General features: G+C 68.8%; 37 protein-coding genes and 11 pseudogenes. 26 read left to right on the plus strand and 22 right to left on the minus strand.

From position 1 onward, the window contains the following. From DIZ27_RS37920 to DIZ27_RS37945, 6 genes are all read left to right on the plus strand, one after another. Positions 1-772 (plus strand): reverse transcriptase domain-containing protein (locus DIZ27_RS37920; protein ID WP_258308735.1); only part of this gene is annotated, 772 nt, incomplete at its 5' end. A gap of 39 nt (positions 773-811) precedes the next feature. After that, positions 812-1981 (plus strand): ISAs1 family transposase, encoded by a 1170-nt coding sequence (locus DIZ27_RS37925; protein WP_109382935.1) that lies wholly within the window; start codon positions 812-814, stop codon positions 1979-1981. Positions 1982-2079: 98 nt separating this feature from the next. After that, the gene (locus DIZ27_RS37930; RefSeq protein WP_109382936.1) at positions 2080-2451 is read left to right on the plus strand and encodes a hypothetical protein; all 372 of its coding nucleotides are present in this window, start codon (positions 2080-2082) and stop codon (positions 2449-2451) included. Further along, on the plus strand, positions 2448-3119 hold the full coding sequence (locus DIZ27_RS37935) for a nucleotidyl transferase AbiEii/AbiGii toxin family protein (protein WP_109382937.1): 672 nt from the start codon (positions 2448-2450) through the stop codon (positions 3117-3119). The genes DIZ27_RS37930 and DIZ27_RS37935 overlap by 4 nt, the downstream gene beginning before the upstream one ends. Before the next feature lie 491 nt (positions 3120-3610). Further along, positions 3611-4348, plus strand: a complete 738-nt coding sequence (locus tag DIZ27_RS37940) for an IS6 family transposase (protein ID WP_109382966.1) — start codon at positions 3611-3613, stop codon at positions 4346-4348. A 259-nt stretch (positions 4349-4607) separates the two neighbouring features. Continuing rightward, positions 4608-5786: an acyltransferase gene (locus DIZ27_RS37945; protein WP_109382938.1), complete on the plus strand. Its 1179-nt coding sequence runs from the start codon at positions 4608-4610 to the stop codon at positions 5784-5786. Positions 5787-5843: 57 nt separating this feature from the next. On the opposite strand, the gene DIZ27_RS37950 is transcribed toward DIZ27_RS37945, so the two are convergent. Then, entirely contained in the window at positions 5844-7046 is a 1203-nt protein-coding gene (locus DIZ27_RS37950; protein ID WP_109382939.1) for an IS110 family transposase, read from the minus strand. Positions 7047-7276: 230 nt separating this feature from the next. Between DIZ27_RS37950 and DIZ27_RS37955 the strand changes: the two genes are divergently transcribed. Together DIZ27_RS37955 and DIZ27_RS37960 are read left to right on the plus strand one after the other, a co-directional pair. Further along, complete coding sequence (locus tag DIZ27_RS37955) at positions 7277-8461, plus strand: IS4 family transposase (protein ID WP_258308737.1); 1185 nt, start codon at positions 7277-7279, stop codon at positions 8459-8461. A 448-nt stretch (positions 8462-8909) separates the two neighbouring features. Further along, positions 8910-10070, plus strand: a complete 1161-nt coding sequence (locus DIZ27_RS37960; protein ID WP_109382940.1) for an alkaline phosphatase PhoX — start codon at positions 8910-8912, stop codon at positions 10068-10070. A gap of 322 nt (positions 10071-10392) precedes the next feature. On the opposite strand, the pseudogene DIZ27_RS47885 reads toward DIZ27_RS37960, so the two are convergent. Together DIZ27_RS47885 and DIZ27_RS37970 are read right to left on the minus strand one after the other, a co-directional pair. Beyond that, positions 10393-10586: pseudogene (locus DIZ27_RS47885) on the minus strand (transposase); the annotation flags it as partial. 79 nt (positions 10587-10665) lie between these two features. Next, positions 10666-11257 (minus strand): annotated as a pseudogene (locus DIZ27_RS37970) (IS6 family transposase); the annotation flags it as partial. A 115-nt stretch (positions 11258-11372) separates the two neighbouring features. Between DIZ27_RS37970 and DIZ27_RS37975 the strand changes: the two are divergent. Beyond that, entirely contained in the window at positions 11373-12188 is an 816-nt protein-coding gene (locus DIZ27_RS37975; RefSeq protein ID WP_109382941.1) for an SAM-dependent methyltransferase, read from the plus strand. 118 nt (positions 12189-12306) lie between these two features. Here the strand turns inward: DIZ27_RS37975 and DIZ27_RS37980 are convergent. The 5 genes and pseudogenes from DIZ27_RS37980 to DIZ27_RS38000 all read right to left on the minus strand — a co-directional run. Further along, positions 12307-12848, minus strand: a pseudogene (locus DIZ27_RS37980) (IS6 family transposase); the annotation flags it as partial. Between the two features lie 65 nt (positions 12849-12913). After that, positions 12914-13144, minus strand: a pseudogene (locus tag DIZ27_RS37985) (XRE family transcriptional regulator); the annotation flags it as partial. A 112-nt stretch (positions 13145-13256) separates the two neighbouring features. After that, positions 13257-13661: pseudogene (locus DIZ27_RS37990) on the minus strand (DnaB-like helicase C-terminal domain-containing protein); the annotation flags it as partial. Positions 13662-13878: 217 nt separating this feature from the next. After that, entirely contained in the window at positions 13879-14328 is a 450-nt protein-coding gene (locus DIZ27_RS37995) for a hypothetical protein (RefSeq protein ID WP_109382943.1), read from the minus strand. 80 nt (positions 14329-14408) lie between these two features. Next, positions 14409-14630 carry a hypothetical protein gene (locus DIZ27_RS38000; RefSeq protein WP_109382944.1) on the minus strand — a complete coding sequence of 74 codons (222 nt, stop codon included), beginning with the start codon at positions 14628-14630 and terminating at the stop codon, positions 14409-14411. Positions 14631-14895: 265 nt separating this feature from the next. On the opposite strand from DIZ27_RS38000, the gene DIZ27_RS38005 reads away from it, so the two are divergent. Both DIZ27_RS38005 and DIZ27_RS38010 read left to right on the plus strand, forming a co-directional pair. After that, the gene (locus DIZ27_RS38005) at positions 14896-16386 is read left to right on the plus strand and encodes a transposase (protein WP_109382945.1); all 1491 of its coding nucleotides are present in this window, start codon (positions 14896-14898) and stop codon (positions 16384-16386) included. Then, positions 16387-16979, plus strand: a pseudogene (locus tag DIZ27_RS38010) (integrase core domain-containing protein); the annotation flags it as partial. It abuts the gene before it with no gap. Positions 16980-17034: 55 nt separating this feature from the next. On the opposite strand, the gene DIZ27_RS38015 reads toward DIZ27_RS38010, so the two are convergent. Then, positions 17035-18705 (minus strand): IS1182 family transposase, encoded by a 1671-nt coding sequence (locus DIZ27_RS38015; RefSeq protein WP_258308738.1) that lies wholly within the window; start codon positions 18703-18705, stop codon positions 17035-17037. Positions 18706-19003: 298 nt separating this feature from the next. On the opposite strand from DIZ27_RS38015, the gene DIZ27_RS38020 reads away from it, so the two are divergent. Next, positions 19004-20101: an integrase core domain-containing protein gene (locus DIZ27_RS38020; protein ID WP_109382946.1), complete on the plus strand. Its 1098-nt coding sequence runs from the start codon at positions 19004-19006 to the stop codon at positions 20099-20101. Positions 20102-20269: 168 nt separating this feature from the next. Here DIZ27_RS38020 and DIZ27_RS38025 read toward each other — a convergent pair whose 3' ends face one another. Then, positions 20270-20896, minus strand: a complete 627-nt coding sequence (locus DIZ27_RS38025; RefSeq protein WP_258308739.1) for an ATP-binding protein — start codon at positions 20894-20896, stop codon at positions 20270-20272. A gap of 176 nt (positions 20897-21072) precedes the next feature. Between DIZ27_RS38025 and DIZ27_RS38030 the strand changes: the two genes are divergently transcribed. Beyond that, a complete protein-coding gene (locus tag DIZ27_RS38030; protein WP_109382947.1) occupies positions 21073-21609 on the plus strand; it encodes a hypothetical protein in 537 nt (178 codons plus the stop codon). On the opposite strand, the gene DIZ27_RS38035 is transcribed toward DIZ27_RS38030, so the two are convergent. Continuing rightward, positions 21566-22357, minus strand: a complete 792-nt coding sequence (locus DIZ27_RS38035; RefSeq protein WP_109382969.1) for an IS5 family transposase — start codon at positions 22355-22357, stop codon at positions 21566-21568. The two genes, DIZ27_RS38030 and DIZ27_RS38035, sit on opposite strands and share 44 nt — an antisense overlap. 381 nt (positions 22358-22738) lie before the next feature. Beyond that, positions 22739-23707 carry a hypothetical protein gene (locus tag DIZ27_RS38040; RefSeq protein ID WP_146229064.1) on the minus strand — a complete coding sequence of 323 codons (969 nt, stop codon included), beginning with the start codon at positions 23705-23707 and terminating at the stop codon, positions 22739-22741. Positions 23708-24082: 375 nt separating this feature from the next. Between DIZ27_RS38040 and DIZ27_RS38045 the strand changes: the two genes are divergently transcribed. The 3 genes from DIZ27_RS38045 to DIZ27_RS38055 all read left to right on the plus strand — a co-directional run bounded on the left by DIZ27_RS38045 (position 24083) and on the right by DIZ27_RS38055 (position 26621). Continuing rightward, entirely contained in the window at positions 24083-25606 is a 1524-nt protein-coding gene (locus tag DIZ27_RS38045) for an ISL3 family transposase (RefSeq protein WP_258308747.1), read from the plus strand. Positions 25607-25631: 25 nt separating this feature from the next. Then, positions 25632-26204: a hypothetical protein gene (locus DIZ27_RS38050; protein ID WP_258308740.1), complete on the plus strand. Its 573-nt coding sequence runs from the start codon at positions 25632-25634 to the stop codon at positions 26202-26204. A gap of 114 nt (positions 26205-26318) precedes the next feature. Continuing rightward, the gene (locus DIZ27_RS38055) at positions 26319-26621 is read left to right on the plus strand and encodes a transposase (protein WP_258308741.1); all 303 of its coding nucleotides are present in this window, start codon (positions 26319-26321) and stop codon (positions 26619-26621) included. Between the two features lie 203 nt (positions 26622-26824). Here the strand turns inward: DIZ27_RS38055 and DIZ27_RS38060 are convergent, their stop codons facing one another. Continuing rightward, entirely contained in the window at positions 26825-27274 is a 450-nt protein-coding gene (locus DIZ27_RS38060) for a MarR family winged helix-turn-helix transcriptional regulator (RefSeq protein ID WP_109382950.1), read from the minus strand. Positions 27275-27438: 164 nt separating this feature from the next. Between DIZ27_RS38060 and DIZ27_RS38065 the strand changes: the two genes are divergently transcribed. Next, a complete protein-coding gene (locus DIZ27_RS38065; RefSeq protein ID WP_258308742.1) occupies positions 27439-28890 on the plus strand; it encodes an MFS transporter in 1452 nt (483 codons plus the stop codon). 147 nt (positions 28891-29037) lie between these two features. Here DIZ27_RS38065 and DIZ27_RS38070 read toward each other — a convergent pair. Together DIZ27_RS38070 and DIZ27_RS38080 are read right to left on the minus strand one after the other, a co-directional pair. Next, positions 29038-30051 (minus strand): annotated as a pseudogene (locus tag DIZ27_RS38070) (helicase associated domain-containing protein); the annotation flags it as partial. An 812-nt stretch (positions 30052-30863) separates the two neighbouring features. Beyond that, positions 30864-31607, minus strand: coding sequence for a zinc-binding dehydrogenase (locus DIZ27_RS38080; protein WP_109382953.1), 744 nt, complete (start codon positions 31605-31607; stop codon positions 30864-30866). A 58-nt stretch (positions 31608-31665) separates the two neighbouring features. Between DIZ27_RS38080 and DIZ27_RS38085 the strand changes: the two genes are divergently transcribed. Then, positions 31666-33009, plus strand: a complete 1344-nt coding sequence (locus tag DIZ27_RS38085) for an IS630 family transposase (RefSeq protein ID WP_109382954.1) — start codon at positions 31666-31668, stop codon at positions 33007-33009. Between the two features lie 346 nt (positions 33010-33355). On the opposite strand, the gene DIZ27_RS38095 is transcribed toward DIZ27_RS38085, so the two are convergent. After that, the gene (locus DIZ27_RS38095) at positions 33356-33949 is read right to left on the minus strand and encodes a TetR/AcrR family transcriptional regulator (RefSeq protein ID WP_109382955.1); all 594 of its coding nucleotides are present in this window, start codon (positions 33947-33949) and stop codon (positions 33356-33358) included. A 151-nt stretch (positions 33950-34100) separates the two neighbouring features. Here DIZ27_RS38095 and DIZ27_RS38100 point away from each other — a divergent pair. The 5 genes and pseudogenes from DIZ27_RS38100 to DIZ27_RS38120 all read left to right on the plus strand — a co-directional run bounded on the left by DIZ27_RS38100 (position 34101) and on the right by DIZ27_RS38120 (position 39372). Further along, positions 34101-35437, plus strand: a pseudogene (locus DIZ27_RS38100) (NtaA/DmoA family FMN-dependent monooxygenase). Next, entirely contained in the window at positions 35434-36471 is a 1038-nt protein-coding gene (locus DIZ27_RS38105; RefSeq protein ID WP_109382956.1) for an LLM class flavin-dependent oxidoreductase, read from the plus strand. Before DIZ27_RS38100 ends, DIZ27_RS38105 begins: the two are co-directional and overlap by 4 nt. A 677-nt stretch (positions 36472-37148) precedes the next feature. Beyond that, positions 37149-37322 (plus strand): annotated as a pseudogene (locus DIZ27_RS38110) (oxidoreductase); the annotation flags it as partial. A gap of 254 nt (positions 37323-37576) precedes the next feature. Further along, on the plus strand, positions 37577-38281 hold the full coding sequence (locus tag DIZ27_RS38115; RefSeq protein WP_109382958.1) for an RNA polymerase sigma factor: 705 nt from the start codon (positions 37577-37579) through the stop codon (positions 38279-38281). After that, entirely contained in the window at positions 38278-39372 is a 1095-nt protein-coding gene (locus DIZ27_RS38120) for a CU044_5270 family protein (protein ID WP_109382959.1), read from the plus strand. The genes DIZ27_RS38115 and DIZ27_RS38120 overlap by 4 nt, the downstream gene beginning before the upstream one ends. Positions 39373-39423: 51 nt before the next feature. On the opposite strand, the gene DIZ27_RS38125 is transcribed toward DIZ27_RS38120, so the two are convergent. The 4 genes and pseudogenes from DIZ27_RS38125 to DIZ27_RS38140 all read right to left on the minus strand — a co-directional run bounded on the left by DIZ27_RS38125 (position 39424) and on the right by DIZ27_RS38140 (position 41467). Beyond that, positions 39424-39729, minus strand: a complete 306-nt coding sequence (locus DIZ27_RS38125) for a hypothetical protein (protein WP_109382960.1) — start codon at positions 39727-39729, stop codon at positions 39424-39426. A gap of 329 nt (positions 39730-40058) precedes the next feature. Next, positions 40059-40151: pseudogene (locus tag DIZ27_RS38130) on the minus strand (helicase); the annotation flags it as partial. A 77-nt stretch (positions 40152-40228) separates the two neighbouring features. Beyond that, positions 40229-40519: pseudogene (locus DIZ27_RS38135) on the minus strand (DDE-type integrase/transposase/recombinase); the annotation flags it as partial. Between the two features lie 60 nt (positions 40520-40579). Further along, positions 40580-41467: a PP2C family protein-serine/threonine phosphatase gene (locus DIZ27_RS38140; RefSeq protein ID WP_258308743.1), complete on the minus strand. Its 888-nt coding sequence runs from the start codon at positions 41465-41467 to the stop codon at positions 40580-40582. A 277-nt stretch (positions 41468-41744) separates the two neighbouring features. Between DIZ27_RS38140 and DIZ27_RS38145 the strand changes: the two genes are divergently transcribed. Then, complete coding sequence (locus DIZ27_RS38145) at positions 41745-41969, plus strand: hypothetical protein (RefSeq protein WP_109382963.1); 225 nt, start codon at positions 41745-41747, stop codon at positions 41967-41969. Between the two features lie 132 nt (positions 41970-42101). Here DIZ27_RS38145 and DIZ27_RS38150 read toward each other — a convergent pair whose 3' ends face one another. Beyond that, positions 42102-42860, minus strand: a complete 759-nt coding sequence (locus DIZ27_RS38150) for an IS6 family transposase (protein WP_258308744.1) — start codon at positions 42858-42860, stop codon at positions 42102-42104. 36 nt (positions 42861-42896) lie between these two features. On the opposite strand from DIZ27_RS38150, the gene DIZ27_RS38155 reads away from it, so the two are divergent. Both DIZ27_RS38155 and DIZ27_RS38160 read left to right on the plus strand, forming a co-directional pair. Next, entirely contained in the window at positions 42897-43421 is a 525-nt protein-coding gene (locus DIZ27_RS38155) for a hypothetical protein (protein ID WP_109382964.1), read from the plus strand. A 267-nt stretch (positions 43422-43688) separates the two neighbouring features. Then, the gene (locus DIZ27_RS38160) at positions 43689-44480 is read left to right on the plus strand and encodes an IS5 family transposase (protein WP_109382969.1); all 792 of its coding nucleotides are present in this window, start codon (positions 43689-43691) and stop codon (positions 44478-44480) included. Here the strand turns inward: DIZ27_RS38160 and DIZ27_RS38165 are convergent. Further along, positions 44437-44817 (minus strand): hypothetical protein (locus DIZ27_RS38165; protein WP_258308745.1); only part of this gene is annotated, 381 nt, incomplete at its 5' end. The two genes, DIZ27_RS38160 and DIZ27_RS38165, sit on opposite strands and share 44 nt — an antisense overlap.

Here is a 44817-nt window from a genome sequence, read left to right on the forward strand (position 1 = left end):
GTTTGTTTGGTCAACCGGCGATGTCCGGGAGGAGCCGATGGAGCAGTTGAAGTCGTTAGGCAAGYCGTTTGATATTCCGAAGTTGGAGGTCTGGGAGGCTTTCCAGGATGTGAAGAGGAATCAGGGCGTGCCGGGAGTGGATGCGCAGTCCATCGAGGAATTCGAGGCCGATCTGAGGAACAACCTCTACAAGGTCTGGAATAGGATGTCGTCGGGGACGTATTTCCCTCCCCCGGTGCGTGCGGTAGAAATTCCAAAGCGGCACGGTGGAGGCATGAGAATGCTTGGCATTCCCACTGTCGCCGACCGGGTCGCCCAGACAGTCGTGGCCCGGCATCTCGGTGTCCGTGTGGACCCTGTGTTCCACGAGGACTCTTACGGATACCGGCCCCGGCGGTCGGCTTTGGACGCGGTAGAGCGTTGCAGGGAGCGCTGCTGGAAGAAGGACTGGGTGATCGACCTCGACATTCAGAAGTTTTTCGACAGCGTCCGTTGGGACCTCATCGTCAAGGCTGTGGAGGCTCATACCGATGCCGTCTGGGTGAAGTTGTACGTTGAGCGGTGGCTTCGCGCGCCGCTTCAACTGCCTGACGGCACCTTGCAGATGCGGGATCGGGGCACCCCGCAGGGGTCCGCGGTCTCGCCCCAGGGACTTTGCAAGGTTGCGGGTTGGGTGAGGTTGCCCGGTGATGGGCTGCCATGTCGCTTTATGGAGCCCGGATGCAGGTGCAGGCACGGCCTCGTTGATCATGTGAGTGTCGAGTTCACGTAACCACAACCGAAGACCGTGCCTGCTGTCTCATCTTCTCCTATGCCGTCGGGCCTGGAGCAACTGGCCCGTACCCCGTCACCGCAGCCGCTGCCCGACGCGGTGTGCCTCGCCCGCTTCCTCGCGGGGCTGCCGGATCCGCGCGACCGCCGTGGCCGGCGTTTCCCGCTGACGGCGATCGTGACGGCTGCCGCGGCGAGCGTCCTGACCGGTGCGAGATCCCTGACCGCGATCGCCGAGTGGATCGCGGATGCGCCCCGCTGGGTCCTTCTGACCCTCGGCTTCGCGTTCGACCCGTTCAGCAAGGCGGTCACAGTGCCGCATCCCACCACGGTGATGCGGCTGCTCAGCCGCCTCGACGGCGACGCCTTCGACGCCGCGGTGAACACGTTTCTGCAGGCCAGAGCCGCTGATCTGGAAGCAGGGAAAGCGCGGTGGCGGGCGGTCGCCGTGGACGGGAAACAGCTGCGCGGATCAAGAGCGGCCGGCGGGAAAGCGGTATGGCTGCTGGTCGCGATGGACCACGCCGGAACGGTCCTCGCACAGCGACAGATCGACACGAAAAGCAACGAGACACCCGCGTTCATCCCTCTTCTGGACGGCCTGGCCCTGGAGAACGCCGTCGTCACCGCGGACGCGGCCCACACCCAGCACGCGAACGGCCTCTGGCTGCGCGAGCAAGGCGCCCACTACATCGCTGTCGTGAAGGGCAACCATCCCGGCCTGCTCAAGCAGTTGAGGAAACTGCCGTGGTCCGACATCGCCCTGGACCACAAGGACCGCACCAGGGGCCGGGGCCGGCTCGAGGTCCGTCACCTGAAGACAGCCGCGTTCCGGCACCTTGACTATCCCGGCGCCCGTCAGGCCCTGCGCGTCATGCGCTGGCGCAAGGACCTGACCAGCAACAAGATCACGATCGAGCGGCTGTACTTCGTCACCAGCCTCCCACCCGGCGCGGTGTCCGGAGCCCGGATCGCGGCCTGGATCCGCGGCCACTGGAAGATCGAGAACCAGCTCCACCATGTCCGTGACACCACGTTCGCCGAGGACGCCTCCACCATCCGCGCCGGCCGGCTGCCCCGCGTGATGGCCAGCCTTCGCAACCTCGCCATCAGCGTCTGCCGGCAGGACGGCGAGACCAACATTGCCGCCGCCACCCGCCACCATGCCCGCCACCCAGGCCGCCCTCTGGCCACACTCGGATGGACATGATCAACCAGGACTCACGTGCTCAACCGGACAGAACCGCAACACGCAAAGTCCCTGGGTTGTGTGGTCACCGCGATGTCCGAGGGGCGATACTGAGAGGCATGTCCGTGTCTTCGCCCCCCACCTCCTCGGCGCCGAGCGCATACGAGATGCTGCGCGAGCAGTACGCACTGCGGCTGCCCACGTCGTTGGAGGATCTCGCCGGTCCGGCGACCGGCACGGTGAACCTGCCCTTGCACGTTGTCTGGTCCGGTCGCCGCTCGTACGGGCTCAGCCAGCCTCGCTCGCGGATGAGTCTCTACCGCACCGTACTGGCCGAGGGGCAGCGTCAGGACCTGATCGCTTTCCTCAACCGGGACCTGCTCATCGCCCAGTGGCCGATCTTGCGCACGCTGATCAGCCGACCCCTCCGCGACGTCTGGGAGAGCCACTTCCCCGAGCTGCCTGCGGACAGGGCCGCCACTGCCGCGTGAACCTCTCCGAACTGCACCGACGCCTCCTGGCCGACGTCCTCGACATTGGAACCCCATACCCCCTGGTGATCACCGGCGGGTACGCCGTCCAAGCTCACGGCCTGGTCGACCGACTCTCCCAGGACGTCGACGTAGCCACCGAGAACCCGGCACCGATCAGCGAGATCGTCTGCTCCGTGAGCCACGGGCTCACGGAGCGTGGCTGGCAGGTTGAACAGATCGAGACCGGGGCGCTTTCCGGCCGGCTCCTGGTCACCGACCCCGGCACCGGCGAACAGTGCGAGGTCGACGTCCTGAAAGAGGTCCTCTGGCACCCACCCACGTCCAGCGAGTACGGGCCGGTGCTGTCGCTGGACGACGTGATCGGAACGAAGGTGCGAGCGCTTGCCGACAGAGGCGCGGTGCGCGATCTGATCGACGTCCACGCCGCCTCCCAGTACCGGTCCAAGGCCGACCTCGAGAATCTCGGACGACGTCACGCGCGGTACGCCTTCAGTCTGGAAGACCTTCGCGACCGCCTAGCTGGCGCGGAGTGGTGGGATGATCAGGACTACGCCGACTACGACCTCCAGCCCGATCAGATCGACGCCTTGCGGGCGTGGGCTCTGGAATGGGCCACCGACATCGGCGCACGTCTACAAAGTGATGAAGACCCCGACGATCTCTGACCGAGACTCCGGTTCGCCCGGCTTGAAGTAGACCACGCACGGGTTCGGATCGTGCCCGGGTGGGGAACATCTGAAGCGGTCCAGGGGGCAGGGGCACCGCCATCACCTACGCGCCCGGCGTCGGCAACCCTGCCCTCGCCGAACACCTCATCCATGCAGGTGGAAGCGGGTTTGTGCGACATCCTGCGGGTTCGTCCTGGCTGTCATCTCCCGCTGCCGCAGGTCAGCTCGGCAGACGGGAGCGAGGGACCCGCATAGATCATGGTGGGCCTTCGGGATTCCTGAAGAACCATCATGCCCCTTACACGGACGCACAGGCCGAGAGCGATGAGGTGCCTGGTCAAGCCCCACGCCGAGGAACCGAGGGGCACAGCGAACTCGCGGGATGCTGCACAAGCCGGGCACGGCTCGGCTGTAGCGGTGAGGACGGTCAACTCTCCGACGGGCGCTGTCACGTTGACCAACCGGGTGGAATGATCTTCTGGTTGGTCATGCTGGGAGGGGTGTCCGTGGGCAGTACGCCGCCGTCGTACAGGGGACATCGATATCCGGCCGAGGTGATCTCTTACTGCGTGTGGCGGTACTTCCGCTTCCCGCTGTCGTTTCGCGAGGTGGAGGAGCTGCTGCCCGAGCGCGGCGTGACCGTCTCCCACGAGACCGTCCGCCGCTGGTGTGCGAAGTTCGGGCAGGCCTACGCCGACGGCCTGCGCCGTCGCCGGCTGCGGCCCGGGGATACATGGCATCTGGACGAGGTGTTCGTCAGGATCAACGGGGAGCTGACGTACCGGTGGCGGGCCGTCGACCAGGACGGCAACATTCTCGACATCCTCGTGCAGAGCCGCCGGGACAAGGCCGCCGCCCGGCGGTTCTTCCGCCGCCTGCTGAAGAAGACGCGTGCGGTGCCGCGGGTGGTCGTCACGGACAAGATCCGCTCCTACGGCGCCGCCCACCGCGAGGTCATGCCTTCCGTCGAGCACCGGCAGTCGAAGTACCTCAATAACCGGGCCGAGAACAGTCATCAGCCGACGAGGCAGCGCGAACGCGCCATGAAAGGCTTCCGCTCTGTCGGCGGAGCCCAGCAGTTCCTGTCCGCATTCAGCGGCATCTCACCCCACTTCAGGCCCCATCGCCATTGGATGACCGCCACCGAATACCGCGCTGAGATGATCACCCGCTTCGCCCTCTGGGATCAGGTCACCGGCGTCGCCGACCTGCCCACCGCAGCGTGAGCACAGAGCCGGAACCCGGCCCCACCACACCCGACATGCCGTCAGGCACTCACATACTCAACAACGTGACAGCGCCCCGCCGGGGGCCCGATGGGCTCGGCCTGAAGTTTTGGAGAACCCTTCGGCTCGGCTCGGTGAGCGTCGTGGCAACTTCGGCTTGCCACTGCGCACTTTTGTGGCGGGGGGCGGCCGGTGGGGTCGTAACGTGACGCCCGTGATCGTTGATCTGCGGTTTCTTCGTGAGGGGGGTTAGGTGCCGATGCGTGACGCGCAGGGCACATTGTCCATACCCGTGCAGGGGATCGCGGCCGGGACCGATCAGCTGCCACGGCCCACCCGGCTGCGCAGACCCGCCACCTCTGGACGGGCCCGCCCTCGTTTGTACGCCATCGACGCCATCCGCCTGATCGCCGCCCTGATGGTCGCCGTGCACCACTACGCGGGCACGTATCGGGTCGACCAGCCGGACAACCTGATATGGGACCGCCCGGTCTCCGACATCATGCCGACGGTGTTCCACTTCGCGACGTACGGCTGGATCGGCGTGGAGATCTTCTTCGTGATCAGCGGCTTCGTGATCTGCATGTCGTGCTGGGGTCGCACGCCCCGCCAGTTCTTCGTCTCGCGCGTGATCCGGCTCTACCCGGCGTACTGGTTCGCGATCGTGTTCACGACGGCCGTGCTGGTGGCCCTGCCGGGCGTCTGGGAGCGCCTGCGGCCGCGCGACATCCTGCTCAACTTCACGATGCTGCAGTCCGGCTCGGGTGTGCCGAACGTTGACGGCGTGTACTGGACCCTGTGGGCGGAGCTCCGCTTCTACCTGCTCTTCCTGCTCGTGGTGGTCACCGGCCTGACGTATCGCAAGGTCGTCGTCTTCTGCTGCGTGTGGGGCGCTGCTGCGATGCTCACGCCGGTGGCGGAGTTCCCCCTGCTGAAGTTGGTCGCCGGCCCCGACGCCGCCTGGTATTTCATCGCCGGCCTCGCGCTCTACCTCATGCACCGCTTCGGCCAGGACATGCTGCTGTGGGGCATCCTCGCCATGTCGTGGCTCATGGGCCAGCGGGAGCTGGGGCAGCGCATCGACGAGGTCGAACATGTCTCCGGCTGGTGGGGCGCCGTGCTGATCTACACCGTGTTCCTGCTGGTCATGATCGCCATCGCCCTCGGCCTGACCGACCGTATCCGCTGGAAGTGGCTGGCCACGGCCGGGAGCCTGACCTACCCGCTCTACCTGATGCACTACGCGGCCGGTACGACGCTGATCAACCGCCTGCGGGACACGATGGACGCCCGGCTGCTGGTCGCCTCGGTGATCGCCGGCTTCCTGGTGCTGAGCTACCTGGTCCACCGTTGTGTGGAGCGGCCCCTGGCAGGGGCGCTGAAGAGGGGGCTGGACACCTCGTTCGCCCGGATGCGGAATGCGGGACAGGCGGGCTGACCGGGAGTGACACCAGGCGGCGGCCCACGGCTCCCGGGGGTGCCTCTATATCTTTCGTCAAGCGAGGCGCGGGGTTCTGTGCTCGTAGAAGGTGCCGTCGCGGAGCATCGCGAACAGCACGCTGATCCGGTGGCGGGCGAGGCGGAGAAGGGCCTGTGTGTGGGTCTTTCCGCGGTTCCGACAGCGGTCGTAGTAGGTGCGGGAGGCGGGGTCGTGCAGGGCGGCGAACGCGGACAGGAACATGGCCCGTTTGAGCTGCCGGTTTCCGCCCCTGGGTGTGTGTTCGCCATGGATCGAGGTCCCGGACGACTTGGTTGCCGGAGCCAGGCCGGCGTAGAAGGCGAGGTGGGCGGCGTTGGGGAAGCTGGTGCCGTCGCCGACGGTGACCAGCAGGACGGCGGCGGTCCTGACACCGATGCCGGGCATCGAAGTCAGGACCTTCGAAAGAGGGTGCGCCTCCAGCAGCACTTCGATCTGGACCTGAAGGGCCCGGCGCTGCTCGTGGACCGCCGCGAGCGAGCGGGCCAGCGACGGGATCACCACGTCCAGGGTGCCGGTGCCGGGAACGACGACGGTCTGCTCGTCGAGGGCGTCGAAGACGTCGTCGATCAGCCGGGCAGCCATGCGCGGCGCCTTGGGACGGATGACCTCGACGAGCTTGCGGCGGCCAGCTTTTCGCAGAGCCTGCGGGGAGCCGTAGCGTTCCAGCAGCCAGGCCACCGCGGGGTGATCGAGCCGGGGTCCAAGGACACGCTCCAGCGAGGGGTGAAACTGGGTGAGCAGGCCGCGTATCCGGTTGCTGGTGCGGGTGGCCTCGGCCGCGAGGTCCTGGTCGAAGCCCACCAGAACGGTCAGTTCGGCGGTGATTTCGTCGGTCAGTTCCAGCGAGCGCAGGGTGTGCGGCATCGTCCGGGCGGCGTCCGCGATCACCGCGGCGTCCTTCGCGTCGGTCTTCGCCTCGCCCGGATACAGGTCGGCGATCCGCCGCATGGCCAGGCCCGGCAGGTAGGCGACCTGGCAGCCGGCGTCCCGGGCGACGGTCAGGGGCAGGGCTCCGATGGAGGCGGGCTGGTCCACGATCACCAGGACGGTGCCGAACTTCGCGGCCAGCTTGTCGAAGACGTCCCACAGCTTCGGCTCGCTGTTGGGCAGCTGCTTGTCGAAGACCTTCTTGCCAGCCGGGGTGCGCCCGTGGCCGTGGTGGGCGGTTTTACCGACGTCCAGGCCGAGGAAGACGCCCACGTCGCCGATGTCGAACATCGTGCTCCCAACTGCTTCGCTGCGGTGCTGGCCAGGGAGTTGGCGCCGTACACGCGCATCCACGTTATGCAGACCTGCCGCCCGCGGGATGCCGGGCATTGCGCTCGGCGGGGCGGTAGTCGGGCCTCTCATCAGCGTCTCCGACGGCACCCCTCGGGCCCGGTGACACCACCCCCAGGTCATGCCTTCCAATGCCGTTGCTTTTGCGGGGTTCGGGCGGTTGAAGCGGTGTGCTGATATCGCGACTGGAGCGGCTGGGGTTGGGGGTCCTGACCCGGTCGTGTCCCCCTGAGCTGGTGGACCGGCTGGTGGGTGAGGCGGGGCGCTCGGAAAAGCGCCGACGTCTGTTGTCCGCCCGGTTCACGGTGTACTTCGTGCTGGCGATGTGCTTGTTCCCGCAGGCCGACTACCTGGAGGTCCTCCGGCTGGTGAAGACCGGCGACAAGGGACTGCGGTCCTGGTCCGGGGTGAACAAGTCGTCGCTGACCAGGGCCCGGCAGCGACTCGGCTGGCCGGTGATGCGGGAACTGTTCCGGTCTGTGGCCCGGCCGCTCGGCGCGGACGGCGAGCTGTTCCGAGGGCTGCGGGTGCTGGCCCTGGACGGGATGCTGCTGGCCGTGCCCGACTCTGCGGGCAACAACGACGCCTTCGGGAAGTCCGGCTCCCAGCGCAGTCCCATGGGCTATCCGCAGGCCAGAGTGGTTGCGGTGGCCGAGTGTTCCTCCCATGCCGTCCTGGACGCCGCAATCGGTGGGTTCAAGGATTCCGAGCGCATCGTGTCCGATGCCCTGGATGCCCATGTCGGGACCGGCACGCTGTTACTGGCAGACCGGGGCTTGTGGGGTCTGGCCCGATGGCACCGGCTCCGGGACCAGGGCGCACACCTGCTGTGGCGAATCGAGCGGCGCAAGGCCCGCCGGGTCCAGGACGTCCTGCCCGACGGCAGCTACCTCGCCCGGATCGAGGCGAACAAGCACAGCAAGGCGGCCGGAACCGTCAAGGCGCCGCCGGCGCTGGTCCGGGTGATCGAGTACCGCGTCGACGGGCAGGCCGACATCGTCCGGCTCATCACCAGCCTGACCGATCACGAGAAGTACCCCGCCGAAGAACTCGCCACCCTCTACGCCCGGCGCTGGGAGATCGAGCTCGTCTTCGACGAGATCAAGACCCACCAACGCGGTCGGCCGGTCCTCAGGTCGCAGACACCGGACGGCGTGCGGCAGGAGATCTACGCACACCTGATCGTGCACCACGCCACCCGGGATCTGCTGGACGAGGCCGCTCGCCTGCACCGCAGCACGGCCGAACGGACCTCGTTCACCCGGGCCCTGCACGTCGTCCGCCGCTCGGTGACCTCACCGAGCGGCTTTTCCCCCCTCAGCCCGCAAGCGGGACCGACGCCTCGGACTCTCTGAAATCGGTCGCAGCCTGCTGCCCCGCCGGAGGTCGCGTGACTGCCCTCGCAAGATCCGTTCCTGCATCACCGGCTACGCCAGCAAAGCTCCTGGCGAGCCCCCCAGCAGCCGTCGCCCACCGGTCACCGTGGCCTTGAACAACCGGTGGCACGACCACTAAAAGCAACGGCATTGCCATGCGTTCGACAGGGGGGACCAGTCATGCCGGCTCCAGAGGCCGGGAGCCCCATTGCAGGGCCACGAAGAAGGTAATGGGGGGCATGGTCGCAGGTCACTCTGGCCTTCACCTGGTGAAGTGCCCTCTCCGCTTGACGGTTCGTCACGGATTGGTCGGGTGGAGTTCGCCCGGGTAATCCTGATCGATTCGGTGGGGTGACCGTACTGTCCTCCGAGGCCAGTCGGCGGCGTTCAACGCCATCGGTTGTTTCTTCTTGACGGAGGAGTAGACATGGAACGTCGTAACTTCCTGCGCGGTGCAGTCATCGGCACCTCCGCCGCAGCATTCGGCGGCACCCTCATGCGCGGCGCCGCCTACGCGGCCCCGGCCCAAAACGGCCCCGGCCCGTACGGCGCGCTCGGCGCGGCCGACGCCAACGGCATCCAGTTGCCGAGCGGTTTCAGCAGCCGGGTGATCGCCCGCTCCAGCCAGAAGGTCGGCAGCACGTCGTACATCTGGCACAGCGCTCCCGACGGCGGTGCCTGCTTCGCCGACGGCACGGGCTGGATCTACGTCTCCAACTCGGAGATCAACCCCAGCGGCGGCGTGAGCGCCGTCAAGTTCAACTCCTCGGGCACGGTCACCGACGCCTACCGCATCCTGTCCAATACCCGCCAGAACTGCGCGGGCGGCGCCACCCCATGGAACACCTGGCTGTCCTGCGAGGAGGTCAGCCTGGGTTACGTCTACGAGACCGACCCGTACGGTGTGAACGCCGCGATCCGCCGTGACGCCATGGGCAAGTTCAAGCACGAGGCAGCCGCCTCCGACCCGGTCCGCAAGGTGATCTACCTGACCGAGGACGAGTCGGACGGCTGCTTCTACCGCTTCATCCCGACCACCTGGGGCGACCTGTCCTCCGGCACCCTGCAGGTCCTCAAGGCCGGCACGGCCACCTCCGGCTCCTTCACGTGGGCGACCGTGCCGGACCCCGACGGCGCCCCGACCCTGACCCGTCGCCAGGTCTCCGGCGCCAAGCGGTTCAACGGCGGTGAAGGCTGCCACTACGCCAACGACACCATCTGGTTCACCACCAAGGGCGACAACCGCGTCTGGCAGGTCAACCTCGCGAACAGCACCTACGAGCTGGCCTACGACGACAGCCTCGTCAGCCCCGGCACCGCCCCGCTGACCGGCGTCGACAACGTGACCGGTTCCTCCTCCGGCGACCTGTTCGTCGCCGAGGACGGCGGAAACATGGAGATCTGCATCATCACCCCGGACGACATCGTCACCCCGTTCCTGCGTATCGTCGGCCAGGCCAGCTCGGAGATCACCGGACCGGCCTTCTCCCCCGACGGCACCCGCCTGTACTTCTCCAGCCAGCGCGGCACGAGCGGCAGCTCCTCCGGCGGCATCACCTACGAGGTGACCGGCCCGTTCCGAAAGTAACACCCTGAATGCCGGGAGCGCCCGGAGGGCTCGCCTACCCTGACGGCTCCGGGCGCTCCACCCACGTCGGCACCGATGCGGCGCCACCCTCCACCAGGGTGGCGCCGCTTCGGCTGCCCCTGACCAGGTAGACGAGCGAACCGTCGAGCACAGCCAGGGGCAGCACCCCCGTTCGCGGCGACAGCCCGCTCACCCACGCCTACGAGACGGCCGCCCCGTTGCGCACCTTCTTGTCCGTGCCGGTGAGGAGAGCACAGAGTGTGCGGACCCTTCTTCCCCAAGGCCGGTGGGCATGCCCTTGCCGAAATCTCGTCCGGGCAGGTCAGGCCGCATGGCGGTACTCGTGGAGAATGCCGCCAAAGCGATCGCGTCTTCGTACCTCGAGGCGGGTGATTAGGTCCGGATCGGCGATCGGCGCAGGCAAGGGTTCAGCGGGCGAGCGTTCGCGATGCCCTGATGGGGACGGTGCACATTGTAGAAACGCTCGAACTCCCGCAGGGCGTGGAACAGATGCCGCGGCGCTGTCACATTATTGGGTACGTGGGTCTCTGACGGCGCGTCGGGGCATGGTGGGGGCCGGGTTCCGGGCCGGTGTTCAGGCCTCGGCGGGCCGGCCGGCGGCGCCGGTGATCTGCTCCCAAATCGCGAAGCGGATGGTCATCTCGGCTCGGTAGCCGGGGGCGGTCATCAGGTGGCGGCGGGGCCGGCAGTGGGGCGAGATCCCGCCGAACGCGGCCAGGAACCGCTGGGCCCCACCGGCACTGCGGAAGCCCTTCCTCGCTTCACGCCGCCGCGTCGGCCGGTGGAAGTTCTCGACCGGGTTGTTCAAGCCTGCGTGGCAGCGGTGCTCCACGGAGGGCATGACCTCGCGGTGGGCCGCCCCGTAGGAACGGAGCCTGTCCGTGACGATCACCCTCGGCACGGCCCGACTCCTTGGAGGAGCCGACGGAAGAAGCGCCGGGCCGCGCCTGGTGGCGCCGGTGCTGGCCGGGGATGTCCAGCACGGTGCCGTCCTGGCCGACCGCGCGCCAGAGATACTTCTGCTCGCCGTCGATCGTGCTGAAGACCTCGGCCAGGTGCCACCCGTCGCCGGGGCGGGGAGGTCGGCGGCGCAGCGCGCCTGCGTGGGACTGGCCGGACTTCAGGCACCACCGACGGGTCGTCTCGTAGGACACGATGACACCGCGCCCGGGCAGCGGCCCCCGGCCTCTGATGATCACAACGGGGTTTGCGTGTAGGGGAGTTGTCTTGTGTTGGGTACGGTAGGCATCTGGTGAGGCAAGGTTCGGGGAGCGAGTTGGGATGAGCGAGCGTTCGACCGGTGGAATGGTGCCGATCAACTCTTCGGTGGCGCATCCCGCGCGGGTGTACAACGCCTGGCTGGGTGGCAAGGACCACTACCCTGCTGACCAGGAGGCGGCCGAACTGGCCGCTGCAGCCAATCCGCAGGTCGTTCCGGCGGTCCGGGCCAACCGGGCCTTCCTGGGGCGGGCGGTGCGGCACTTGGCCGGGAAAGCAGGGGTACGGCAGTTCCTCGACATCGGCACCGGGATTCCGGCGGCGGACAACACGCACGAGGTGGCGCAGCGGGTCGATCCCGGCGCCCGGGTGGTCTACGTCGACAACGACCCCATTGTCCTGTCTCATGCCCGCGCGCTGCTGGTCAGCACCCAGGAAGGAACGACTGACTATCTGGAGGCAGACCTGCGTGACGTGGACGGCATCCTGACGGCAGCTCGGGAGACGCTGGATCTGTCGCAACCCGTGGGCTTGATGCTCGTGGCGGTTCTGCAGTACATTCCGGACGCCGACGGCCCCCATGGGATCGCCCGACGGCTCCTCGACGCGCTCGCCCCCGGCAGTCACATCGTCCTCTCCCACCCGGCCGCGGACATCGGAGCCGAAGAGGTCGCCGAGTCGATGCGCAGGTACAACGATCGGGCCGCCGAGCACGCGGGAGCCACGCCCCGCACACACGCCGAGGTCACCCAGTTCTTCGCCGGTGCGGATCTGCTGGACCCCGGCGTCGTCCAACTGCCCGAGTGGCATCCCGACTCTGCGGGTAGCCAGTCTCCTGGCGCGCTGCCGATGTGGTGCGGGGTCGGCCGCAAGCTTTGACGAACGCGGACCCGTGCGCGGCGCAAGCCGCACAGGGGCGCTGTCACGTTGTTGGGTGGGGCGGTGTCTGGCGGTGTGCCGGAGCGTGGTGGGCTTGCGGTCAGGTCCTGTGTTCAGGCCGTATCGCGCGTTCGCGTTGCCGGGTGGGCCGGTGGCTGTTCTCCGCCCGGTGGTTCAGGCCCTGGTGACAGCGGTGCTCGACGGAGGGCATGACCTCGCGGTGGGCGCGCCGGAGGAGCGGAGCTTGTCGGTGACCACCACCCGGGGCACCGCGCGCGTCTTCTTCATCAGGCGGCGGAAGAAGCGCCTGGCCGCGGCGGTGTCCCGGCGGTTCTGCACGAGGATGTCCAGCACCATCCCGTCCTGGTCGACGGCCCGCCACMGGTACKTCAGCTCCCCGTTGATCCTGACGAACACCTCGTCCAGGTGCCATTTATCCCCGGGGCGGGGCCGGCGGCGGCGCAGTCCGTTCGCATAGGTTTGTCCGAACTTGGCGCACCAGCGGCGGACCGTCTCGTGGGAGACGGTCACACCGCGCTCGAGCATGAGCTCCTCCACCTCGCGGAACGACAGCGGGAAGCGGAAGTACAGCCACACGCAGTGGGAGATGATCTCGACTGGGTACCGGTGCCCCTTGTACAACGGCGATGCGTCCCCCACGGAGACCCTCCTCCACCATGATCAACTCGGAGATCATCCCACGGGTCAGCCAATGTGACAGTGCCCTTCCTCACCTCGCGCTCCATCCGGGCGGCGAGAGCGGCACGGGGCTTTTTGATCTGGTCCTTGACGTACCGCTCCACGGTGCGCTGCGAGACGCCAAGCGCGCCGGCCACCGCGCGGGTGCCCTTGAGCTGCTTGACCAGGTAACGCACCTGCGCGCCGGCCGACTTGGGGATGGGGCGGGTGAACGCTCCTTGTACGGCGCGCTCGAGGCCGTCTCCGATGATGCCCATCGGGGTCTCCGTTCATGATCGGCTGTGGGGGCCGCTGTACGGCGTTCCCGGCCGGGCCGGGGTAGTTGCCCGGCGCCGGGCGGAACGGGCCGCACAGCGGCGCCCAGGACGGTCAGGGGGCGGGTTCTTCGGCGGCGGACATGTCGCGCAGCCGGCTGTAGTGGAACTGGTGGGCCACCGTCACGGTGGCGGTGGGCCCGTTGCGGTGCTTGGCCACGATCAGATCGGTCTCCCCGGACCGCTCGGACTCCGGCTCGTAGTAGTCCTCGCGGTGCAGCAGGAGGATCGCATCCGCGTCCTGCTCCAGAGCGCCGGAGTCCCGCAGGTCGCTGACCGCCGGCCGCTTGTCCTGCCGTTGTTCGGGCCCGCGGTTGAGCTGGGCCAGGGCGATGAGCACGGCGCCGGTGTCGGCGGCGAGGATCTTCAGTTCGCGGCTGATCTCGGTGACCCGCTCGTAGGGCGACTGCCTCGCGGTGCGCTGGTCGGTCTGCATCAGCTGGGGGAAACTCCCCAGAACAAAGACGCCAGACCAGTAAAAATGAATGCCACACCACTGGTGAAGAATGCGTGACGCCCATCAGCAACAGACAGGCCCACGAAGCCGACCACTAAGCGAACGACGTTGCACCTGGGCCAGACGCTGACGCCGTAGGGCGGCTCACGCCGCAGGGCGTACGACGACGGCCGGGGTCCCACCACTGTGAGCCCCTGCCGTTTCGCATCGTACCATTTTCTCATACCCCGTCGACGCTGTCGAGGTCGCCCCGGATTCCCGCATACGTGTCCGGATACTGGCTGAGCATCCCGGTCACGCGTTCCCGGGTTTTCGGCAGACTGCGCGCGTATGCGCGCAGGACCATTTCCCGGCTCTCGAGAAACTGTTCAAGGATCCCGAACTCGACAGAGCTCCGAAAATACGTCTCCTCATTCAGACAGAGACCTTCGAGATAGCGGAAACAGGGCTCGAGATCGTCCGGGGTCGCCGACTCGTCCTGCAACAAGGGCAGGAGCACCGGCCCGCTGAAGGCGCTCAGGAAGAATTCCAGCAGATCCGGGGCATTCCCCCTCTCCCAGTCGTCACCGAGGCCGGGGTCCCGCTCCCTGATGTCGTCGAGCACGTCCCGGGCTCCCGGAACCTGCCGCATGAACTCGGCCACGACGCATTCCGCTGTGATGGCGTCCATAAAACCTCCTCTTGCGATTCAGGGCCGGGGGCTCGCCCGGTTGCTTCCGGACGGGCCCCCGACTTCAGCACCTGCTCAGGTCATGCGACCTGGGGCGCAGGCGGATCCAGTGCACGATGGAATCCGAAGGGATCGATCGAGTCCTTGAGCATCTCGCCCAGGCCGTCGAGCACACCGTATTCCCTGATGTACGCCGGTGCCTGTGCGGCGTTCAGCACGCCACCGGTCAGACCGAACGCCTTGTAGCCACCGCGCAACTTGGTCGGCTCTCCGACCGGCTGCTGCCTCCCGAGCGGGTGCATGTCGGCGAAGGGGGTGTCCTTTTTGCGTTGGTGTTTGCCGACGGGGTGGCGGGGTGCGCGGCTGTTGGTGCGGCCTCGTGGGCGGCCGGGGCCGGGTCGGGTAGCTTTCGGTGTTCTGGCGGGAGTGCCCAGAGGCTGTCGCACAACTCCTGCCCGGTGAAGGTCAAGAGCGATTCGCTGTTCGGTTCCGGCCGCCGGGCAGGCATCGGAATCTTGGTCTGTGGGGCGGAACTTCCTGTTGTGCGACCGTGAACGTGATCTTGAGATGCCGCGGAATGTACGGGAGTGGCTGCCGCCCGAGCACCTGTGCTGGAAGGTGCTCAACGCCGTCGGAGAGCTGGATCTCTCGGCGTTCGAGGACAGCTACCGTGCCGACGGGCAGGGAGGGGCCGCTTACCCTCCCACGAACCAGGTCGCGCTGATCCTGTACTGCTACAGCAAGGGAATACGGTCTTCCCGCCGCATCGAGCAGGCCTGTTGGGATGACGTGGGCTGCCGGGTCATCACCGCGAATCGCAGGATGGACCACTCCACCGTGGCGCGGTTCATCCGGCGCCACCGCGATGCCCTGAACTCGCTGTTCGTGCAGGTGCTGGCGCTGTGCGGCCGGCGGGGGCTGGTGGACCTCTCGGCGGTGGCCGTGGATGGCTCCCCGATGGACGCGAACGCATCCCGCGACGCCAACCAGCGCCTGCACCGTCTTGAGGCGATCATCTCCCAGTGCGACGACGAGATCAACGCGCTGATGGACGACGCACTCGTCCATGCGCGGAGCGTGGAGGCCGACGACTCCGCAGCAGCCGACAGCGACACCGCCTCCAACGACTGGCCTCGTTTGTCCCGGCTGTGCGACCGGCTCACGCGAGCCCGCACGGCCAGGCAGAAGGTGTACGAACGGGCCCGGCCCTCACCGGGCGAGACCAGACTCAAGGTCGAGGCCGCGGAGCGGATGGTGGCCCGGGCCGAGCAGCGCCTGGCCGCGGAAACCGCGGCTCACCAGGCAAAACTAGAGAAGTACGAAGCCCGGGCCGGGGCGGACCGGGCGGCGGGCCGCCGCGGGGCGAACGGCCGRCCGCCGGTCCCGCTGGAGCACAAGACCGTCCTGGTGCGGCAGCGGGCCCGGCTGGTGAAGGCGCGGRCCTGGTTGGAACGGGCCCGCACCCCCCGGCCGGTCCCCTCACCGGAGGCCCGTGCCTGTCTGAGTGACCCCGACTCTCGGCTGATGCTCAGCAAACGCGGCGGCTACCTGCAGGGATACAACCTGCAGATCACGTGTGCCCGCCGCCAGCTCCTGCTGGCCATCGAGGTGCACGACAATCCCTCGGACACCACGGCCCTCGTCCCGATGGTGGCCAAGACCCGGCACAACCACCAGGCCGCCGGGCTTCCCGGTGACATCCAGCTCTGGCTCGCCGACAGCGGATACGCCTCCACCGCCGCCTTCGAAGCCCTCACCGACCTTCCGCTGCTGGTCTCGGTCACCAGCGAAGCCCACCAGGCAGGCCTTCCCGCGAAGCGCCGACACGCCCGCGYCGGCCAGCACGCGATGGCCGCCCGCCTCGCCACCCCAACCGGTCGGGCCCAGTACCGGCAACGCAGTGCCCTGGTCGAGCCGGGATTCGCCCAGCTCTTCCAGCGATTCGGGCGCCACCTCAACTACCGCGGCCGCCCGGCCGTGGACGCCGAGATCAAGCTCCTCGGCACGGTCCACAACCTCAACAARCTGCTCAGCCACACGGCCAGAACTCGCTCTTGACCTTCACCGGGCAGGAGTTGTGCGACAGCCTCGCTCCTGGCGTGCGACTTTTTCGAAACCGTCACCCCGTCCGGGGCCCGCTTGTACGTGTTCGCCGCGATCGAGCACGCGAACCGCCGGATCCGGATCCTSGGCGCSACCGCGCATCCGACCGCGTCCTGGTGGTCCAGGCGGCGAGGAATCTTGTCATGGACCTCGAGGACGCCGGCTGTTGGGCGCGCTGTCTGATCAGGGATCGGGACGGGAAGTTCCCGCGGCTGTTCGACGCCGTCCTCAAGGACGCGGGTATCGAGGTGGTGCTCAGCGGCGTCCGGATACCGAGAATGAACTCGATCATGGAGCGGTGGGTGCAGACCTGCCGACGAGAACTGCTGGACCGCACATTGATCTGGAACCAACGCCATCTCCTGCACGCACTACGCGAGTTCGAGACGTTCTACAACGAGCACCGGCCGCACCAGGGCCTCGCGAACGCCCGCCCCCTCCACCCGCTGCCYGCTCCGATCGAGGACCCGGACCGGATCGCCCGTCTGGACATACGACGGCGAGCGCGGCTTGGCGGCACCCTCCACGAGTACCAGCATGCGGCCTGACCAGCACGGATGAGGTATTCGGCAAGGGCAGGATCTTGGTGGTTAACTCCAACGCTCATGCCGTAAGGCTGAGTTGGAGTCTGGCGAGGTGGCTGTGGTTGACGCGGTCGAGGGGGTGGCCGTTCCACCAGGCGTGGAGTCGGATGAGGTTCAGGGCGGCGGCGCTGGTGGTGTGGTCGAGGTGAGTCTTCGCGAGGCCGCGGTAGCGGGCCCGGCGCAGGCCGGTGGTGTGGGTGGCTTGCCGGACGGTTCCCTCGACCCCGGCCCGCAGGGCGTAGTCGCGTTGCCAGGTGCCGTCCCGCTGCCGGGCGCGGGCGGCGCGGATGGCCTCGGTGAGCTCCCAGGGGTAGAGGCTGAGCCGGCGGCCCTGTCGTGAGCTGGTGCACCGCTCCTTGACGGGGCAGGGGATGCAGTCCAGGGCGGCGAAGGAGACGACGGTCTTGGCCACGCCCTCCTGGACGACGTCGTTCCAGGTGGCGCTGGTCTTTCCCGCCGGGCAGAGGGCCTTGTTGTTCTCCCAGTCGATGGTGAAGTCGTGGGCCGCGAAGCCTTGTCGGGCCTTGGCCTGGCGGGAGGTGTCGAGCAGGACCGGCGTGACCAGGGCGACGCCATAGGTCTTGGCGGCGGACGCGATGAGCTCGGCGCTGGGGTAGCCGGAGTCGAGGTAGTGCCGGGCGGGCAGCAGGTGGCGCCGGTGCAGGCCCTGGTGGATCGCGCTCAGGGCCTTGCTGTCCGGCAGGGTTGAGCAGGTGGTGGTGACGTTGGTGATCAGGTTTGGGCGTCCGGGCCGGTCGCCCTCGGCTTGTGGGTGGCAGGTCTCGGAGACGTGGAGCTTGTAGCCGTTCCAGAACGTCTCGCGCTTGGCAGACCAGCGGGTGTCGGTGTCGTAGGGGGAGGCCAGGCGGGATGGGGCGGGCGGCAGGCCGTCGCCGCCGTCCTCGGCGCGCTCACGCCGCCGGATCCGCAGCCTGCCGACGCGGTCGGCGGTGCGGGTGAAGTTCTGCACCAGCACCTGCCGCAGGGTCTGAACCGCGGGCAGTTCGCGCAGCCACCCGGGCGAGGCGGGTGCGTAGACGGCCTGCAGCAGCGTGTAGCCGTCCTGCGCGTAGGCGAGCGCGAGTTTGTCCTGCTTGGTCTTGGAGGTCGGCAGCCGCCAGCTGTCCACCCGATCTCCATAGCGATGGCTCCAGTCGTCCACCACCAGCACCTGGTCCACCCAGTCGGGGCAGGCGGCGGCGAGCGCGTTCAACGCAGCGCGGACGCTCTCGCCGACCAGCTCCAGCCGGTTCAGGTCCCGCACCGCCGACACGATGTGCGTGGAGTCGGTGCGCTGACTGCCGTCCGCCGTCAGCAGGTCCAGCGCCGTCAGCCGCTCCAGCAACAGGTCCAGCACCCGCTCCTCCAGCCCGTGGGCGACGACACGGGAGCGGAACTCCGGCAGCACGCTGTGGTCGAATCCCGGATCCTCCAGGTCCAGGCCGAGTGCGTACTTCCAGGCCAGGTTCTCGCGGACCTCGTCCGCGGCCTGCCGGTCGGTCAGGTTCGCGGCCTTCTGCAGCACCGTGACCAGCGCCAGACGCCCCGGCGACCAGCCCGGCTTACCCGCCCGGCCGAACGCCTCGGCGAACGCCGCGTCCGGGAACAGTTCGCCCAGCCGGTCACGCACCTGCACCGGCAACGGAACCGCCCGCCGGCCCCGGTAGATCGCCCGGATCGCCGCAGCCACCTGCGGATCCGGCTCCGGCCAAGGCCGCGGCTGCATCGACACGACACACTCCGATCCCCAAGGAATCACGACGAGATCAACGATCAGCATGATCCCATCCGCTGGAGTCGTCGTTCCTCAGCGATCAACTCCGGCTCACAGCAGGAGAATTGGAATTAGCCACCAAGATCTTGCCCCTGCCGAAAACCTCATCCGCCCTGGTGGGAGGAGGCGCGCGGGGGTGCGCGGGGTCTCGCGCGTGGGTGCTCGAGGGGGTGCTCTCGCGTACCTGGTGGTTGTCCCGACATGATGGTCGGTCGTGCTGCTGCGACTGGCTTACCTGACCGTGACCCAAGCGTTCGCCATGGTCCGCCTGTTACCGATGAGCGACCGGGACAAGGATGCGGAGATCCTCGCCCTGCGCCATCAGATCACGGTGCTTCAGCGTCAACTCGGCAAAGACAGGGTGCGGTTCACCCCGGGCGATCGAGCGTTCTTGGCGGCGTTGCTGCACCGGCTGCCGTCGGAGGTGCTGCGCAGGGTGAGGTTGCTGGTGCGTCCGGATACGGTGCTGCGCTGGCACCGCGATCTGGTCGCGCGCCGCCACGCTGCCGCTTCCCGGCCGAAGCGCTCGGGAAGGCCGCGGACCGTGCGCTCCATCCGGCTCTTGGTGTTGCGGCTTGCGCGGGAGAATCCTGGTTGGGGGTATCGCCGCATCCACGGCGAACTCCTCGTTCTCGGGATCAAGGTGGCCGCCTCCACCGTCTGGGAGATCCTCCAGGAGGCTGGGATCGACCCGGCACCGGAACGCGCTTCCAGCACGTGGGCGGACTTCCTGCGCTCCCAGGCCGACGCCCTGCTGGCGTGCGACTTCCTGGAGACGGTCACGCTGTCCGGGGTGCGCCTGTACGTGTTCGCGGTGATCGAGCATGCCAGCCGGCGGATCCGGATCCTCGGCGCCACCGCGCACCCGAGCGCCTCCTGGGTGACGCAGACAGCGAAGAATCTCGTCATGGACCTCGAAGACGCCGGTTGCCGGGCACGGTTCCTGATCCGGGACCGGGACGGGAAGTTCCCCTCGCTGTTCGACGCGGTCCTCGCCGAGGTGGGGATTGAGGTGCTGCCCAGCGGGGTGCGGATGCCGCGCATGAACTCGATCATGGAACGGTGGGTGCAGACCTGTCGGCGCGAGCTGCTGGACCGCACCCTGATCTGGAACCAGCGGCATCTGCTGTACGCCTTACGCGAGTTCGAGGACTTCTACAACTCCCATCGGCCTCATCAGGGCATCGCCAACGCCCGCCCTCTGCACCCCTTGCCGGTCCCGAACAGCGATCCGGAGCAGATCGCTCGCCTCGACATACGGAGACGTGAACGGCTCGGCGGCATCCTCCACGAGTACCGACATGCCGCATGACCTGCGCGGATGAGGTTTTCGGCAGGTGCAATGTTCGGTCGTGCCAGCCTCCCCCCTCCTGCGCAAACGGCTCCTGCTGACCGCCGCCAGTCGCCGACCACAGACCGCGTCGGTCGTCACAGCGAGCTGATCACTGTAACGAGAGACCGGTCACTGCCACCGAATCCGTCAGTCATTGCGCCGGTCATCGACCTGAACCTCCAGATGAGGCCAGGCCGTGGCCAGGCGCGCAAGGTCGCCGGCCGCCGGCACGCTCACCGGACCCAACGACTCGGCCGGCTTGAAATGGACCAGCGTCCCGGTCGCGCCGTCGCCCTCAACGGGCTCGAGGTCGGTGACGGGGATGCCGTGTTCGTAGCGCTGAGTCCAGGCCCCGTTGAGGCGACGGTTGGTATGAACAAGCCACTCGCTGAGCGCCGCAACCACGGACATGCCGCGCCGAGGATGGCCGTCAGGCAGCAGCTCGACCTGCGGAAGGTCGAAGAACCGGAGATCCTTCGTAGCCATGACCGGCTTCTTCACGCTCCGGCCGTGCTCGTCCACGCGGGTGTCGGTGCCCCGGCCGTCATCCCGGACAGACAGGGAACCGTCGGGATGGAGAACGACGACGCAGTGTCCCCCGCCGTTGCTTGACGCTTCGTCGGCAGCATAGGCAAGTACCTCAAGGACGAGGTGCCAAGGTCCATCCGGAGCGAACTCCGCGGGACACTGCCGGATATGCGCCAGATGCTCCGCATCGACGACGCCGGACCAATCGTGCGTCGTGTTGACCCAGGAAGCTCTCGATATGTCCACCAGGCAAGTATCCCGCACGGTGATGACGACTTTGAGGCCATTCCCCTGGCTGACGACGGCTCAGAAGCTGTTGTCTTTCCGAGCTTGAGGACGGCGTTCTGCCTGGTCGGGCATAGGGGTGGTGGTTCCGTGGGAGTGGTGGCCTGTCGGGTGGTCACTGCTTGGGGAGGTTGCGGATGCCGTCGGTCGTCGGACTGCTGGAAGAGCACGAGCTCGCCGCTCGCCGTCGCGTGGACGGGCTGCGGGAGGAGGCCGACCGTATCCAGGCCGAACTCGCTGCGGCCGAGCTGGAGTGGCAGGAGTGGGTGATCGCCCGCAGGCGGGTCGGCGCGGTGCTGGCCCCGGCGGGCAGCGGCACCGCCGGGGCGGAGGCCGTCACGGATCCGCCGGGTACGGCCGCGCGGTCGGTGTCCGGGGATGCGGCGACGCCGAAGTCGCAGGTGCCGGTGTGGTGCGAGGGGCTGGCCTGGTCGGCGCTGCCGGTGGACTACCAGCGCATCCTCACCACACTCGCGGACCGGGCCCGGCTCGGTCAGGGGCCGATGACCTGTCAGGAACTGGCCGCCGTCTTCGGCATGGACGTGGTGCCGGCGCGGGTGGAGGCGCTGCGGTCGAAGGCGAAACGGCTGGTGGCCCGTGGCTGGGCGGTGGAGTCGGCGCCGGGCCGGTTCACGCCCGCGACGGGCGTGGCCGGGCCAGGCGGCGGATCATGAGCAGGGTCATCGACCAGTAGACCATCGCCTCCGCGCTGCTGGTGCGGCGTTCGACGTCGCGGACCAGGCGGCGGCTTTGCATCAGGTGGGCGAAACACCGTTCGACGATCCACCGTTTGGGCAGCACCACGAACCCCTTCTGGCCGTCGCTGCGTTTGACGATCGCCAGGACCAGGGCGAACGTGGCCAGGCAGTGCTCGACGAGGCTGCCGGTGTAGCCGCCGTCGGCCCACACCAGCTCCAGCCGGTGGTGCGCGCCGGCCACCCGCGCCAGCAGGACCTGGGCGACGGCGCGGTCGCCGACGTCCGCGCTCGTGACCATCACCCCCAGCAGCAGGCCGAGGGTGTCGACCACGACATGCCGCTTGCGCCCGTTGACCAGTTTGCCGCCGTCGAAGCCGCGGCTGTCGGCGCCGACCACGGCGTCCGCCTTGACGGACTGCGAGTCGATCACACCCGCACTCGGCTCCGCGTCCCGCCCCGCCTTCTCGCGGACCTGCCCGCGCAGCCGGTCGTGGAACTCGCGGATCAGGGCGTGGTCGCGCCAGCGGCGGAAGAACGCGTACACCCGGTCCCACGGCGGGAAGTCGGCGGGCATCGCCCGCCACTTGATTCCGTTGTCCACGAGATAGCCGATCGCGTCCAGTATCTGCCGGTGGCAGTACGCCTCCGGCTGCCCGCCGCGGCCGCGCATCCAGCCCGGCACCGGCAGCAGCGGCCGGACCACGGTCCACTCCGCGTCCGTCATGTCGGTCGGGTACCGACGCTGTCGCTCGGGCCSGTCGGCCGCGTTGCCGTACACGTGCGCGAGGCAATCACACGATGGAGCAGCCGAGTTGGACTCGTCCGGGACCAGCACGGAAGACTGTGACAACAGGGCCTCCTGTTGCTCTATGGATTCGACACCCACGAGCTGTTCAGGAGGCCCTGCCTTCATGCCCTCACCCCGGCAGGATCACCCGACCGGGAACCCGCGTTCGACCACCACCGCTCAAGATCGAAAAGACAACAGCTTCTCACGAAATTCGTGCCTGAACCGACTCAAACCGTCACGGCCACACACACGGTCACCAGCAGGGTGGACTCCACGGGGAACTGGCGAAACCTGAATAGGCAAGCTCACCAGTAACTACGGCACTGGCGACCTGCGGTGCAATGTGTACTGGTCGAGTGAATCCGGGTCGCCGATCCAGTAGTAGAGGGTGGGCTGTTCTTCGGTGCCGCCGAACTGCCAGCCGCTGCCCCCCATGCAGCCACTGACACTGAGATCGAGCTGCGGGGTTCCGGACAGCGATGCACCCTGCGCCCACGAGCCGGAGCCACTGCACTGCTCGGGTGCGTCCCCGCCGTACGCCGCCTCCGCGGCACGGACGTCCAGATCGTTGGCCACCGCGGTGCCATCAGCCCGGAGGGTGAGGGTGCCGCCCTGGTCGTCGGTCCAGGTACCGACGAGCTGCGCGTCGGTGAGCCGTGGCGGCTCGTATCCCTGGATCAGGCCAGTCCCGTAGGCCGCCAGGCCACCGACGAAAACCACCGCCGACAGCGTCAGTCCGCAGACGAACACCACCGCAGCCAGCCCGAACCGGCCACCGGTGCCGCGCAGGACGGTCACGGCCCGAGTGCACAGGACGGCGGGAACCAAGCCGAGGAAAGCCACGAGAAAAACCAGCGGGAGCACAGTCCAACTGCCGCCGAGAAGCGCCGTCGGCACCCCGGTGCACACGGCGGCCGCCGTGGCGAACGCCCCGCAAGCAGCCAGGCACCAGCGCATCGTCTCCGCCCGCCCAGTCCTGCGGGCCGACCAGCGCGACAGCTGCACGACCGGCAGGACGGCCGCCGCCGAGCCGATCAACCCCGCCAGGCCGAGCATGACCACGGCGACCACGGCCACGAGGAGATACCCGACGTAGGCCGAGACGCCGGCGGCGAAATAGTGCTCATCCCGCAAGCCCGCCAGGAAGTAGACGACCAGCGCGAGCGCGCCCTCCGCCGACAGCGTCACGGCCCCTGTCAGCCACGCGGCCGTCCAGCCTGCGCCGCCGACACGCTCCGGCCCTGCAGGAGTTGCTCCCTGCCTCTCCACCGTCCAGTGCGCCATCCCCGCCCCCTTCCCTCCCATGTCTGCTTCATCATGCACCTGACCGGCAGGGCCGCCGCAGCAGGGTGCCACGCTTGAGGTCCGCGAGCTCCACGCAAGCCGATCAGACCTCCCTCCCGTGTGCACCCGTTGTGCGCTGCGCGAACAAGACCACCACCGTGGCCCTATTCACGAGAACGGGTTCTGGCTCAGCTTCTGTGGTGTGGCTACGCTGAGTGACGGCTGGGCCGTTCCCGGAGGGTCGGGAAGTTGCCCGAAAACAAGCAGTGGCCGGTGCGGTGTGGCTGACAGTTCGGGGCCGTGGAAGAGGTCGTGCTCCGACTGAAGGAGCTGTTGTTTCCGTCGATCGCGGACGTCGCGGTGCTGTCGGTAGACGTGGACATCGCGGTAGTGCACGTTGATGCGCAATGCACCGCGACGGGAGCCCCATGTCCGGACTGCGGTACATGGTCCAGCCGGGTTCACGGATCCTACCTGCGGTTTCCCGTAGATGTTCCCAGTACCGGACGAAGCGTTGTCCTCCGCCTGCGGGTGCGTCGGTTCACCTGCCAGAACGTCTCGTGCGGGCGTCGGACCTTCGTCGAGCAGATACCCGGTCTGACCCGCCGTCACGGTCAGCGGACCGAGCGGCTGCGTTCCACCCTGGCCGCGGTCGGCCTCGCCCTGGCGGGGCGGGCCGGCGCCCGGATGGCCCGTGTGTTCGGGGTGGCCGTCAGCCGGAGCACGGTCCTGCGGCTGGTCGACGCGCTTCCCGAGCCGGAGCCTCCGGCCCCGCGCGTGGTTGGTGTCGATGAGTATGCGACCCGCAAGGGCCGCAATTACGGCACGGTCCTGGTCGATATGGAGACCCGGCGCCCCGTTGACCTGTTGCCAGACCGGGAGGCATCGACGCTGGCCGCATGGCTGGCCCAGCGGCCAGGTGTCGAAGTCGTCTGCCGCGACCGCGCGCCGTTCTTCGCGGAAGGCGCCGCCGCCGGAGCTCCGCAGGCCGTCCAGGTCGCGGACCGGTGGCACCTGTGGCACAACCTCAGCGAGGCCGCCGAGCGAGCCGTTGCGCAGCACCGCCGCTGCCTGCGCGTCCTCGTCCCCGGAGCACCTGAGCCCGAGCCCGCACCCGCCCCGGTGGAAGAGACGTCCGGCTCACCGTGGCCGACCGGCCACCGGTTCGCCGACCGCACCCGCACCACGCACGCCACCGTCCACGCACTGCTGGAGGCAGGACACAGCCGCCGCTCTATCCAGCGACAACTCCGCATGACCAGCCGCACCGTCAAGAAGTACGCCGACGCCGCCAAGCCGGAAGACCTCTTCACCGGCCAGTGGCAGAACCGCCCCTCCGTCCTCGACGACTACAAGCCCTACCTGGACGACCGCTGGGGCGAAGGCTGCACCAGCGCGTGGAAGCTGTGGGAGGAGATCGTGCCGCTCGGCTACAAGGGCAGCTACCAGCGCGTTCGCGCCTACCTGCACGACAAACGCACCTCACCACGACCGGTGACCGCCCGGCCGCCCTCCCCCCGGGCCGTCGCCGGATGGATCCTCCGCCACCCGGACACCCTCACCGAGACCGAACAGCTCCAGCTCAAGCATGTCCGGGCCCACTGCCCCGAACTGGACGCCCTCACCCGCCATGTCCGCTCCTTCGCGGCCATGCTCACCGAGCGCCAGGGCGAGCGCCTGCCGGACTGGCTCGACGCCGTCCGGCAGGACGACCTGCCCAGCCTCCACACTCTCGCCGCCGGCATCGACCGCGATCGCGCCGCCGTCATCGCCGGTCTCACCCTGCCCTGGAACTCCGGCGCCGTCGAAGGACATGTCAACCGGATCAAGATGCTCAAGCGCCAGATGTTCGGCCGCGCGGGCTTCGCCCTCCTGCGGAAACGCGTCCTCATGTCCTGATCACCGACCAGACGGGAGGAACTCGATGGCGGCAGCGTCGGCGGATGTGCGAGCCTTCTTCTCCCAGATGCTGACCGAGAAGACTCCGATGACCCGCGACGACGCCATCAAGCAGCTCAGCAGCATGGCGCGCGAGAGAGCATTCGGTAGGCACGTCGGGTCTGACCGGCTCATCCAGGCAGGGCTGGACGCACTGATTGCTGGGGTTGAGAGCCCCTCCCTCGCCATGCTGGCCGGCCTCCTTCGGAGCGAAGAGCCCGAAGCGCCAGCGCTCTTCGACCAGGTGCTGGAGGAGCTGGGACTGCTCTTCCACCCGCCCGCTGACCCTCGGGCCGCAAAGTGGGCAATGGCCTACTGGATCGCCGGTCAGATCGCCGATGGATCTCTCGATCCCGCCACCGGCACCCACCTCATCTGGGCAGACATCGCCTATGACCTCGACTACCCCGAAAAGCTGGAACCACTTGTCCACTGCGCGCACAACCTGGACGGCTGGGAGGAGATCTGGGGAGTCTCCTTTGAGGAACTCAATAAGGAAGCGGTCGAGGCGGCGAAGCAGTTCTTGAGCAAGCGGTCGGACGCAGAGGCGGAGGACTGACCGCCGATTGGTTCTCGCCACCGGGATTGGCCCACCCCTGCCTGAGTCTCTCACGCAGCGTGACCGCACCACAGAAGCTGAGCCAGAACCCGTTCTCACGCACAGAGCCAGGACGTGGACGTGCTGCTCGGCGCGCCCCGGGCGCCGCGAATGAACGCCCACTGCGAGCGCGTGATCGGCACGATCCGCCGGGAGGCCCTGGACCACGTGCTGATCGTGAACGAGGCCCATGCGCGGCGCGTCCTCGGCCGGTACCAAGATCACTACAACGGGCACCGGCCTCACCAGGCCCGGGACCAACTCCCGCCCGACGTGAGCGAGGAACCCGCCGCCGAACGCCGGCACGGCCATCCCGGCAAACTCCTACGCACCCGCATCCCCGGCGGAGCGATCAACGAGTACCGATATGCGGCTTGACCAGCAGCGATGACTTTCCAAGCGGCACAGGCTGCCTGTTCGCATCACGTGGTTGCCGGTCGGTATGCCGGGGAGTGCGTTGCCGCTGGTCCCGGGGTGTGCGGGTGGTGTGCTGGCGGGGCGGGCGGTGGGAAGGGGGCAGTGTCACCGTCTGCGGTGTGGGCTTCGGGTTGTAGCGGGTTCCTGCCGGGCACTCTTGGAGATCACGGCCGGGGCCAGGGGCGCCCTCGCCGGTGTTCGACGGCTGTGTTGAAGCGGCGCAGGTAGGTCACGAAGGCGTCGAAATCCTCGTCCGGCCAGTCCTCGAGCAGTGCGCCGAAGGCTTCCCGCAGCGCGGCCCGGTGGTCGTGCAGCTGCTTCTCGCCGAGCTCGGTGACCCGGAACTTCCGGGCCATCCCGCCCCCGGGGTCGGGTATGCGTTCGACCAGGCCCGCCCTCATGGCTGCGGCGGTCTGCCGGTGAACTGTGGAGACGTCGAGCTCGAAGGCGTCGCTGAGCTCGCCCACCGACATGGGGCCCTGTGCGAGGAGGCGGCTGAGCAGCACGTACGCGCTGCGCTCGAGTCCCTCGGTGTGTCGGCCGGTCAGGTTGTGGAGGGTGTAGCGGGTCAGCAGCATGTGCTCGTACGCGAGTTCGTCGATCGGTCTCGGCATGGCTTCCTCGCTCCCCTGGTCCATCCTCGCACGCGGCAATTCAAACCCTCGGCATTGGTAGATGCAAAACGTTTGTATGATGCAAAGAATTTGTATGATGCAAACCTCGTATGGGGGAGCTCGGCGCCCCGCTGCTCCTGACGCCTTTTCCGTGGAGACCCCTCTTGGACACAACTCGCAGCGCCCCACGCGCGAACGTGGTGGTCGCCACCCTCGCGCTCGTGGGCACGGTCGCGGCGATGATGCAGACCCTCATCACGCCCCTTCTCGCCGATCTGCCGCGCATCCTGCACTCCACCCCCTCCGACACCGCCTGGGCCGTCACCGTCACTCTCCTGGTGGGCGCGGTCTTCATGCCGGTTGCCGGCCGCCTGGGAGACATGGTCGGCAAGCGGCGCATGATTCTCGTCTGTCTGGTGCCCCTGGTGGTCGGCTCCGCCGTCTGTGCGCTGGCCTCCTCCGTCATACCCATGATCGTCGGCCGGGGTCTGCAGGGCATGGGGCTGGGCATCGTCGCGCTCTGCGTCTCACTGCTCCGCGACACCGTTCCGCCGGAGAAGCTCAGCACCTCCGTCGCCCTGATCAGCGCCTCCCTGGGCATCGGCAGCGGCCTGGGCCTGCCGGTGGCCGCCGCGGTCGCGCAGTTCGCCAGCTGGCGTGTCATGTTCTGGGCCACCGCCGTCATTGGCGTGCTTCTCGCCCTGGCCATCCTCAAGGTGGTGCCAAAGGGCGCCGCCGACGCCGCCGGCCAACGCTTCGACCTGCCAGGCACCGTCGCCCTCGCCATCGGCCTCGTCTGTTTCCTGCTGGCCGTCTCCAAGGGCGCCGACTGGGGCTGGACCGCCGCCCCGACCCTCATCTGCTTCACCGGTGCCGTGATCGTCCTGCTGGCATGGGGCTGGTGGGAGCTGCGTACCCGCGACCCCCTGGTCGACCTCCGGACCACCGCCCGCCCGCAGGTGCTCCTCACCAATACGGCGTCGATCTTCACCGGCATCGGCATGTACGCCACGATGCTGGTCACTCCGCAGATCCTCATGCTGCCCACCGAGACCGGTTACGGCCTGGGCCAGTCGATGCTCGCCACCGGCCTGTGGATGCTGCCCGGCGGCCTCATCCAGGTCTTCCTCTCGCCCGTCGGAGGCAAGCTGATCAACTCCCGCGGCGCCAAGTTCACCCTCATGCTGGGAGCCTCGGTCATCGCCGTCGGCTACGCCGCGGCCCTGCTCCTCATGGGCACCGCGCCGGGCCTGATGACCGCCCACATGATCATCAAGGGCGGTGTGGGCATCGCCTACGGCGCCATGCCCGCCCTCATCATGGGCGTCGTCCCACGCAGCCAGACCTCCGCGGCCAACAGCTTCAACTCGCTGATGCGCTCGCTGGGCAGCTCCGTCGGTGCCGCCGTGATCGGTGTGATCCTCGCCCAGATGACCACCGTGACCGGCAACCACGCCCTGGTGTCCGAGGGAGGCTTCCGCATCGGCCTGGTGATCGGCTGCGGTGTCGGCATCCTCGCTGCGGTGATCTCCGCCGTCATCCCCCGGGCGCCGCGCCAGGAAAACGCCGAGAGGACCACTGGCCGGAGCCGCGAGCCGGAGGCCGCCACCGGCTGACCGGACACCACCCGAACCCCCGGGCGGGGATCGGCGGGGATCGACGGAGCTTCTCCGCCAGGCCCGGCCCCCAGGACGCTTGTCCCGGGGGCCTGACTGTGTACTTCACTGACCATCCGATTCACCACCCGTCCGGCCGGCGGAGCATCAGGCCCATTCCATGCCGAGTTCGGTGAGGGCGGCCCGCTGCGCGTCCGAGAGCTTGTCGCGCCTCGATTTCACGTTCGAGACCCACACGCCGAGCCGGACCGTGACCGGCTCGGTCTGGCCGTCGATAGTGATCTGTTCGCTGTGGCCCCTTGGTACCGGCCGGTGGACGCCTTCCCGTTCCACCCACTGTGCGAGGGCTGCCAGGCCGCGCTGGAATGCCTGCTGCGCCTTGCCCTGGCCCTTCGCCGTACGCCCGGCCGCCGGGGTCGGAGACGGCGCCTGGGCGGGCTGTACGCCCAGCCTGGTCAGCCGTTCCTGCTGCTCGCTCGACAGCAGTTTCCAGGTGCCCGGCTGTTTCTGCCGCTTCAGCCACTTGCCCAGGTCGTCGCCGTCCATCAGCACGCCGGGTGCGATGTCGGGCAGTACACCGTCGGCGTCGACCAGGTCCGCGAGGACGCGGTAGTGGCGCTGCCAGTCGAGGGGCCAGGGGCAGTTCCAGTCCGGGTCGATCGCCGCCAGCTGCTGCGCGCGTGCCGCGGCGCGCTCGGGGTTTTTGCCGAGGCCGCCTTGCCTGCGGAGGTTGGCCAGGTGCTGCCCGACCGGGACGGGCTGACCGCCGGCGGGGGCGTCCCAGACGGCGTCCTGGCGGGGTGCGAGGTGTCCGGTGGCGCGCCGGTAGGAGCGCAGCGCGGCGAGCTTGTTCTCCCATGCCTCTTCACCGGGCTCCCACACCATGCCGGCCTCCGGGGCGTCCAAAAGCTCCTTGCGCCGCTCCTCCAGCTCCCCGCCCCGCAGCGTCTTCCTCTGCTGGTGCACCCACCGCCCCAGCGGAAACGCCTTGGTCGCCCCGACCTCGGTCTCGACGTCATAGGGAACGGCGTAGAGGCCAGTGATCTCGTTCTCGGCCCGCCAGCGGATGAGGGCTTGGTAGCCCTCCAGCCACACGAGGGATTCCGGCCGGTAGACCCGGGTGCGCAGGAAGGCCGCGATGGTGGCTGTGCGATCTCTCGGTTTCGGGACAGTGGGGTGAGGGACAGTGGGGTCTGGGTGTGTTGTTGCTGGTGGGTGGCGGTTTCGGGGCGCGGGGCCACTGTCATGAGGGTGAGATTTCCGTGGGTATCGCTGTCGTGGGGGTGTTATCGCGTGCGGGGTGACGCTGTCTCAGCCTTGTGAGTTCTGATCCGCTGGCCGGCGAGTGGTTGGTGTGCTCGGGGGTGTGGATGAGGGAGAGCAGGGACCGGCCTCGGCGGGGCCGGGTGGGGTTTTGCCGGCTGTGTCGGTTCGGGCGTTGCGGGGGCCGGCGGTGCGCCGTCTGCTGGCCTTGCGACGGGAGGGGAAGCTCACCACTGGGCACGTGAGGTTGCTGCAGGTCGCGGCATGTCCTTCCGGTGCAGATTCGCAACCGGCACCGGCTCGTTCTACGACTGCTTCCAGTTCGTCCACCGCGAAGCCTGATCCTCAATCCCCGCCGGCTGCCCGCCCCCGACCCAGTGGCGGGCAGCCGGCACGGTAATGGACAGCCCTGCGGGCTGGGGTGCCCCAGAGCGACCTGCGGCCGCGGGCGTTCCCAGCCCGCCCTGGCCGGGCGGGGCGCTTCGCGCCGGGCCGCCTTGAAGGGCGCTGCGCGCCCGCGGCCCGCCCCTGCGGGGCAAAGGCACCGGCCTTTGGCCGGTGCCCCTCACGAGTTCTACCAGGCCACCGTCGCCATCGCCGCGCTCCTGCTCTGGATCTGACCCCTTCTGAAGCGAAACCGATCTCCAGGTGAGCGAGCCGGGTTAACTCAGAATTCGACGAGGTCGAACCCTTTCAGCCGACGGCCTCGGTCACCAGACCAGTACGAAGCGGCCGCGCACGCCCCCGGCCTCGAGGCGCCGGTGCGCCTGCGATGCCTCCGCAGCCGGCAGCACCTCCGCCACACGGGGGGTGAGGAGCCTGTTTTCCACTCGCTGGCGCAGCGCGTCGAGCTTGCCGAAGGAGTGATACTCATCCGCCACCACGGCCTGCTCGAAGCGGATGCCGCGCTCACCGGTCCCTTTCCAGAGCCTCACGTCGATTGAGACCCCGCCGTCACGGACGGCCGGCAGCGCCTCCTCCCGCTGTACGGACGCGTCCGTAAGTGCATCCACGCCCCCTGGGACGATGGCGCGGACCGCGTCGGCGAACCCCGGCCCCCGCTCGACGACGTGGTCTGCGCCGAGGGACTCGACCAGGGCGCGGTCCTTGTCCGCAGCGTCAGCGATCACCGTGAGTCCGGCCGCCTTGCCGAGCTGCACGAGATAGTTGCCGAGCAGGCCCGCAGCGCCGGACACCGCGAGCACCTGTCCCGGTGCCAGGGCGACCTTCTCCAGCATCTGCGTCGCGGTGAGCCCGTTCATCGGGATCGTCGAAGCCTCTTCGAGTGACGTGTTCGCAGGGATGCGGGTGAACGATCCGACGGGAGCGACAAGCTTCTGCACATAGGCACCGCCATGGCCAGCCAGCGGAATTGCCATTGCCATGACCTCATCGCCGACCGACCAGCCCTCGACCCCTTCACCGACCTCGTCGATCAGGCCGGCCGCATCCATGCCGGGCACGTAGTGTGCTGCGCCAGAAATTCTGAGGGTTAGTTGCTACCTTCTTTTCATGACGCATCGAGGCCCCGCTGCTGTAGAGATCGTTCTTTCCGACGACGAGCGCATCGAGCTGGTGCGCCGGGCGGGGCTGCCGGACCGGCGTGTGGCTGAGCGGGCCCGGATCATCCTGGCCTGCGCCGATGGCATGTCGAATGCGGGTGCCGCGCAGGCGGTGGGTGCCGGCGTGAAGACGGTCCGCAAGTGGCGTGGGAAGTTCGCCGCCGAGCGACTGGCGGGGCTTGCGGACGAGGCACCCATCGGCCGGCCGAAGTCCGAGCTGGTCCTGACCGAGGACGAGCGGGCCCAGCTGGTGCGCTGGGCGAGGCGGGCGAAGACCGCCCAGTACCTCGCGCTGCGGGCGAAGATCGTGCTGCGGTGCGCCGAGGGCGGGACGAACAAGCAGGCTGCCGCCGATCTCGGGGTCGACCAGTCGACCGTGGACCGCTGGCGGGCCCGCTTCGTAGCCGATCGCCTCGATGGCCTGCAGGACGAACCGCGAACCGGCCGGCCGCCCTCGATCCTGCTCGACCAGGTCGAAGACGTCATTGTCGCGACCCTGGAATCCACCCCGGGCCGGGACACGCACTGGTCGCGGGCCTCGATGGCCGCCCGCACCGGGCTGTCGAAGTCCACCATCGGGCGGATCTGGAAGAGGTTCGACCTCAAGCCGCACCTGCAGGACTCCTTCAAGCTCTCCACCGACCCGCAGTTCGTCGACAAGGTCGTGGACGTGGTCGGCCTGTACCACAACCCGCCTGAGAAGGCAGTGGTGTTATGCGTGGACGAGAAGAGCCAGATCCAGGCGCTGGACCGCTCGCAGCCGGTGCTGCCGATGATGCCCGGCATGCCGGAACGGCGTACTCACGACTACCTGCGGCACGGCGTCACCAGCCTGTTCGCCGCGTTCAACATCGCCGACGGCACCGTCATCAGCCAGCTTCACCGCCGTCACCGGGCCATCGAGTTCAAGAAGTTCCTGACCGCCATAGACAAGGCGGTGCCCGCCGGTCTCGATGTGCACCTGGTGTGCGACAACTACGTCACCCACAAGACCCCCGAGATCCAGCAGTGGCTCGCCCGGCACCCCCGCTTCCACGTGCACTTCACGCCGACCGGCTCCTCCTGGATCAACCAGGTGGAGCGGTGGTTCGGCCTGCTGACGGACAGGCTCATCCGCCGCGGCGTCCACACCTCCGTGAAGGCCCTCGAGAACGACATCCGCGACTGGATCGACACCTGGAACGAGAACCCCAGACCGTTCACCTGGACCAAGACCGCCGACGAGATCCTCACATCCCTCGCCGCCTACCTCGCCAGGATCACTCCACCCGACAGCCAAGCCGGAGAGAACTAACCCTCAGGATTTCTGGCGCAGCACAGTAGGGCGGCTCGACGCCGCTGGTGTCCGGCTGCCCTGTACGCACGAGCGTATCGGTGGGACTGACAGCGAACGCCCGCACGCTGATGCGGACCTCTCCAGGACCCGCGTGCGGCTCCGGAACCTCGTGAATGCCAAGGACCTCCGGCCCTCCGAACTCAGTGACGCCAATGACCTTCAAAGTGGAATCCTTACAGTCGTCGTTCCATGCGGCAGCGGAGTCAGGAGTCGGCGAGCTGGGGCCGTCATGCCGCGATCTGGGTGAGTTGTTCGGCTTGGCCGGCCGGTAGCTCGCCGACGGTCTTGGCCGGGTGTGGCCCGGCTACGGCCGACGGCCGGCTCCGCTCGCGTAGCCGGTCTCCGTCATCGCCCGCAAGGCCTCCAGCGAGGCGCTGTCCGCAGTTCCCGCACTCCTGACCCACGCCAGGGACAGTGCGGAGAGGAACAGGGTGTCGGCCTGGACCGAGGCCCGTGCGGTACCGTCGCGCTGCGCAGGCCGGAGCAGCTCGTCGGTGATGGCGATCAGGTTCTGGCAGGACACGGCGAGCGGGGAGTCACCCTCCTCGAGGGCGCTGATCACCGGGTCGGGCAGCCCGCTGAAGAGGCTCAGGTAGTCCTCGAGGACCCGCATCCACTGCCGCAGTGCCTCGTCCGGGTCCGCGATCCGTTCGATCTCGGAGCGGCGGGCGAGCAGTTCCTCCCCGCGGACGTGCAGGGCGGCGGCGAGCAGGGCTTCGCGTTGGGGGAAGTGGCGGTAGAGCGTGGCGGGGCCGACGCCGGCGTCCTTGGCGATCGCCTCCAGTGAGGTGCCGATGCCGTGCTCGGAGAAGTGGCGGAGCGCCACGTCGAGGATCTTGGCGCGATTGCGCAGTGTGTCGCTGCGCGGCCTGCGCTCCCCTGACTGCCCGCTCGCCATGGTGGCCCTCCTGTACGGCCGTGACTCTGAGCCTTGACGTACCGGAGGCTACCTCCGTATCGTCCCGAGCGGAAGTGGATGCTACCTCCGCTTATGAGTGCGGGGCGACGGCATCCCACATCGCTAGGGATTCGACATGCACAAACCACAGATGCACCTGACCGTCCAGCTCATCGGCGGTACGGGCATCGAACAGGGCGCCTGGCGCTGGCCCGGGGACCAAGCGAACGCCTTCATCGACGTCGACGCCCTCGTCCGGGCGGCCCGGACCGCCGAACGGGGCAAGCTCGACGCGATCTTCTTCGCCGACACCCCCGCCGTCACGGTGGACCTGGCGACGAGTTCACCGCAGGCGGCCCTCGACCCGGTCGTCGTGCTGACCGCCCTCGCCCGGGAGACCGAGCGCATCGGGCTGGTCGCCACCGCGTCCACGACGTTCAACCACGCCTACACCGTGGCCCGCCAGTTCCGTGCCCTGGACCTGGTCAGCGGCGGCCGGATCGGCTGGAACGCCGTCACCACCTCGCACCCCGCCGCCGCACTGAACTTCGGCGCCGAGATCCCCGACCGGGCCGAACGCTACGCGCACGCCGAGGAGTTCATCGCCTCCGTGATGGCGCTGTGGGGCAGCTGGCCCGAGGGCGCGCTGCTGCTGGACACCCAGAACGGGCGCTTCGCCGACGCCGAACGGATCCGACCGGTGATGGCGCGCGGACGGCGCATGTTCTCGCGCGGCCCGTTGGGTCTGCCACCGTCCCCCAGGGACAGCCCGTCGTCTTCCAGGCCGGCGGCGGGCCCAACGGCCTGGCCCTCGCCGGTGCCTACGCGAACGCCGTCTACAACAACCCCTTCGACCTCTCCTCCGCCACCGCCCACTGGCAGGCGGTCCGGCGAGCCGCCGAGGCGTACGGCCGGAACCCGGACCACATGACGGTCTTCAACGGCATCGTCACCTCGGTCGCCTCCACCGAGCGCGAGGCGCTCCAACGGCGCCGGGAGCTGGACGAACTCGGCGACCTGCCGTCCAAGGTGGCCTACCTCGGCACCCAGATCGGCGTCCCGCTGAGCATGGACGACCTGGACAAGCCGGTCCACGAGGAGCTGCTGCGCGACGCCCGCGCCCACCCCGGCGATCCGCGCGCGCCGCTGGCCCTGCGCCTGGCGAAGGAGGGCTGGACGGTGCGCGACATCATCGCCCACGGGCCCATTCAGTACCACCCGGTGGCCCTGGGCACCCCCGAGCAGGTCGCCGACATGCTGCAGCACTGGTTCGAGGCCGGCATCGGCAACGGCTTCACCATCTCCCCCGACGCCGCCGACGGCGTGGCGGACTTCGTCGACCACGTGGTGCCGATCCTGCAGAAGCGCGGCGTGTTCCGCACCGAGTACGAAGGCACCACCCTGCGCGACCACCTGGGCATCCCCCACCAGAACGGGCTGGCCGCGAACCATCCGGCCCTACGCAGCGCCAAGGAGCCCCAGGCATGAAGCTCTCCCTCGTCGAACTCGGCACGGTCACCCCCGGCACGGACAAGACCACCGCTCTTCGGTCGGCCCTCGACGCGGCCCGCCAGGCCGAGGAGCTCGGCTACCACCGCATCTGGTACACCGAACACCACGGCACCCCCGGATTCGCCTCTCACGCACCGGAGTTGCTCATCGCCCTGGCTGCGCGTGAGACGAGCCGGATACGCGTCGGCTCGGGCGCAGTGCTGCTGAACCACTACAGCCCCTTCAAGGTCGCCGAGACCTTCCTGCAACTCGAAGCCCTCAGCCCCGGCAGGATCGACCTCGGACTCGGACGCGCCACCACCGGACCCGTGATCGACCTGGCGCTGCGCCGGGACCGCACCGCACGGCTTGTGGACGACTTCGACGGGCAGGTCCAGGAGATCCTGGCCTACCTGCACGGCGCCTTCCCCGAAGACCACCCCTTCGCGCAGATCGACCTCACGGCGGGCGTGGCCACCCGGCCCGACGTGTGGCTCCTGGGCTCCTCCGGCAGCAGCGCGCGCCTGGCCGGACGGCTCGGCCTGGGCTATGCGTTCGCCGCCTTCATCAATCCCGCGCGGGGCGAGCAGGCTCTGCTGGGGCATCGTCACGCCTTCACCCCCACCGCGTTCGGGAGTACCGACCACCGCGCGATGCTCGCCGTCAACGTCGTCGTCGCGGACACCGACGCCGAGGCCCGGCGCCTCGTCTGGCCCACACGTGCCCTCTACGCCCGCCTCGGACGTATGGGGTCGTCCGCGACCGTCCCGACCGTGGCCGAGGCCGAACGGGAACTGAGCAAGGCGGAGAAGGACGCGCCGACGGTCATCCACGGCGGCCACTGGCCGCGCCAGCTGGCGGGCAGCCCCGACACGGTGCGCGAGCAGCTCCAGCTGATGGCCGCCGCCACAGGCGCCCAAGAGATCATGGTGCAGGACATCATCCCCGACCCCGATGCCCGTGCGAAGTCCCGCGCCCTGCTCGCCGACGCGCTCGGTGTCACGCCGGCCGCTGCTTCGGGCCGGGCGTGATCGCATCCGGCACGTGCGACTCAGCCGGTGATAGCTGATCGTGGGACGGCCGTGACATGAGGACGGCCGCGCGGGTTCTTCACGTGTGACCAAGAAGTGGGCCCGCCCGACCTTGCCCCACCCCGCCTCCACTGGCATCTCACGCCAACACCTCGGCGATTTGACCGAGGAGTTGACTGAGCCGTGGCGCGCTCCGCGCGAAGCGGAGCTGCACCGACGACGTGACCACGAGCGCTTGAGGGCGGCGGGCGCCGGCCCGAGTAGGAGCTGGTCTTCACCGACCGCGTCGTGACCATCCTGGTGCGATGTGTCGGGTTCGCGTCAATAGAGTGGTCGGCAGTCGCCAGCGGCTGCTTCCGCCGTCTTTTCACTGGTCACGGTGGGGGCGAGTGCCTGCCCGCTGCTGACATGAGGGCGACACGGGCAGCGGGGCTCGCTGCCACGATGCGGTATATCCCATGGTGGTTCACTGACACGAGACCGAGATATCGCATCTGTCAGAACGTCGAAACGCGAGGCGGCGGACGCCCTCTGAGAACCGCGGCCTGACCCGCCCCGGCGAACCCATGTGGTCACAGCTCCAGCCGAGCCCCCGTGGAGTGATCTGGCTCACAGCCTGTCACGGCGGCCGATGGCGCGGTGTCTTGAGGCCGGACACCTGGAAACGGAGGGGCACTATGGCGGGGAACACGCATGTGGTCGTGATCGGTGGCGGATACGCGGGCGTGATGGCCGCGAACCGGCTGACGCTGCGCGACGACGTGACCGTGACGCTGATCAACCCGCGCGCGGACTTTGTCCACCGGGTCCGCCTGCACCAGCTGGTGGGCGGGTCCCACGACGCGGTTGTGAGTGGGTGTGCTGGTAGCAGCAGGTGAGCGTCAGCAGCGTGGAGCGCTGGCTGCCTGGTGGCAGGGCGTGTATGCGGGGCGGTCTGCTGTCGTGAGGTGACCAGGTGGCTGCTGCCGTCCGGTCGCCATCGGGTTAGCTGGCTGTCGCGGAGGCGGCTACTCACAGGCCCGGATGGTGTGCTGTGCGCGGCAGACCCGACCCCACTGTGACGTGAATCACCGCAGCGCGGTCCGCCCCGAGGACAGGGAAGAGTGTGGAGACTTCACTACGCGCCCGCGTGCGAGCCGGAGATCCGGACGCTTTCAGGCAACTCTTCGACGAGCATGCGGCGGTGGTCCATCGGCACGCCGTCCGGACGACCGGCGACTGGACCCTGGCCGACGACCTCGTGTCGCTGACGTTCCTGGAGGCATGGCGGCTGCGCGAGCGGGTGCTCCCGGGCGACGACGCCGGTCTGCGCCCGTGGCTGCTGGGGATCACGACGAACGTCACGCGCAACACGGCGCGGGCGGCACGAAGACACCGGGCCGCGCTCGCCAGAGTCCCGCCCCCCGATCCGGTCCCGGACTTCGCCGAGGAGGTGGTACGGCGCCAGGCCGACGCCGAGGAACTGGCCGCCGCGCAGAGGGCGCTGAGAGGGATGCGCCGCGGGGAGCGCGAAGTGTTCGCGCTCTGCGTGTGGGAGGGGCTGGACACCGCCACGGTGGCCGAGGTCCTGGGCGTGGCCGTCGGCACCGTACGGGCCCGGCTCTCGCGTGCGAGGAAACGCCTCCGCGAGCTCACCGACCTCGAACTCGAACGCGGCGGCCGGGGAGCGGACACCGGCCGGGAATCGGGCCCCGGCCGAAGCACGGAAGCCGGCATCGGGCAGGGCGGAGTGCAACGCTCGGCCGCGGTCGGACAGATACCGGGTAGCCGCCATCAGGCGGCTCGGTCCACGCAGGAGACGAAGCGATGAACACCAACCCGCGACGACGCGATCAGCCGGCCGACCACCAGGACCTGGCCGAGCTGCTGCCCGCGCCGGGACATCCGGTGCTCGCGCAGGACCGCCACCGCGTTCTGAGGGAACACCTGATGAAGCAGTTCACCCACGAGTCCACCCATGAGCAGTCGGGTGCGGCCCCTGCCTCACCGACCAGCACATCACCCGTGTCGCCTGTCCGCCGCCCCGGCCTGCGTCTCGTCCTCGTCGCGGCGCCGCTGGCGCTGGTGGCCGTGGTGGGCCTGGGCGTGGTGGCGGTCGACAGCACCCAGGCCGGCCGGGGCGACAGCAGTGCCGCCGTCGACGTCGGTGGTGACACCCCGGCCGAACACCGTGAATCCGCTGCGGAGTTGCTGGACCGGATCGCCCTGGCGGCGGCCGACCGTCCGGCGGTCACGGTGCGCGACGACCAGTACATCTACACCAGGTCCCAGGGTTCCTCTGACGTATGGGGCGGGCCTTCGAAGCCTGTACGGGATGCCCAGGGGCGCCAAACGGGCCTGGACGATTACGAGGGAAACGTCCGCAGCGAGCAGTGGGACGCCGTGGACGGCAAAAGGGAGGGCCTGAGGCGCCTCGTCGCGCTGTCCTCGAAGGGAGAAACTGATACCTCGTGGCCGACCTCGAACATAGTCATGGGATTGGGGGGTGGCTCCCCGTCTTTCGAGGAGCTTCAAGACCTTCCCACCGACCCCGACGCGCTGCTGAAGCATCTCAAGGGCGGTCCTGGAGTACTGCAGGGCGACCGCCTGACGGAGACGGTCTTCGAGTACGTCGGAGCCATCCTCGACCAGGCGTCCTTGCTGCCCGACCTCAGCGCCGCGCTCTACCAGGCCGTGGCCAAGCTCCCGGGCGTACGCGTCGTGGAGAACGCCAAGGACGGTGCGGGCCGGACCGGCATCGGCCTCACGTACACGGACGCTGGGAACTCCATGAGTGAGAGCGGAGGCCACTGGGTCTTCGACCCGAAGAGTCTGACCTTCCTGGGAACGTCCGAGAGCGCGCTCCTGGAAGTCGGGGTCGCGGACAAGAAGGGCGAGGCGCCGACGGACAGCCCGTCCTGAGCCGGGCACAGCACAGCAGGGCGCCCGTTGCGACGGGCGCCCTCGTGCGCCTCACCCGCGCCGGTCGGCCACCGCCCACGACGTCAGCGCCACGGCGCCCGCCGCGCCGAACACGGCTGGCCAGGCGCCGACCTTCTTCGCCAGGGGGTGCGACCCGGCGAAGGCGGCGACGTAGGCGACCGACAGCGCCCCGGCGGCCTTCCCACCGGCCCGCTCCCGCCACTGCTGCGCCGCAGCGGCCCCCGCCACGGCGAGGACGACCCCGCCCAGCGGCCGCTTCCGGGTCCAGCGGGCCACGCCGTACCCGCCGACGAGTCCACTCGCCGCCAGTACCGAGCCGGGAACCTTCGCTGCGATCTCTCGGTTTGGGGCAGTGGTTGTGAGAGACAGCGGGGCTTGGGTGTGTTGTTGCTGGTCGGTGGTGGTTTAGGGACGTGGGGTTACTGTCCTGGACGTGAGAGATCCGCGGGGCATCGCTGTCGTGGGGGTGGTATCGCGTGACGGAGGACGCTGTCTTAAGTTTCGTGAGTTCTTATCCACTGGCCGGTGGGTTGTTGCTGTGCTCGGGGCGTGGATCAGGAGGAGCAGCGCCGGGTGTCAGCGGGATCGGGCAGGGACAGGACAACCCTGGCCGGCATCGGCTGCAGAGCCCGGGAGAGTACCGACGCCAGGGCCCGCCGGGGGCGTCACGCCCACTGCATGCCCAGCTCCGTGAGCGCGGCGCGTTGTTCGGGGGTGAGTTTGTCGCGGCGGGTTTTGGTGTTGGAGATCCATACGCCGGGCGTTGTCAACTTGTTGTGGGCGCTGCGGGTTTAAGGGTGCGGCCGGGGTGAGGGGGCTCCGTGCCGGTCCTGGGTCAGGCCGCTGTGGGTACGGCGACCGTGCCGGTGACCTGGTCCCAGATCGCGAAGCGGGCGGTCATCTCCAGGCGGTGTTCGGCGGCGGTCATCAGGTGGCGCCGGGGCCTGAAACGGGGCGAGATCTGACTGAACGCGGCCAGGAACCGCTGGGCTCCGCCGGCGGAACGGAAGCCCTTCATGGCCCGTTCGCGCTGCCGGGTGGGCCGGTGGCTGTTCTCGGCCCGGTTGCTCAGCCCCTGGTGCGAGCGGTGCCCGGCCGAGGGCGTCACCTCCCGGTGGGCGGCGCCGCCGGTCGTAAAGTCGCGCTCCCTGCCCACCGCGCCCGGCTGGCTCGGGACTGACCGTGCTCAGCCGTTTTCGGATGCGTTCTGCCGGCGGGTAACGGCCATGAGCGCGGCGTCGTCGCCCAGGGGCCCGCCGGTATGCCGGGCCAGATCGTCGAGGAGGTCGTCCAGAACCGCGCCGGGGCTGGACGGGAGGGGGCGGGACAGGAACGGCACGGGGTCGTAAAAGGTGCCGTTCCGGTCGCGGGCCTCCACCAGGCCGTCGGTGAACAGCACCAGGGTCGCGCCGGGCGGCAGGGGGTACCGCTCGACCGGCACCCGCGGGCGCCCCAGGTCGCCCAGCCCCAGAGGCAGAGACGGAACGGCCGGATCCAGTGGACGCGCCCGGCCCCCTTGGACAAGGAGCGGCGCGGGATGCCCCAGGTTGACCATGTGCAGCTCGCTGCCGTCGGCGGAGACAGCGACGATGACGGCGGTGGTGAAGGACTCGGCGCTTCCCTCCTCGGCCTTGAACTCCTGGGCGCGCTCCTCCAAGCAGTCGACCATGGCGGTCAGTTCGGGGAGGCGGGCGGCCTCGCGGAAGGCTCCGAGCAGTGCATTGACGGTCCGCACCGCGCCCAGCCCCTTGCCCCGCACGTCGGCGATCAGCAGCCGGACGCCGTGGGGGGTGGGGCGGATAGCGTAGAGGTCGCCGCCGATGGCGGCCTCCTTCTCGGCGGCCCGGTACCGGACGGCCACGTCCAGCGGGCCGATCCGGTCGGGAAGTGTGGGGAGCACCGCGCGCTGGACGGTCTCGGCGACCTCGCGGGCGTCCTTCAGTTGCTGCCGGTCGCGGGCCATCACCCGGTTGAGGAGCGCGGCCAGGCCGGTCAGGACGACGACGCTCGTGAACGGTACGGCGGAGAACGGTTCCGGGCGGCTCAGGACCTCCCCGATCGCCAGAGCTGTCACACCGGTGGCGATCGTGCCGACCAGGGAGTAGATGGGGGTTGACTGGCCGTCGAGGTTCGGTGTTGATCGGCGATGTTCGCGCCTGTTGGTGTCAGACGTTGATGTCAAGGATCTGTGCGGCCTTGACAAGGCACTACCTCGCACTTTCGGCGATCAGGTGGCGAGATCCCCGTACGTACTGCCGTCCCTACTGTGCGCTCATGCGGTCTGTGAGCAGCTCGCACTGTCCCGTAGTCTCGTCTCTCCACACGGGAGCAAGGATGGGGGCGTTCACTCGATGGCGAAGCCGGTACGTGCAGCACTGGGGGAGATCTGGCTTGAGTGCCTGGTCTGCCAGAGTGACGTGTTCCGAGAGCGGGGCGTCTTGCTCAACAGCACCGGGATGGAGTTCCTGAAGTTGGCCTGGGCCGACGAGAACGCTACAGGCCTGATTTGCTGGCAGTGCGGCTACGTGCACCTCTTCGTCAACAAGGACATCAAGCTCTACCCGGCAGATAAGTGACGAACGCGTATCCTTCTGGATCGCTTCGTCCAGCTTTCACCCTCACCTCCACCCACGGCGTTGTCACGTTGGTGGGGGTGCGACCGGCTGATGGCGTGTCAGGGTGTGGTGTGGCCGGGTGGCAGTTTCGGGTCAGGCCGCAGCGGGCATGGTGGCGGCCCCGGTGATCTGCTCCCAGATCACGAAGCGGACGGTCATCTCGGCGCGGTGGCCGGCGGCGGTCATCAGGTGGCGGCGGGGCCGGAAGTGAGGTGAGATGCCGCTGAACGCGGCCAGGAACCGCTGGGCCCCGCCGACGCTGCGGAAGCCTTTCATGGCGCGTTCCCGCTGCCGGGTGGGCTGATGACTGTTCTCCGCCCGGTTGTTCAGGCCCTTGTGCGAGCGGTGTTCCACCAAGGGCATGACCTCGCGGTGCGCCGCGCCGTAGGAGCGGAGCTTGTCGGTGACGACCACCCGCGGCACGGCGCGAGTCTTCTTCAGGAGCTTGCGGAAGAAGCGCCTGGCCGCGGCCTTGTTGCGCCGGTTCTGGACGAGGACGTCCAGCACGTTGCCGTCCTGGTCGACCGCGCGCCAGAGGTACTTCTGCTCGCCGTTGATCGTGAGGAAGACCTCGTCCAGGTGCCACTTATCGCCCAGCCTCGCACGCCGGCGGCGCAGCGCGTTGGCGTAGGACTGCCCGAACTTCAGACACCACCGGCGGATCGTCTCGTGGGACACGATGACGCCGCGCTCGAGCATCAATTCCTCAACCCCCCGGAAGCTGAGCGGGAAGCGGAAGTACAGCCAGACGCAGTGGGAGATGATCTCCACCGGGTACCGGTGGCCCTTGTACGACGGCGACACGGACGACACGAACGAACCCCTCCCCGGCACGATCAACTCCAAGATCATCCCAGGCCGGTCAGCTAACGTGACAACGCCTTCACCGTGGCCTTGGAGGCGGCCCGCGACACGGTCGTCCAGATCGGCCTCACGCCCTCAACCGCCTCCGACTGGCGAGTGGACCTGGTCGGGAACATCGGCGCCGCCGTCTTGGGCACCCTGATGCCGCCGCGTCGCCCGCGGGTGTTCGCGCGCGTCGTCAAATGCGGAATCTCCCGCTACCACACGTGGAACCGTGACGGCCGCCCCCTGGAGAGCACCCACGTCACGGCGCTCGACATCGCCATCCACCCACCCGCGCTGCCAACCGCCCAGACCGCCGGCAGCCCGAAGGCCCAGGGACGCACCGGCCGCTGGACGCGGATCTGCACGATCATGACGGTCGACACCGACCGGACCTGGTCGGCCCGGGATCTTGCGCGACAGCTCGACATCACCGGCCGCAAACCCATCAACAGCCTGAGCGTCGCCCTGGGCCGGTGGGCACGCCAAGGACTCCTGGAACGCACCGCCCGTGCCACATACAAACTCACACAACCCGACACCTGGACACCGGCCGCGACGCCTTAGAAGCTGTTGTCTTTTCGATCTTGAGCGGTGGTGGTCGAACGCGGGTTCCCGGTCGGGTGATCCTGCCGGGGTGAGGGCATGAAGGCAGGGCCTCCTGAACAGCTCGTGGGTGTCGAATCCATAGAGCAACAGGAGGCCCTGTTGTCACAGTCTTCCGTGCTGGTCCCGGACGAGTCCAACTCGGCTGCTCCATCGTGTGATTGCCTCGCGCACGTGTACGGCAACGCGGCCGACCGGCCCGAGCGACAGCGTCGGTACCCGACCGACATGACGGACGCGGAGTGGACCGTGGTCCGGCCGCTGCTGCCGGTGCCGGGCTGGATGCGCGGCCGCGGCGGGCAGCCGGAGGCGTACTGCCACCGGCAGATACTGGACGCGATCGGCTATCTCGTGGACAACGGAATCAAGTGGCGGGCGATGCCCGCCGACTTCCCGCCGTGGGACCGGGTGTACGCGTTCTTCCGCCGCTGGCGCGACCACGCCCTGATCCGCGAGTTCCACGACCGGCTGCGCGGGCAGGTCCGCGAGAAGGCGGGGCGGGACGCGGAGCCGAGTGCGGGTGTGATCGACTCGCAGTCCGTCAAGGCGGACGCCGTGGTCGGCGCCGACAGCCGCGGCTTCGACGGCGGCAAACTGGTCAACGGGCGCAAGCGGCATGTCGTGGTCGACACCCTCGGCCTGCTGCTGGGGGTGATGGTCACGAGCGCGGACGTCGGCGACCGCGCCGTCGCCCAGGTCCTGCTGGCGCGGGTGGCCGGCGCGCACCACCGGCTGGAGCTGGTGTGGGCCGACGGCGGCTACACCGGCAGCCTCGTCGAGCACTGCCTGGCCACGTTCGCCCTGGTCCTGGCGATCGTCAAACGCAGCGACGGCCAGAAGGGGTTCGTGGTGCTGCCCAAACGGTGGATCGTCGAACGGTGTTTCGCCCACCTGATGCAAAGCCGCCGCCTGGTCCGCGACGTCGAACGCCGCACCAGCAGCGCGGAGGCGATGGTCTACTGGTCGATGACCCTGCTCATGATCCGCCGCCTGGCCCGGCCACGCCCGTCGCGGGCGTGAACCGGCCCGGCGCCGACTCCACCGCCCAGCCACGGGCCACCAGCCGTTTCGCCTTCGACCGCAGCGCCTCCACCCGCGCCGGCACCACGTCCATGCCGAAGACGGCGGCCAGTTCCTGACAGGTCATCGGCCCCTGACCGAGCCGGGCCCGGTCCGCGAGTGTGGTGAGGATGCGCTGGTAGTCCACCGGCAGCGCCGACCAGGCCAGCCCCTCGCACCACACCGGCACCTGCGACTTCGGCGTCGCCGCATCCCCGGACACCGACCGCGCGGCCGTACCCGGCGGATCCGTGACGGCCTCCGCCCCGGCGGTGCCGCTGCCCGCCGGGGCCAGCAC

The organism is Streptomyces sp. NWU339 (assembly GCF_003143855.1).
GTDB lineage: Bacteria > Actinomycetota > Actinomycetes > Streptomycetales > Streptomycetaceae > Streptomyces.

What these genes read in the sequence shown, in the direction of transcription:
- DIZ27_RS37925 (WP_109382935.1), top strand. Translation starts at nt 812, where the DNA reads ATGCCGTCGGGCCTGGAGCAACTGGCCCGTACCCCGTCACCGCAGCCG.
- DIZ27_RS37930 (WP_109382936.1), top strand. Translation starts at nt 2,080, where the DNA reads ATGTCCGTGTCTTCGCCCCCCACCTCCTCGGCGCCGAGCGCATACGAG.
- DIZ27_RS37940 (WP_109382966.1), top strand. Translation starts at nt 3,611, where the DNA reads ATGCTGGGAGGGGTGTCCGTGGGCAGTACGCCGCCGTCGTACAGGGGA.
- DIZ27_RS37945 (WP_109382938.1), top strand. Translation starts at nt 4,608, where the DNA reads ATGCGTGACGCGCAGGGCACATTGTCCATACCCGTGCAGGGGATCGCG.
- DIZ27_RS37950 (WP_109382939.1), bottom strand. Translation starts at nt 7,046, where the DNA reads ATGTTCGACATCGGCGACGTGGGCGTCTTCCTCGGCCTGGACGTCGGT.
- DIZ27_RS37960 (WP_109382940.1), top strand. Translation starts at nt 8,910, where the DNA reads ATGGAACGTCGTAACTTCCTGCGCGGTGCAGTCATCGGCACCTCCGCC.
- DIZ27_RS37975 (WP_109382941.1), top strand. Translation starts at nt 11,373, where the DNA reads ATGAGCGAGCGTTCGACCGGTGGAATGGTGCCGATCAACTCTTCGGTG.
- DIZ27_RS37995 (WP_109382943.1), bottom strand. Translation starts at nt 14,328, where the DNA reads ATGGACGCCATCACAGCGGAATGCGTCGTGGCCGAGTTCATGCGGCAG.
- DIZ27_RS38000 (WP_109382944.1), bottom strand. Translation starts at nt 14,630, where the DNA reads ATGCACCCGCTCGGGAGGCAGCAGCCGGTCGGAGAGCCGACCAAGTTG.
- DIZ27_RS38030 (WP_109382947.1), top strand. Translation starts at nt 21,073, where the DNA reads ATGCCGTCGGTCGTCGGACTGCTGGAAGAGCACGAGCTCGCCGCTCGC.
- DIZ27_RS38035 (WP_109382969.1), bottom strand. Translation starts at nt 22,357, where the DNA reads ATGACGGACGCGGAGTGGACCGTGGTCCGGCCGCTGCTGCCGGTGCCG.
- DIZ27_RS38040 (WP_146229064.1), bottom strand. Translation starts at nt 23,707, where the DNA reads ATGGCGCACTGGACGGTGGAGAGGCAGGGAGCAACTCCTGCAGGGCCG.
- DIZ27_RS38050 (WP_258308740.1), top strand. Translation starts at nt 25,632, where the DNA reads ATGGCGGCAGCGTCGGCGGATGTGCGAGCCTTCTTCTCCCAGATGCTG.
- DIZ27_RS38060 (WP_109382950.1), bottom strand. Translation starts at nt 27,274, where the DNA reads ATGCCGAGACCGATCGACGAACTCGCGTACGAGCACATGCTGCTGACC.
- DIZ27_RS38080 (WP_109382953.1), bottom strand. Translation starts at nt 31,607, where the DNA reads ATGGATGCGGCCGGCCTGATCGACGAGGTCGGTGAAGGGGTCGAGGGC.
- DIZ27_RS38085 (WP_109382954.1), top strand. Translation starts at nt 31,666, where the DNA reads ATGACGCATCGAGGCCCCGCTGCTGTAGAGATCGTTCTTTCCGACGAC.
- DIZ27_RS38095 (WP_109382955.1), bottom strand. Translation starts at nt 33,949, where the DNA reads ATGGCGAGCGGGCAGTCAGGGGAGCGCAGGCCGCGCAGCGACACACTG.
- DIZ27_RS38105 (WP_109382956.1), top strand. Translation starts at nt 35,434, where the DNA reads ATGAAGCTCTCCCTCGTCGAACTCGGCACGGTCACCCCCGGCACGGAC.
- DIZ27_RS38120 (WP_109382959.1), top strand. Translation starts at nt 38,278, where the DNA reads ATGAACACCAACCCGCGACGACGCGATCAGCCGGCCGACCACCAGGAC.
- DIZ27_RS38145 (WP_109382963.1), top strand. Translation starts at nt 41,745, where the DNA reads ATGGCGAAGCCGGTACGTGCAGCACTGGGGGAGATCTGGCTTGAGTGC.
- DIZ27_RS38150 (WP_258308744.1), bottom strand. Translation starts at nt 42,860, where the DNA reads ATGATCTTGGAGTTGATCGTGCCGGGGAGGGGTTCGTTCGTGTCGTCC.
- DIZ27_RS38160 (WP_109382969.1), top strand. Translation starts at nt 43,689, where the DNA reads ATGACGGACGCGGAGTGGACCGTGGTCCGGCCGCTGCTGCCGGTGCCG.